41 protein-coding genes and 1 pseudogene are annotated in these 44,959 nt (G+C 72.2%); 29 read left to right on the top strand and 13 right to left on the bottom strand.

What is annotated here, in order from left to right; genetic code table 11:
* Nucleotides 1-96: 96 nt before the first annotated feature.
* Nucleotides 97-549: a TIGR03618 family F420-dependent PPOX class oxidoreductase gene (locus D3105_RS05585; RefSeq protein ID WP_118900528.1), complete on the bottom strand. Its 453-nt coding sequence runs from the start codon at nt 547-549 to the stop codon at nt 97-99.
* 103 nt (nt 550-652) lie between these two features.
* Here D3105_RS05585 and D3105_RS05580 point away from each other — a divergent pair, with 103 nt between their 5' ends.
* Nucleotides 653-1,201 (top strand): hypothetical protein, encoded by a 549-nt coding sequence (locus tag D3105_RS05580; protein WP_118900526.1) that lies wholly within the window; start codon nt 653-655, stop codon nt 1,199-1,201.
* A 110-nt stretch (nt 1,202-1,311) separates the two neighbouring features.
* On the opposite strand, the gene D3105_RS05575 is transcribed toward D3105_RS05580, so the two are convergent.
* Nucleotides 1,312-1,980, bottom strand: coding sequence for a DedA family protein (locus D3105_RS05575; protein ID WP_118900524.1), 669 nt, complete (start codon nt 1,978-1,980; stop codon nt 1,312-1,314).
* A 26-nt stretch (nt 1,981-2,006) separates the two neighbouring features.
* Nucleotides 2,007-2,894 carry an SIS domain-containing protein gene (locus tag D3105_RS05570; protein WP_118900522.1) on the bottom strand — a complete coding sequence of 296 codons (888 nt, stop codon included), beginning with the start codon at nt 2,892-2,894 and terminating at the stop codon, nt 2,007-2,009.
* A 232-nt stretch (nt 2,895-3,126) separates the two neighbouring features.
* Between D3105_RS05570 and D3105_RS05565 the strand changes: the two genes are divergently transcribed.
* From D3105_RS05565 to D3105_RS05515, 11 genes are all read left to right on the top strand, one after another.
* Nucleotides 3,127-3,924, top strand: coding sequence for a DeoR/GlpR family DNA-binding transcription regulator (locus tag D3105_RS05565; RefSeq protein ID WP_118900533.1), 798 nt, complete (start codon nt 3,127-3,129; stop codon nt 3,922-3,924).
* 166 nt (nt 3,925-4,090) lie between these two features.
* Nucleotides 4,091-4,495 (top strand): cell division protein SepF, encoded by a 405-nt coding sequence (locus tag D3105_RS05560; protein ID WP_006128240.1) that lies wholly within the window; start codon nt 4,091-4,093, stop codon nt 4,493-4,495.
* A gap of 134 nt (nt 4,496-4,629) precedes the next feature.
* Nucleotides 4,630-4,989 (top strand): nucleotide pyrophosphohydrolase, encoded by a 360-nt coding sequence (locus D3105_RS05555; protein WP_118900520.1) that lies wholly within the window; start codon nt 4,630-4,632, stop codon nt 4,987-4,989.
* Nucleotides 4,990-5,113: 124 nt separating this feature from the next.
* Entirely contained in the window at nt 5,114-5,629 is a 516-nt protein-coding gene (locus tag D3105_RS05550) for a DUF6099 family protein (protein ID WP_030716376.1), read from the top strand.
* Nucleotides 5,630-5,747: 118 nt separating this feature from the next.
* Complete coding sequence (locus tag D3105_RS05545) at nt 5,748-6,671, top strand: LLM class F420-dependent oxidoreductase (protein ID WP_058954122.1); 924 nt, start codon at nt 5,748-5,750, stop codon at nt 6,669-6,671.
* A gap of 29 nt (nt 6,672-6,700) precedes the next feature.
* Nucleotides 6,701-7,651 (top strand): homocysteine S-methyltransferase, encoded by a 951-nt coding sequence (gene mmuM, locus D3105_RS05540; RefSeq protein ID WP_118900518.1) that lies wholly within the window; start codon nt 6,701-6,703, stop codon nt 7,649-7,651.
* 55 nt (nt 7,652-7,706) lie between these two features.
* Nucleotides 7,707-9,203, top strand: coding sequence for a 3' terminal RNA ribose 2'-O-methyltransferase Hen1 (locus tag D3105_RS05535; protein ID WP_118900516.1), 1,497 nt, complete (start codon nt 7,707-7,709; stop codon nt 9,201-9,203).
* Nucleotides 9,200-11,818: a polynucleotide kinase-phosphatase gene (locus D3105_RS05530; RefSeq protein WP_240646813.1), complete on the top strand. Its 2,619-nt coding sequence runs from the start codon at nt 9,200-9,202 to the stop codon at nt 11,816-11,818. Before D3105_RS05535 ends, D3105_RS05530 begins: the two co-directional genes overlap by 4 nt.
* 67 nt (nt 11,819-11,885) lie before the next feature.
* Nucleotides 11,886-13,121, top strand: a complete 1,236-nt coding sequence (locus D3105_RS05525) for an arginine deiminase (protein ID WP_118900514.1) — start codon at nt 11,886-11,888, stop codon at nt 13,119-13,121.
* A gap of 114 nt (nt 13,122-13,235) precedes the next feature.
* On the top strand, nt 13,236-14,240 hold the full coding sequence (argF, locus tag D3105_RS05520) for an ornithine carbamoyltransferase (RefSeq protein WP_118900512.1): 1,005 nt from the start codon (nt 13,236-13,238) through the stop codon (nt 14,238-14,240).
* Nucleotides 14,241-14,456: 216 nt separating this feature from the next.
* Entirely contained in the window at nt 14,457-15,944 is a 1,488-nt protein-coding gene (locus D3105_RS05515) for an amino acid permease (protein WP_118900509.1), read from the top strand.
* Here D3105_RS05515 and D3105_RS05510 read toward each other — a convergent pair.
* Complete coding sequence (locus D3105_RS05510) at nt 15,895-16,344, bottom strand: ATP-binding protein (RefSeq protein ID WP_007452262.1); 450 nt, start codon at nt 16,342-16,344, stop codon at nt 15,895-15,897. The two genes, D3105_RS05515 and D3105_RS05510, sit on opposite strands and share 50 nt — an antisense overlap.
* 297 nt (nt 16,345-16,641) lie before the next feature.
* On the opposite strand from D3105_RS05510, the gene D3105_RS05505 reads away from it, so the two are divergent.
* Both D3105_RS05505 and D3105_RS05500 read left to right on the top strand, forming a co-directional pair.
* Nucleotides 16,642-17,469, top strand: a complete 828-nt coding sequence (locus tag D3105_RS05505) for an enoyl-CoA hydratase family protein (RefSeq protein WP_118900507.1) — start codon at nt 16,642-16,644, stop codon at nt 17,467-17,469.
* On the top strand, nt 17,454-19,763 hold the full coding sequence (locus D3105_RS05500) for a bifunctional salicylyl-CoA 5-hydroxylase/oxidoreductase (protein WP_118900505.1): 2,310 nt from the start codon (nt 17,454-17,456) through the stop codon (nt 19,761-19,763). The genes D3105_RS05505 and D3105_RS05500 overlap by 16 nt, the downstream gene beginning before the upstream one ends.
* Here the strand turns inward: D3105_RS05500 and D3105_RS05495 are convergent.
* Nucleotides 19,750-20,037, bottom strand: a pseudogene (locus tag D3105_RS05495) (hypothetical protein); the annotation flags it as partial. The gene D3105_RS05500 and the pseudogene D3105_RS05495 overlap by 14 nt on opposite strands.
* A gap of 151 nt (nt 20,038-20,188) precedes the next feature.
* Between D3105_RS05495 and D3105_RS05490 the strand changes: the two are divergent.
* On the top strand, nt 20,189-20,767 hold the full coding sequence (locus tag D3105_RS05490; RefSeq protein ID WP_118900503.1) for a DM13 domain-containing protein: 579 nt from the start codon (nt 20,189-20,191) through the stop codon (nt 20,765-20,767).
* Nucleotides 20,768-20,810: 43 nt separating this feature from the next.
* Here the strand turns inward: D3105_RS05490 and D3105_RS05485 are convergent, their stop codons facing one another.
* Together D3105_RS05485 and D3105_RS05480 are read right to left on the bottom strand one after the other, a co-directional pair.
* Complete coding sequence (locus tag D3105_RS05485; protein ID WP_118900500.1) at nt 20,811-21,629, bottom strand: PaaX family transcriptional regulator; 819 nt, start codon at nt 21,627-21,629, stop codon at nt 20,811-20,813.
* Between the two features lie 9 nt (nt 21,630-21,638).
* Entirely contained in the window at nt 21,639-23,339 is a 1,701-nt protein-coding gene (locus tag D3105_RS05480; RefSeq protein ID WP_118900498.1) for an AMP-binding protein, read from the bottom strand.
* Nucleotides 23,340-23,489: 150 nt separating this feature from the next.
* Here D3105_RS05480 and D3105_RS05475 point away from each other — a divergent pair, with 150 nt between their 5' ends.
* From D3105_RS05475 to mnhG, 9 genes are all read left to right on the top strand, one after another.
* Nucleotides 23,490-24,653 carry an acyl-CoA dehydrogenase family protein gene (locus tag D3105_RS05475; protein WP_118900496.1) on the top strand — a complete coding sequence of 388 codons (1,164 nt, stop codon included), beginning with the start codon at nt 23,490-23,492 and terminating at the stop codon, nt 24,651-24,653.
* Nucleotides 24,650-25,051 carry a RidA family protein gene (locus D3105_RS05470; protein WP_030581469.1) on the top strand — a complete coding sequence of 134 codons (402 nt, stop codon included), beginning with the start codon at nt 24,650-24,652 and terminating at the stop codon, nt 25,049-25,051. Before D3105_RS05475 ends, D3105_RS05470 begins: the two co-directional genes overlap by 4 nt.
* Before the next feature lie 85 nt (nt 25,052-25,136).
* A complete protein-coding gene (locus tag D3105_RS05465; RefSeq protein WP_118900494.1) occupies nt 25,137-25,568 on the top strand; it encodes a (4Fe-4S)-binding protein in 432 nt (143 codons plus the stop codon).
* Between the two features lie 140 nt (nt 25,569-25,708).
* Nucleotides 25,709-28,612, top strand: a complete 2,904-nt coding sequence (locus D3105_RS05460) for a Na+/H+ antiporter subunit A (RefSeq protein ID WP_118900492.1) — start codon at nt 25,709-25,711, stop codon at nt 28,610-28,612.
* Nucleotides 28,609-29,226, top strand: a complete 618-nt coding sequence (locus D3105_RS05455; RefSeq protein WP_118900490.1) for a Na(+)/H(+) antiporter subunit C — start codon at nt 28,609-28,611, stop codon at nt 29,224-29,226. Before D3105_RS05460 ends, D3105_RS05455 begins: the two co-directional genes overlap by 4 nt.
* Complete coding sequence (locus tag D3105_RS05450; RefSeq protein ID WP_118900488.1) at nt 29,223-30,875, top strand: Na+/H+ antiporter subunit D; 1,653 nt, start codon at nt 29,223-29,225, stop codon at nt 30,873-30,875. The genes D3105_RS05455 and D3105_RS05450 overlap by 4 nt, the downstream gene beginning before the upstream one ends.
* The gene (locus D3105_RS05445) at nt 30,872-31,498 is read left to right on the top strand and encodes a Na+/H+ antiporter subunit E (protein ID WP_118900485.1); all 627 of its coding nucleotides are present in this window, start codon (nt 30,872-30,874) and stop codon (nt 31,496-31,498) included. The genes D3105_RS05450 and D3105_RS05445 overlap by 4 nt, the downstream gene beginning before the upstream one ends.
* Nucleotides 31,495-31,833, top strand: a complete 339-nt coding sequence (locus D3105_RS05440) for a monovalent cation/H+ antiporter complex subunit F (protein ID WP_118900483.1) — start codon at nt 31,495-31,497, stop codon at nt 31,831-31,833. Before D3105_RS05445 ends, D3105_RS05440 begins: the two co-directional genes overlap by 4 nt.
* Nucleotides 31,830-32,183, top strand: a complete 354-nt coding sequence (gene mnhG / locus D3105_RS05435) for a monovalent cation/H(+) antiporter subunit G (protein WP_030802046.1) — start codon at nt 31,830-31,832, stop codon at nt 32,181-32,183. Before D3105_RS05440 ends, mnhG begins: the two co-directional genes overlap by 4 nt.
* 18 nt (nt 32,184-32,201) lie before the next feature.
* On the opposite strand, the gene D3105_RS05430 is transcribed toward mnhG, so the two are convergent.
* Nucleotides 32,202-32,570, bottom strand: coding sequence for a nuclear transport factor 2 family protein (locus D3105_RS05430; protein ID WP_118900481.1), 369 nt, complete (start codon nt 32,568-32,570; stop codon nt 32,202-32,204).
* Nucleotides 32,571-32,734: 164 nt separating this feature from the next.
* Here D3105_RS05430 and D3105_RS05425 point away from each other — a divergent pair, with 164 nt between their 5' ends.
* Nucleotides 32,735-33,472 carry a CDP-alcohol phosphatidyltransferase family protein gene (locus D3105_RS05425; protein ID WP_118900479.1) on the top strand — a complete coding sequence of 246 codons (738 nt, stop codon included), beginning with the start codon at nt 32,735-32,737 and terminating at the stop codon, nt 33,470-33,472.
* On the opposite strand, the gene D3105_RS05420 is transcribed toward D3105_RS05425, so the two are convergent.
* A complete protein-coding gene (locus D3105_RS05420; protein ID WP_030802039.1) occupies nt 33,441-33,890 on the bottom strand; it encodes an adenylyltransferase/cytidyltransferase family protein in 450 nt (149 codons plus the stop codon). The two genes, D3105_RS05425 and D3105_RS05420, sit on opposite strands and share 32 nt — an antisense overlap.
* Before the next feature lie 150 nt (nt 33,891-34,040).
* Between D3105_RS05420 and D3105_RS05415 the strand changes: the two genes are divergently transcribed.
* The 3 genes from D3105_RS05415 to D3105_RS05405 are packed head-to-tail and all read left to right on the top strand — an operon-like array spanning nt 34,041 to nt 38,241.
* Nucleotides 34,041-35,303: a glycosyltransferase gene (locus tag D3105_RS05415; RefSeq protein WP_118900477.1), complete on the top strand. Its 1,263-nt coding sequence runs from the start codon at nt 34,041-34,043 to the stop codon at nt 35,301-35,303.
* Complete coding sequence (locus D3105_RS05410) at nt 35,300-36,991, top strand: lipopolysaccharide biosynthesis protein (RefSeq protein WP_118900475.1); 1,692 nt, start codon at nt 35,300-35,302, stop codon at nt 36,989-36,991. The genes D3105_RS05415 and D3105_RS05410 overlap by 4 nt, the downstream gene beginning before the upstream one ends.
* On the top strand, nt 36,988-38,241 hold the full coding sequence (locus D3105_RS05405; RefSeq protein WP_118900472.1) for a hypothetical protein: 1,254 nt from the start codon (nt 36,988-36,990) through the stop codon (nt 38,239-38,241). The genes D3105_RS05410 and D3105_RS05405 overlap by 4 nt, the downstream gene beginning before the upstream one ends.
* On the opposite strand, the gene D3105_RS05400 is transcribed toward D3105_RS05405, so the two are convergent.
* Entirely contained in the window at nt 38,201-39,733 is a 1,533-nt protein-coding gene (locus D3105_RS05400; RefSeq protein ID WP_118900470.1) for a hypothetical protein, read from the bottom strand. The two genes, D3105_RS05405 and D3105_RS05400, sit on opposite strands and share 41 nt — an antisense overlap.
* Before the next feature lie 109 nt (nt 39,734-39,842).
* On the opposite strand from D3105_RS05400, the gene D3105_RS05395 reads away from it, so the two are divergent.
* Nucleotides 39,843-41,006 (top strand): glycosyltransferase, encoded by a 1,164-nt coding sequence (locus tag D3105_RS05395; RefSeq protein WP_118900468.1) that lies wholly within the window; start codon nt 39,843-39,845, stop codon nt 41,004-41,006.
* Between the two features lie 12 nt (nt 41,007-41,018).
* On the opposite strand, the gene D3105_RS05390 is transcribed toward D3105_RS05395, so the two are convergent.
* From D3105_RS05390 to D3105_RS05380, 3 genes are read right to left on the bottom strand one after another with little or no spacing between them, the layout of a single operon-like run.
* Complete coding sequence (locus D3105_RS05390; protein WP_118900466.1) at nt 41,019-41,858, bottom strand: glycosyltransferase family 2 protein; 840 nt, start codon at nt 41,856-41,858, stop codon at nt 41,019-41,021.
* Nucleotides 41,855-42,586, bottom strand: coding sequence for a hypothetical protein (locus tag D3105_RS05385; protein ID WP_118900464.1), 732 nt, complete (start codon nt 42,584-42,586; stop codon nt 41,855-41,857). The genes D3105_RS05390 and D3105_RS05385 overlap by 4 nt, the downstream gene beginning before the upstream one ends.
* A 3-nt stretch (nt 42,587-42,589) precedes the next feature.
* Nucleotides 42,590-44,848 (bottom strand): LamG domain-containing protein, encoded by a 2,259-nt coding sequence (locus tag D3105_RS05380; protein ID WP_118900462.1) that lies wholly within the window; start codon nt 44,846-44,848, stop codon nt 42,590-42,592.
* Nucleotides 44,849-44,959 lie beyond the last annotated feature (111 nt).

The following is a 44,959-nucleotide window of genomic DNA, read 5'->3' as shown; positions in this document are numbered from 1 at the left end:
GGCAAGAGGAGCGGCGAGGGGCGGGCTGGCGGGGCCGGGATCTGCCAGGGCTGTCCCTGCGGCCCCGGCAGCCCCTTCTTGCCGCTCCTCTTGCCGTCAGACGTCGAGCGCCGTGCCGTAGAGCCGGTCCACCTTCAGCCGGATGACCACCCGGCGCTCGGCCACCAACTCCCCGAAGAACGCAGCTTCGTCCTCGGGCCGCCCGGCCTCCGGGATCATCCCGAGCAGTTCCCGCCCGACCGCGTCCCCGGGCTCCGTCGTGCTCCCGGAGACCTCGGCCTCCCCTTCGGCGACGGCGAACGACCACACGTCGCCGCCCGACACGTGCAGCGCCGCACGGGGATCGCGCCGCAGATGCTTGATCTTGACCCGGTCGGCCGTGGTCGAGAACCGCACGATGCGGGCTTCGGGGTCCCAGTTGTAGACCATGGTGGTCAGATGGGGGTGGCCGCTGCGCTTGTTCGTGGCGAGCGTGCCGAACTGCTGTCGGCCGAGGAGGCCGGAGAGGGCTTCGTCGGACAGGGCGCGAGGTCCCGGGCGTTCAGTCATGAAGGGTCAACCTCCGTGGCCGCCCGGTAATTTCCGGGCCCCATCGGCCGACCGGAGCAGTGGCGACTGGTCACGTACAGGTTCGTCGACCATACTGCCCGCCGTGGAGCAGAGCATAGATTCGAACAAGAAGCCCGAGTTCGCCGCAGGCACCGACCCGGCGTTCATCCCCCTGCCCGGACTGGCGGCGCCCGCCGGAACCCGCAAGCCGGAACCGGAAGCGGAGTCGGAGTCCGTTCCGGAGGCGGCGGAGGTCCGCGACGACGAGGCCGGAACGGCGGCCGCGCAGGGCGACGCCGACCGGGAACCGGAAGCGGCGGTCGACGGCGAGGCCGAAGCTCAGGCCGAGGCCGATGCCGATGCCGAGGACGGGGATGGCCCCGTTTTCGAGGTCAGCGACCGGCGCGGTTCGATCCGGGTCGCCCGGGAAGGCGTCCGGTTCCGGCTGGACGACCAGGAGGCCGAGTTCGGCTGGGACGAGATCGGCGCGGTGGAGACCACCCCGGCCCGCTTCGGCCGCAGGTTCACGGTGACCGTCCACCTGTCGAGCCGCCGCTGGTTCAACGCCGAGGTCGAGGCGGCCAGCCGCAGCGAGCTCAAGAGCTGGCCGGCCGAGCTGGACAAGGCCCTGGACGCCTACTTCGAGGAGTGACGCCTGCGTCGCACCCTGAGCGGTCGTACGCGGGACACCCCGACGGGGTGTCCCGTCGACCGGGCGGGCCGGGCTGCGCTCCGGCCGTGCAGCTAGCGCCGCCCCCGGAGTCAGGGCTTCTCGCGTCCGCGCCCCCGGACCCGCATCGTGACGTAGACGGCCAGGGCGACGACGGCCAGGCCCAGGACGACCTTGGACACGACGCCGACGTACGCCCCGACGACGTCCCACTGGTCGCCGAGCAGGTATCCGGCCATCACGAGCACCGTGTTCCACACCAGGCTGCCCGTCGTCGTCAGCGCGACGAACACCGGCAGCGGCATGCGCTCCACACCCGCGGGTACCGAGATCAGGCTCCGGAACACCGGCACCATCCGGCCCAGCAGCACCGCCTTGGTGCCGTGCCGGGCGAACCACGCCTCGGTCCGTACCAGGTCGGAGGCCTTGACCAGCGGCAGCTTCGCCCACCAGGCATGCATCCGCTCCCGGCCGAACACGGCGCCGACGCCGTACAGCACCACCGCACCCACGACCGAGCCCAGCGTCGTCCAGAACAGCGCCGAGGCGATGCTGAGCACGCCCTGCGAGGCGGCGAACCCGGTCAGCGGCAGGATGACCTCGCTCGGCAGCGGCGGGAACACGTTCTCCAGGGCGATGGCCGCACCCGCCCCGGGCCCGCCGAACGTCTCGACCAGACCGGCGGCCCAGCCGGCGATGCCCCCCTGCGGCTCCGAGGCCGCCGACAGCCGGTGGGCCGCCGCGGACAGGGTCAGGTGCATGCCTCCATGGTCGCGCAGCCCCCGCCTCAGGCCCCGTCGAGAACCACCGAGCGGCTCAGATGGCGCGGCAGATCGGGGTCGAGCCCCCGGGCGGCCGCGCGGGCGAGGGCAAGGCGCTGGACGCGTACGAGATCGGCCAGGGGGTCGAGGGAGCCGTCCACCCACCGGGCGCCCGTGGCGCGGACCTGCTCCGGCAGGCCCTCGGGAGCCTCGCCGAACATCCAGGTCGTGGTGTCGGTGGTGGAGATGCTGATGGGGCCGTGGCGGTACTCCATCGCGGGATACGACTCCGTCCAGGACAGCGACGCCTCCTTCATCTTCAGCGCCGCCTCGTGGGCCAGACCGATCGTCCACCCCCGGCCGAGGAAGGAGAACTGGGTGCTCCGCAGCAGTTCGTCGGGGAGCGGCTCGGCGAGGGCTGCCTCCGCGTCCGCGACGACCGCGTCGGAGTGCAGACCGAGGTGGGCCCGCAGCAGGGTGAGGGCGGTCGTGGCGAAGCGGGTCTGGACGACGGACCGTTCGTCGGCGAAGTCCAGGACGACGAGAGCGTCGGCCGCCGCCCTGACCGGGGTCCGCGGATCCGCCGTGACGGCCACCGTGCGCGTCGTGCCGCGCAACCGGTTCAACAGCTCCAGCACCTCGGTCGTGGTCCCCGAGCGGGTCAGCGCGACGACCCGGTCGTAGCCGCGCCCGAAGGGGAACTCGGAGGCGGCGAAGGCGTCCGACTCGCCCTGGCCCGAGGCCTCGCGGAGCCCGGCGTAGGCCTGTGCCATGTAGAAGGAGGTGCCGCAGCCGACGACCGCGACACGCTCGCCCGCGACGGGCAGGGCGGCGGCCTCGGGGCCCCCGGCCAGGGCGGCGGCGCGCCGCCAGCAGGCGGGCTGACTGGCTGTCTCGGTCTCGGCATACGACACGTCTGCACTCCACGGGAACGAGGTGGACCACGGGATGGGGGCTGAGCGGGGCCGAACACCCCGCGTGTAGAATTCTGCACGTTACATGCAGTTATCGAGCAAAAACAAGCAAGGTGCAGGTGGGGGGGGGAGGGCTCCCGGCGGGCCCTGTGCGACGCTTGCGGCGGTCCGGCCCCCGGCGACCGCGTTCCCGCGAAACGCGGTGCCCGCGCCGGACGGTGAGGAGACGCTCTTGTCCAGGGACGCCCGGTGGGACGCGCTGCTGGAACTGGTCGGCAAGCACGGCAGGGTGGACGTCGAGGAGGCGGCGACGGCGCTCGACGTCTCGGCCGCCACCATCCGCCGCGACCTGGACCAGCTGGCAGAACAGCACCTGCTCACCCGCACCAGGGGCGGCGCGGTCGCCCACGGCGTCTCCTACGAACTGGCCCTCCGCTACAAGACGGGCCGCCACGCGCCGGAGAAGCAGGCCATCGGCCGCGCGGTGTCCGGCCTCGTGGCCGTCGGCGAGGTCGTCGGCCTGACCGGCGGGACGACCGTGACCGAGGTGGCCAGGGCGCTGGCGGTACGCCCGGACATCGTGGGCGAGACGGCGGTGGCGGGCGGCCAGCCGACGCTGACCGTGGTGACCAACGCCCTCAACATCGCGAGCGAGCTGGCGATCCGCCCGCAGATCAAGATGGTCGTGACGGGCGGCGTCGCCAGGCCCCAGTCGTACGAGCTGACGGGCCCGCTCGCCGTCGGCGTGATGAACGAGATCACGCTCGACGTCGCCGTCCTCGGGGTGAACGCCATCGACATCGAGCGCGGCGCGTACGTCCACCACGAGGGCGAGGCCAGCGTCAACCGGCTGCTCGCGGAACGGGCCCAGCGGGTGGTGGTGGCGGCCGACTCGTCGAAGATCGGCAAGCGGGCCTTCGCGCGCGTCTGCGACCTGGGCCTCGTCGACGTCCTGGTCACCGACTCCCACATCGGGGCGGAGGCCAGGGACCGGTTCGGCGAGGCGGGGGTCCAGGTCATCACGGTCTGACGGGCCCGGCCGCCATGAACCGATGCCTGACGGGTATCGGATGCGACACGGACGCGGACTTCGCCGTGTCGCTGGTACGCCGAACGGGTGAGGGGCGAGAGGATTGCCCGATGAACAGTGAGTGCAGCCGGTGCCCATCCGACCGGCTCGACGACGGGGTGAACCGGTGAGCAGGTACGACAGGTATGACAGATACGACGCCACCGACGAGCAGTGGGAGGGGCTCGCCCAGGTCGTACCCCTGCGCGGCCGTGACGAGTGGCCGTCCCGGATCGACCACCGCACCGTCCCCGACGAGCGCGCCGCCGAACAGCGCCGCCTCGTCGTCCTGCGGGTGCAGGTCTTCGCGGACGCCCGGGAGGTCGCCGAGTACCTCGTCGCCCAGGTTCCGGTGCTGCTCGACCTGACGGCGGCGGAAACGGACGTGGCGAAGCGGATCCTCGACTTCAGCAGCGGTGTGGTCTTCGGTCTGGGCAGCGGTATGCACCGCGTCGACCGCAACGTCTTCCTGCTCGCACCGGTGGGCATGGAGGTCGAGGGGGTCACGCCCGCGGGCCTCGCCCAGTCGTAGCAAGCGGCACTGGGGGCGGCGGCCGGGGCGGCGGCAGCCGGTTCCGGACCGCCGACCTCGCCTCCGCCAGGAGCCCGCGATGTGCGGGAGCCGCGCGGGAGGCACTGTCGGTGGCCGGTGATAGACCTGGTGCTGTGACGGACATCGATGTGGCAGAACTCCAGCGTCGGCTGGCCGCGTTCGCGGCGGCGCGGGACTGGGGGCAGTACCACACCCCGAAGAACCTGGCGGCCGCGCTCAGCGTCGAGGCCTCCGAACTGCTGGAGGTCTTCCAGTGGCTGACGCCCGAACAGTCGGCCGGGATCATGGAAAACCCCGAATCCGCCCACCGGGTTGCCGACGAGGTGGCGGACGTGCTCGCCTATCTCCTGCAGTTCTGCGAGGTGTTGGGCATCGACCCGACGGCGGCACTGGTGGCCAAGTTGGAGCGGAACGAGAAGCGCTTCCCGCTGCCGAGCGCCGCCGAACCCCCCGATCGTCACTCTTCGGAGTGATCAAGTTATCCACATTCGACTTCGTGTCCACAGATTTCCGATTTCCTCTGGCCTTACGGTGCTGTCTACCTCACTGTGGGTAATGAATGAGGTGAGCGGGTTTTCGTACGGACGGGGGAGACAGATGGAAGCGGAGCGACTCATCGAGGCGGGCCGGCGGGCTCTGGCCGACAGCCGGGGCGCGCTGGACGTCATGGCGGAGGCCTGGCAGGCGCAGGCGCTCGCCCGGGCGGTCGGCAGTCGGCTGGCGCTGTGCGGGCCGATGGAATTACGGAGCGAGGCACGGGCGCTGGGGGAGATCGGCGCCGGATGCTCGGCGCTGGACCATCCGACGGTGATCTCCGGCGGCGCCAGGGCCGCCCAGTTGTCGGGGATCGGCGAGGTCCGGCCCGCCCTGGCCGGGCTCGCGCTGCTGCTCGGCGAGGCCGGGATCGCTCTGGTCGGGGTGGCCTGCGACACGGGGGAGGACGGGCTGTACTGGCAGTGCATCGAGGCCATGGACGCGGCGGACGAATCACTGGACCGCGTGCACGGGATGCTGAGACGCCTGGCGGAAAGGGAGCGGGAGCCGGAGCGGGCGAGGGAGCGCGACGGCCCGTACGGCATACGCGGCCCCGCACCGTCGGCCGCAGGGCCCTGAGCGGAGGCACGGGCTCTGAGGTGCTCCGAGGGGGTGGCGCCGGCCCCGATGAGGGAAGGCACGGGTTCCGGGGGAGGCAAGGGCCGGACGACGGCCTCGGGGGAGGCAGGATGGAGGCATGGATCTTCGCATCTTCACCGAGCCCCAGCAGGGGGCCGACTACGACACCTTGCTCACCGTCGCCAAGGCCACGGAGGACCTGGGCTTCGACGCCTTCTACCGCTCCGACCACTATCTCCGCATGGGCTCCGGCGACGGTCTGCCCGGACCGACGGACGCCTGGATCACCCTGGCCGGACTGGCGCGCGAGACCCGGCGGATCCGCCTCGGCACGCTGATGACCGCCGGCACGTTCCGGCTTCCGGGAGTGCTGGCCATCCAGGTGGCCCAGGTCGACCAGATGTCCGGCGGCCGGATCGAACTGGGCCTGGGCGCGGGCTGGTTCGAGGAGGAGCACAAGGCCTACGGCATCCCGTTCCCGAAGGAGAAGTTCGGCCGCCTGGAGGAGCAGCTCGCGATCGTCACCGGGCTGTGGGCGACGGAGGTCGGCAAGACCTTCAGCTACGACGGGACCTACTACCAGCTCACCGACTCGCCCGCGCTGCCCAAGCCCGCCCAGGCCAAGGTGCCCGTTTTGATCGGCGGCCACGGGGCGACGCGCACCCCCCGCCTCGCCGCGCAGTACGCGGACGAGTTCAACATCCCGTTCGCCTCGCTGGAGGACAGCGAGAAGCAGTTCGGCCGGGTCCGGGCCGCCGCGCAGGCGCACGGGCGCTCGCCGGACGACCTCGTGTACTCCAACGCGCTGATCGTCTGCACGGGCAAGGACGACGCCGAGGTCGCCCGGCGCGCGGCGGCCATCGGCCGGGATGTGGAGGAGCTCAAGGCGAACGGCCTGGCCGGATCGCCCGCCGAGGTGGTCGACAAGATCGGCCGCTACGGGGCGATCGGCTCGTCGAGGATCTACCTCCAGATCCTCGACCTGGACGACCTGGACCATCTGGAACTGATCTCCTCGCAGATCCAGTCCCAGCTGACCTGACCTGACCTGACCTGACTGAGGAGGCTGAGGTGGCCGCGAGCACGGGCAGTACGCTCGCCGACGCGCTGGACGCCGGACCCGTCCTGCTGGACGGCGGGCTTTCCAACCAGCTGGAGGCGCAGGGCTGCGATCTGTCCGACGCGCTGTGGTCGGCCCGGCTGCTGGCCGACGCGCCGGAACAGATCGAGGCCGCCCACCTCGCCTACCTCCGGGCCGGGGCGCGGGTGCTCATCACGGCCAGCTATCAGGCCACGTTCGAAGGGTTCGGGAGATACGGGCTCGACCGGTCCGGGACCGAGGCCCTGCTCGCCCGCAGCGTGCAGCTGGCCCGGGGCGCCGCCGACGCGGCGCGCCGGGCGGGCCCCGGGCGGGAGACCTGGGTCGCCGCGTCCGTCGGACCGTACGGGGCGATGCTCGCGGACGGCAGCGAGTACCGGGGGCGTTACGGGCTGAGCGTCGGTGAGCTGGAGCGTTTCCACCGCCCCCGCGTGGCGGCGCTCGCGGCGGCCGGGCCCGATGTCCTGGCGCTGGAGACCGTGCCGGACCTGGACGAGGCCGAGGCTCTGGTCCGGGTGGCCGAGGAGACCGGACTGCCGTACTGGCTCTCCTACAGCGTGGCCGGTGGCCGGACCCGGGCCGGCCAGCCGTTGGATGAGGCGTTCGCGGTGGCGGCCGGGCGGAAGTCCGTCATCGCGGTCGGGGTCAACTGCTGCGACCCGGACGAGGCGCATGAGGCGGTGGAGCTGGCGGCGGCGGTCACGGGCCGGCCCGCCGTGGTCTATCCGAACAGCGGCGAGGGCTGGGACGCCGGGGCGCGGGGGTGGACCGGGCGCTCCACCTTCGACCCGGGCAGGGTGCGGGCCTGGACGCGGGCCGGGGCCCGCCTCGTCGGGGGTTGCTGCCGGGTGGGTCCTGACCTCATGGCCGAGCTGGCCGGTCTTTTGGAGGAGCCGGGGGAGCCGGAGAAGCCGGTGCAGTAGACAAGCGGGCGAAAATGCCTGGTGGGGGCAAGGGGCGAGGATCATACTCGGACAGGTGTTCCTGACAATCGGTACGACCGGCACCCCTGAACGCCCCGCCACGGATCTGGGCTTCCTGCTGCACAAGCATCCCGACAAGGCGCAGACGTTCTCCACCTCGCACGGCACCGCGCACGTCTTCTATCCCGAAGCGTCCGCCGAGCGCTGCACGGCCGCACTCCTGCTGGAGGTGGATCCGGTGGCGCTGGTGCGGCGCGGCAAGGGCAAGGGCCGGGGAGGCGCGCCCGACGCGGCGCTCGCGCAGTATGTCAACGACCGTCCCTACGCGGCGTCCTCGCTGGTGTCGGTCGCCATCTCCGCCGTGTTCAAGTCCGCGCTCGGCGGTGTCTGCCGGGCCATGCCCGAGCGGGCCGAGAGCCCGCTGCCGCTGCGGATCGAGGTGCCCGCCCTGCCCGCCCGGGGCGGCGTCGAGCTGGTGCACAAGCTGTTCGCGCCGCTCGGCTGGGAGCGGGTCGAGGCCACGGCCGTGCCGCTGGACGAGGAGTTCCCCGCGTGGGGCGACTCGCGCTACGTACGGCTGTTGCTGGAGGGCGAGTTGCGGCTCGCCGACGCGCTGCGGCAGCTCTATGTCCTGCTGCCGGTGCTCGACGACGCCAAGCACTACTGGGTCGCGCCCGACGAGGTGGACAAGCTGCTGCGGGCCGGGGAGGGCTGGCTGGCCGACCACCCCGAGCGGCCGCTGATCACCCGGCGCTATCTGTCCCACCGCTGGGGGCTCACCCGCCAGGCCGACCAGGCCCTGGAGCTGGTCCGGCTCGCCGAGTCGGACGACCTCGACGTGGACAGCGTCGACAACGCGGTGGACGAGAGCACCGACACCGAGGAGAAGCCGGTCCCGCTCGCCGCGCAGCGGCGCACCGCGATCCTCGACGCGCTGCGCGCCGCCGGGGCGAGCCGGGTGCTCGACCTCGGCTGCGGGCAGGGCCAGTTGGTGCAGGCGCTCCTCAAGGACGTGCGGTTCACCGAGATCGTGGGCGTCGACGTCTCGATGCGTGCCCTCACCATCGCCTCGCGGCGGCTCAAGCTGGACCGGATGGGGGAGCGCCGGGCCGACCGGGTCACCCTGCGGCAGGGCTCGCTGACCTACACCGACAAGCGGCTCGCCGGATATGACGCCGCCGTGCTCAGCGAGGTCGTCGAGCACCTGGATCTGCCCCGGCTGCCCGCCCTGGAGTACGCGGTGTTCGGCGCGGCACGACCGGGGACCGTGCTCGTGACCACGCCGAACGTCGAGTACAACGTGCGCTGGGAGACCCTCCCGGCCGGACACGTCCGGCACGGCGACCACCGCTTCGAATGGACCCGCGCCGAATTCCGGGACTGGGCCGGGCAGGTGGCCGAACGGCACGGCTACACCGTCCGGTACGAGCCGGTCGGGCCGGACGACCCCGAGGTGGGGCCGCCGACCCAGATGGCCGTGTTCACCCGCACCACCGAGCAGACCGACAAGACCGAGCAGACCGAGAAGAAGAAGGAGGCGGAAGCCGCATGAACAGCGACCACAGCACCACCGGCGCGGAGGCCGCCGAGGCCGCCGAGGCCGTCGGCCGGGCCACCGCCGCCGCACCGAGCCCCGTGCGCACCCTGCCGGTGACCGACCTCTCCCTCGTCGTTCTCATCGGCGCCAGCGGATCGGGCAAGTCCACCTTCGCCCGCAAGCACTTCAAGCCGACCGAGGTCATCTCCTCGGACTTCTGCCGGGGCCTGGTCGCCGACGACGAGAACGACCAGAGCGCCAGTCGCGACGCCTTCGACGTCCTGCACTACATCGCGGGCAAGCGACTGGAGGCCGGGCGGCTCACCGTCATCGACGCCACCAGTGTCCAGTCCGAGAGCCGCAAGCAGCTCGTCCAGCTGGCCAGGAAGTACGACGTCCTGCCCATCGCCATCGTCCTGGACCTCCCCGAGGAGGTCTGCGCCGCCCGCAACGCGGCCCGCCCGGACCGCGCCTCCATGCCCCGCCACGTCATCCAGCGGCACCGCCGCGAGCTGCGGCGCTCGCTGCGCGGCCTGGAGCGCGAGGGCTTCCGCAAGGTGCACGTCCTGCGCACGGAGGAGGAGGCCGAGCGCGCCGAAGTGGTCCTGGAGCGCCGCTACAACGACCTGCGCCACCTCACCGGGCCGTTCGACATCATCGGGGACATCCACGGCTGCAGCTCCGAGCTGGAGACCCTGCTCGGCAAGCTCGGTTACACGGACGGTGCCCACCCCGAGGGGCGCACCGCCGTGTTCGTCGGCGACCTCGTCGACCGGGGCCCCGACAGCCCCGGAGTGCTGCGCCGCGTGATGTCCATGGTGGCGTCGGGCGACGCCCTGTGCGTCCCCGGCAACCACGAGAACAAGCTCGGCCGCTATCTCGCGGGCCGCAAGGTCCAGCTCACCCACGGGCTCGCCGAGACCGTCGAGCAGCTGGAGCGCGAGGACGCCGAGCACCCCGAGTTCCGGGGGCAGGTACGGGAGTTCATCGACTCCCTGGTCAGCCACTACGTCCTGGACGAGGGCAAGCTGGTGGTCTGTCACGCCGGGCTGCCCGAGAAGTACCACGGCCGCACCTCCGGCCGGGTCCGCTCGCACGCGCTGTACGGGGACACCACCGGCGAGACCGACGAGTTCGGCCTGCCCGTGCGCTACCCGTGGGCCGAGGAGTACCGGGGCCGCGCCACCGTGGTCTACGGCCACACCCCCGTCCCCACCACCTCCTGGATCAACAACACCATCTGCCTGGACACCGGCGCCGTCTTCGGCGGGAAGATGACCGCGCTGCGCTGGCCCGAGCGTGAACTCGTCGACGTACCCGCCGAGAAGGTCTGGTACGAGCCGGTCAAGCCGCTGGTGACCGAGGCGCCCGGAGGCAGGGAGGGCCGGCCGCTGGACATCGCCGACGTCCAGGGCCGCCGGGTCGTGGAGACCCGGCACATGGGGCGCGTCGCCGTGCGCGAGGAGAACGCAGCCGCCGCGCTCGAAGTCATGAGCCGGTTCGCCGTCGACCCGCAGCTCCTCGCCTACCTGCCGCCCACGATGGCCCCCACTGCCACCTCCCGCGAGGACGGCTTCCTGGAGCACCCGGCCGAGGCGTTCGCGCAGTACGCGGCGGACGGAGTCGAGCGGGTCGTGTGCGAGGAGAAGCACATGGGCTCCCGGGCCGTCGCCCTGGTCTGCAAGGACGCGGAGGCGGCCACCGCGCGGTTCGGCACGGCGGGCCCCACCGGCGCGCTGTACACCCGCACCGGCCGCCCCTTCCTGGACGACCCGGCCATGACCGAAGAGGTCCTGGCCCGGCTCCGCAGCGCCGTCACCGCCGCCGGACTCTGGGCGGAGTGGGACACCGACTGGGTGCTCCTGGACGCCGAGCTGATGCCGTGGTCGCTGAAGGCGGGTGGGCTGCTGCGCTCGCAGTACGCCGCCGTCGGCGCCGCGTCCGGCGCCGTCTTCCCGCCGGCCGTCGCCGCCCTGGAGCAGGCGGCCTCCCGGGGCGTGGAGGTGGCGGGCCTCGCCGGACACCAGCGGGCTCGCGCGCAGGACGCCGCCGCGTTCACCGAGGCGTACCGGCGCTACTGCTGGCCCACCGAGGGGCTGGAGGGGGTGCGCCTGGCCCCCTTCCAGATCCTCGCCGTCCAGGGCCGCTCCCTGGCCGCCGTCCCGCACGACGAGCAGCTCGCCTGGCTCGACCTGCTCGTGGAGCACGACCCGACCGGGCTGCTCCAGGTCACCCGCAGGCTCGTCGTCGACACCGGCGACGAAGCCTCGGTCCGCGCGGGTGTGGACTGGTGGCTGGAGATGACCGGGCGCGGCGGCGAGGGCATGGTCGTCAAGCCCCTCGGTGCCCTCGTCCGGGACGCCAAGGGCCGCCTCGTCCAGCCCGGCATCAAGGTGCGGGGCCGGGAGTATCTCCGCATCATCTACGGCCCCGAGTACACCCGCCCGGAGAATCTGGAGCGCCTGCGCTCCCGGTTCCTCGGCCACAAGCGCTCGCTCGCGCTGCGGGAGTACGCGCTCGGTCTGGAGGCGCTGGACCGGCTGGCGGAGGGCGAACCGCTGTGGCGGGTCCACGAGGCGGTGTTCGCCGTCCTGGCCCTGGAGTCGGAGCCGGTGGACCCCCGGCTCTGACGGCGGGCGATCCAACCGGTAGGCGATTCGCCGGGTGAACGGTGCTCCGCGCGGTGAGGATGAAGGCATGGGATTCCATGTCGACTCCGAAGCCGGGCGGCTGCGCCGCGTCATACTCCACCGCCCCGATCTGGAGCTGAAGCGGCTCACCCCCAGGAACAAGGACGCGCTCCTGTTCGACGACGTCCTGTGGGTGCGCCGCGCCCGGGAGGAGCACGACGGGTTCGCCGACGTCCTGCGCGACCGGGGGGTCGCCGTGCACCTCTTCGGGGATCTGCTGCGCGAGTCCCTCGATATCCCGGTCGCGCGGCGGCTCGTGCTCGACCGGGTCTTCGACGAGAAGGAGTACGGCCCGCTCGCCACCGAGCATCTGCGGGCCGCCTTCGAGCAGTTGTCCGCTGCCGAGCTGGCGGAGGCGCTGGTCGGCGGCATGACCAAGCGGGAGTTCCTGGAGCGGTACAGCGAACCGACCTCCGTCCGCTTCCACGTGATGGACCTGGACGACTTCCTCCTCGGTCCGCTCCCCAACCACCTCTTCACCCGGGACACCTCGGCCTGGATCTACGACGGGGTCTCCATCAACGCCATGCGCTGGCCCGCCCGGCAGCGCGAGACCGTCCACTTCGAGGCGATCTACCGCCACCACCCGCTCTTCACCGGACCGGAGGCGGGCGTCTTCCACCACTGGTCGGAGGGGCAGGACGACTACCCCTCCACCATCGAAGGCGGCGACGTCCTGGTCATCGGACAGGGCGCGGTCCTGATCGGGATGAGCGAGCGCACCACGCCGCAGGCGGTGGAGATGCTGGCCCGCGGGCTCTTCGACGCCGGTTCGGCGCGCACGATCGTGGCGCTCGACATGCCCAAGGCTCGCGCGTTCATGCACCTGGACACGGTGATGACGATGGTGGACGGCGACACGTTCACGCAGTACGCCGGTCTCGGCATGCTCCGCTCGTACACCATCGAGCCCGGCAGCGGCCCCCGCGAGCTGAAGGTCACCGACCATCCGCCCGAGCACATGCACCGCGCCATCGCCGCCGCCCTCGGCCTCGACGCGATCCGGGTGCTCACCGCCACCCAGGACGTGCACGCGGCCGAGCGCGAGCAGTGGGACGACGGCTGCAACGTGCTCGCGGTCGAGCCCGGCGTGGTCGTCGCGTACGAGCGGAACGCCACCACCAACACCTATCTGCGCAAGCAGGGCATCGAGGTGATCGAGATCCGGGGCAGCGAGCTGGGCCGGGGGCGGGGCGGGCCGCGCTGTATGAGCTGCCCGGTGGAGCGGGACCCCGTGGCATGAGCGGCCGGCGTAAGGCGACCCCATGGACCTGTATAGAGATGCGAGGCATCGTATAGACTTCCAGCCCTGCCGCGCGCAGTGCGCCGATCCCCGTCCGACCCAGGAGCAGTCATCATGGCCATAGACCTCACCGGCCGCCACTTCCTCAAGGAGCTGGACTTCACCTCCGAGGAGTTTCTCGGCCTGGTCGCGCTGGCCGCCGAGCTCAAGGCGGCCAAGAAGGCCGGGGCCGAGGTCCAGCGGCTGCGCGGGAAGAACATCGCGCTGATCTTCGAGAAGACCTCGACCCGGACGCGCTGCGCGTTCGAGGTCGCCGCCGCCGACCAGGGCGCCTTCACCACCTACCTCGACCCCGCGGGCTCCCAGATGGGCCACAAGGAGTCCGTGAAGGACACCGCCCGGGTGCTCGGTCGGATGTTCGACGGGATCGAGTACCGGGGCGACAGTCAGCAGGCCGTCGAGGAGCTGGCCGCGCACGGCGGCGTGCCGGTCTTCAACGGGCTCACCGACGACTGGCACCCCACCCAGATGCTCGCCGACGTCCTCACCATGACCGAGTGCCGCGAGGGGCCCCTCGCGGGGACGGCCTTCGCCTACCTCGGCGACGCCCGCTTCAACATGGGCAACTCCTACCTGATCACCGGCGCCCTGCTCGGCCTGGACGTCCGGATCGTCGCCCCCGAGGCGTACTGGCCGGACGAGACGGTCGTGGCGCAGGCCCGGAAGCTCGCCGAGGTCAGCGGCGCGAAGATCACCCTCACCGGCGATGTGGCCCAGGGCGTCGCGGGCGCCGACTTCGTCGCCACCGACGTCTGGGTCTCCATGGGGGAGCCCAAGGAGGTCTGGGCCGAGCGCATCGCCGCCCTCGGGCCCTACGCCGTGACGATGGACGTCCTGCGGGCCACCGGCAACCCGGACGTGAAGTTCCTGCACTGCCTGCCGGCCTTCCACGACCTCGGCACCCAGGTCGGCCGGGACATCCACGCCCGGTACGGGCTGACGGAGCTGGAGGTCAGCGACGAGGTCTTCGAGTCGCCGCACTCCGTCGTCTTCGACCAGGCGGAGAACCGGATGCACACGATCAAGGCCGTCCTGGTGGCGACGCTCGCCGGAAAGTAGCGCCCGCAAGGGCGCGCTCGGTACGGATACGGGGCAGGGGTTCGCATGCTCATGCGCCCGATTGGGTGAACATGCGTGCCGGTGGCTACGATGTCGGCTCTTGGTGGGGTTCGGACCCGGGGAGACCCCCGCAGGGTCGAACCCCATACCTGTGCCGCCGCACCCCGGCGCACGGGCCGTCCCCCCACTGCACCACCAGAGATGAGAACGTCCCGCATGAGCACCGGTCTGCCGCGATCCGGCACCCCGAAGCCCGCCGGCCCCCACCTGTCGGGCCTGCGCCGCAAGAGCCCCGAGCGGCTCATCGCCGAATCCGGCGGCGACCTGGAGGGCCACGGCCTCAAACGCACGATGGGCCTCTTCCAGCTCGTCTGCTTCGGGGTCGGCGCTATCGTCGGCACCGGCATCTTCGTCGGGCTCTCCGACAGCGTCGCCGAGGCCGGCCCCGCCGTCGTGATCTCCTTCGTCCTCGCGGCGATCACCTGCATCTTCACCGCCCTCTCCTTCGCGGAGCTGGGCAGCGCCATCCCGGTCTCCGGAAGCTCGTACTCCTTCGCGTACGCGGCGCTCGGCGAGCGCACCGCCTTCCTCGTCGGCTGGTGCCTGCTGCTGGAGTACGGCGTCTCGGTCTCCGCCGTCGCGGTGGGCTGGAGCCAGTACGTCAACGAGCTGCTGAACAGCATCTTCGGCTGGGAACTGCCCGCCGCCCTGTCCTCCGGGCCCGGTGACGGCGGTGTGGTCAACCTGCCCGCGGTCGTCGTGATCGCCATGGCCGCCACCCTGCTGGTGCGCGGCGTCCGCGAGAGCGCCACGGCCACCGCCGCCATGGCGGTCCTCAAGATCGGCATCCTGGTCGCGTTCTGCGCGGTGGCGTTCAGCGCGTTCCAGGACGACAACCTCATGCCGTTCGCCACCCACGGGCTGGGCGGGATCACCGCGGGCGCCTCGCTCGCGTTCTTCTCCTACATCGGCTTCGACGCCATCACCACCGCCGGCGAAGAGGTCAAGAACCCCCGCCGCAACATCCCGATCGCCATCCTGATCTGCATCGGCGTCGTCACCCTGCTCTACTGTGCCGTGGCTCTCTCCGCCATCGGCGCGATCGGCTCGGACGACGTGGCGAACAAGAGCGCCGCTCTCTCGATCGCCGTCAACGAGGTCACCGACTCCTCGGTGGGCGGTGGCATCATCGCCTTCGGCGCGGTCGTCGCCATCGCCTCGGTGGTGCTCGCCGTGATGTACGGGCAGACCCGCATCCTGATGTCGATGTCCCGCGACGGACTCATTCCGCGCGTCTTCGAACGGGTCTCTCCCACGACCCACACCCCGGTCGCCAACACCTGGATCGTCGCCTGCGTCTTCGCGGTCCCGGCCGCCTTCGTCTCGCTCGACGTCGTCGTGAACCTGACGACCATCGGCACGCTCGCCACGATGGTCGCCGTCAACGTCGCGGTGGTGGTGCTCCGCCGCCGCAACCCCGAGCTGAAGCGGTCCTTCCGGGTCCCGCTCTACCCGGTCAGCCCGCTGCTGGGCGTCGCCTTCTGCCTGTATCTGATGTACGGGACCGGCTGGACGACCTGGGTCCAGTTCGCGGTCTTCCTGGCCGTCGGCTCGCTCCTCTACGCCGGCTACGGCCGCAAGCGCTCCCGGCTGGTCAGCTCCCCGGCGACGGACCCGGCTGCGCCGGTATCGCCGGAAGCGTGAACCAGACGGCCTTGCCGTGCTCCGTGGTGCGGTGACCGCACGCGGAGCTGAGGGTCCGGATCAGCAGCAGGCCGCGGCCGTGCTCCTGCCAGGGATCGACCTCGAAGCCCGGCTGCGGCCGGGACAGGTCGCCCGGCGGGGCGGGGTCGCGGTCGTGCACCTCGACCTGGCAGCCGGTGGGCAGCAGCTCCACGACCAGCTCGATGGGCTCGCCGCCCAGGGTGTGCTCGACCGCGTTGGCCACCAGTTCGGCGGTCAGCAGTTCAGCGGTGTCGCTGTCGGCCGGGGCGTCGATGTCCGACAGGGCCGTACGGATGAGAGCCCGGGCGATCGGCACGGCCGCGGTGGAGTGCGGCAGGGCGATGCGCCAGGAAGCAGGGACGGGGACATCGGGCGGCACGGCAGGGTTTCCGTTCGGGAGCGGGTCTACCTGAAGCGGGAGGTCTCGGCCCTCGGGCAGGCATCTTCTCTGGTTCACGTCGTACTCGTGGCGAGACTTCCTGGTTTCAACCTTACGAACCGCTCCGGCCCAGCCATAGGGGCGGTCGACCGGAGCAAAGGGGACTTTCGCCACAACGGTCTCATGGATGCTGTATTGCGACCTCGTGACGGCAGTCACGCTTGAGTGATAACTTCGGAGGCGGAACGCGACCCGCGCACGGCCGGCACCAGCCCGATCGCTGAAGGGGACCCCTCCATGAGCCCGTTTCCCAGCTCGGCCCCGAGCACCGAGGAATGGCGTCATCTCCGGCTGACCCGGGACGACGGTGTGGCAACCGTCACATTCTCCCGCCCCGAAAAACTCAACGCGCTCACCTTCGGCGCCTACGCCGATCTGCGGGACCTTCTCGCCGAGCTCTCCCGGGAGCGCTCCGTCCGCGCCCTCGTCCTCGCCGGGGAGGGGCGCGGCTTCTGCTCCGGCGGCGACGTCGACGAGATCATCGGCGCCACCCTGGCCATGGACACCGCACAGCTCCTCGACTTCAACCGGATGACCGGACAGGTCGTCCGGGCCCTGCGGGAGTGCCCCTTCCCCGTCGTCGCCGCCGTTCACGGTGTCGCGGCGGGTGCCGGGGCCGTCCTGGCCCTCGCCGCCGACTTCCGGGTCGCCGATCCCTCGGCCCGCTTCGCCTTCCTCTTCACCCGGGTCGGCCTCTCCGGCGGCGACATGGGTGCGGCCTACCTGCTGCCCCGGGTCGTCGGCCTCGGCCACGCCACCCGCCTCCTGATGCTCGGCGACGCGGTCCGCGCCCCCGAGGCGGAGCGGATCGGCCTGATCAGCGAGCTGGCCGAGGAGGGGAAGGCCGACGAACGCGCCGCCGAGCTGGCCCGCCGCCTCGCCGACGGCCCTGCCCTCGCGCTCGCCCAGACCAAGGCCCTGCTCACCGCCGAGCTGGACATGCCGCTCGCCGCCTCCCTGGAGCTGGACGCCAACACCCAGGCCCTCCTGATGCACGGCGAGGACTACGCCGAGTTCCACGCCGCCTTCACCGAGAAGCGGCCCCCGAAGTGGCAGGGGCGGTAGCCGTGGCGGGCGGCGGACCGTCCGTGCGGCGCATCGCGGTCATCGGCGGCGGCCCCGGCGGGCTCTACGCCGCGTCCCTGCTCAAACGGCTCGACCCGGACCGCGAGGTCACCGTCTTCGAGCGCAACGCCCCCGACGACACCTTCGGCTTCGGCGTCGTCCTCTCCGACGAGACCCTCGGCGGCATCGAGCACGCCGACCCCGAGGTGTACCGCGCCATCAGCCGCGAGTTCGTCCGCTGGGACACCATCGACATCGCCCACCGCGGCCGCACCCACACCTCCGGCGGGCACGGCTTCGCCGCCCTCGGCCGCCGCCGGCTCCTGGAGATCCTGCACGAGCGCTGCGCCGGCCTCGGCGTCGACCTCCGCTTCCGCACCCCGGCCCCGCCCGCCGCCGAGCTGGCCGCCCACCACGACCTGGTCATCGCCGCCGACGGGGTGCACAGCGCCACCCGTGCGGCGCACGCCGACGCCTTCGGCCCGGGCATCACCGAACACCGCAACCGCTACATCTGGCTCGCCGCCGACTTCACGCTCGGCGCCTTCCGCTTCGAGATCGCCGAAACGCCCTACGGCGTCATGCAGTTGCACGGCTACCCCTACGCCGCCGATGCCTCCACCGTCATCGTCGAGATGAGCGAGGAGGTGTGGCGCGCCGCCGGACTCGACACCTGCGACGCGGCCGAATCCACCACCCGCTGCGCCAAGTTCTTCACCGAGGCCCTCGACGGCCGCCCCCTGCGCTCCAACCGGTCCTCCTGGCTCGCCTTCCGTACGGTCACCAACTCCCGCTGGTCCCAAGGCAACATCGTGCTCATCGGCGACGCGGCCCACACCGCCCACTTCTCCATCGGCTCCGGCACCAAGCTCGCCGTCGAGGACGCCCTTGCGCTAGCCGCCTGCATCGAGGAACAGCCCGACCTTCCGTCCGCGTTGACGGCGTACGAGGCCGAGCGCCGCCCGGTCGTCGCCTCGACGCAGCGCGCCGCCGCGGCCAGCCTGCGCTGGTTCGAGGAGCTGGCCCACTACGTCGACCAGCCGCCCCGGCGCTTCGCGTTCAACCTGCTCACCCGCAGCCGCCGGGTCACCCACGACAACCTCCGGCTGCGCGACGCCTCGTTCACCGCCGCCGTCGAGGAGGAGTTCGGCTGCCCGCCCGGCACCCCGCCGATGTTCACCCCGTTCCGGCTGCGCGGTCTGGAGCTGCGCAACCGCGTCGTCGTCTCACCCATGGACATGTACTCCGCCACCGACGGACTCCCCGGCGATTTCCACCTCGTCCACCTCGGGGCCCGCGCGCTCGGCGGCGCGGGGCTCACCATGACCGAGATGGTCTGCGTCAGCCCCGAGGGCCGCATCACCCCCGGCTGCACGGGCCTGTGGAGCGACGAACAGGCCCTGGCCTGGCGGCGGATCACCGACTTCGTCCACACTTCGGCCCCCGGCGCCGCCATCGGCGTCCAGCTCGGTCACTCCGGCCGCAAGGGCTCCACGAGACTGATGTGGGAGGGCATCGACCAGCCCCTGGACAGCGGTAACTGGCCCCTGACGGCCGCCTCCCCACTCCCGTACGCCCCGGGCGTCAGCCAGGTACCGGCCGAGTTGGACCGGGCCGGACTGGAGGCCGTACGCGAGCAGTTCGTGGCGGCCGCCCGGCGCGCCGCCGACTCCGGCTTCGACCTCCTCGAACTGCACTGCGCCCACGGCTATCTGCTCTCCGGCTTCCTCTCCCCGCTCACCAACCACCGCACCGACGCCTACGGTGGATCCCTGGCGGGCCGGCTCCGGTTCCCCCTCGACGTCTTCGACGCCGTGCGCGAAGTCTGGCCGCAGGAACGGCCGATGACCGTCCGGATCTCCGCCACCGACTGGGCCGAGGGCGGCACCGACGCCGAGGACGCCGTCACGATCGCCCGCGCCTTCGCCGGGCACGGGGCCGACGCCATCGACGTCTCCACCGGCCAGGTCGTGCCCGAGGAGCGCCCCGAGTACGGCCGCTCCTACCAGACCCCGTACGCCGACCGGATCCGCAACACCGTGGACGTCCCCGTCATCGCGGTCGGCGCGATCTCCTCCTGGGACGACGTCAACTCCCTGCTCCTGGCGGGCCGCGCCGACCTCTGCGCCCTGGCCCGCCCCCACCTGTACGACCCGCACTGGGCCCTCCACGCGGCGGCCGAACAGGGCTACACGGGGCCGGGTGCGCCCTGGCCCCTCCCGTACGGCGCGGGCAGCCGCACCCCGCCCACCGGCCGTACCGATGGACCGAAGCCCCGGCTCACGCTGGGGTGACCAGACACGTGTGACAGAGGCACGGCGTGGGGTGCGGCGCGCCGTGGCGGGTCTCGCGGTACGTGGCGGCGAGCCGCTCCAGCAGCGCGGCCGGCTCCTCGGTCTCCTCCCGGGTCTGCGGGCGCACCGCGATCGCGTCGGCCCGTCGCAGCACGGCCGGCGCGTACGCCAACTTCGCCCGGAAGGTGTGCAGGTGACGCGAACCCGTGTCGACGGTGATCCAACGGCCGGTGCGGGCCCGCCCGATGGTGGTCACCTGCTCGTGCCCCATCCCGCACACGGAGAGCGAGCTTCCCGGCGTCCGGCGGCGGTGATGCCGTAAGACTTTCGTCATCCGGGAGAGATCGCCGCGGGTGGGGTCGGTCGGATTGGATGGTGGTCCGGAGCCGGTGTATCAGGTCGGCCGACGTAGCGGAGGAACCGAAATGGGACGGGTGCGCGGAACTCTGACGCGGCCGGTGGTGGCGGGAGCCCTGGCGGTGGCCGTGGTGCTGGTGGGCGTGGGGCTCTACTGGTTCAAGCCGTGGACGCTCTGGCAGGACGACACCGTTCAGGAAGCCCTGCCCGAGGTGACGGCCGCGGAGTCCGCTGACACCTCCGCAGGCCGGTCGGCGACGCCGGAGAAGGCTCCCGGCCCCGAGCGGACCGCGCCGGTGACCGTGGCCTCCGGTGATCTGATCAGCCACGAGCACGCCACGTCCGGCACGGTGAAGCTGCTGCGGCTCGCCGACGGTTCGCACATCGTGAGGCTGGAGGATCTCGACACCAGCAACGGCCCGGATCTCAGGGTCTGGCTGACCGATGCACCCGTGAAGGAGGGCCGGGCCGGGTGGTTCGTCTTCGACGACGGGCTCCATGAAAGCCTCGGCAAGCTGAAGGGAAACAAGGGATCCCACAACTACCGGCTGCCCGCCGGCCTCGACCCGGCGGACTTCACCAGCGTCAGCATTTGGTGCGACCGGTTCGACGTCTCCTTCGGCGCTGCCGAGCTGGGCCGCGTCTGACAGCCGACGCGCTCGTCCGTTCCTTGCGCAGGCTGCCTCGCCCTCACTCCCGTACGAACCGCTCCCCGGCGTCCCGCAGCCGCTCGTGCAACCGGCCGAACACCTCCGCGGACCGGCCGCCCGGCCAGTCCGCGGGCAGCAGCTCCGCCGGCAGGCCCGGGTCCGCGTACGGGAGTTGCCGCCAGGAGTCCAGCGCCAGCAGGTAGTCCCGGTAGGCGGTCTGCGGGCGGGGTACGCCGTCGGCCCCGGACGCCTCCCAGTCCCGCAGCACCGGCTCGTGCAGCTCCAGGAAGTCGTGGTGCAGGCGCGCCACCGTGTCCAGGTCCCACCAGCGGGCGACCGCCTCGCGGGTGGCGGCGAAGCCGAGGTGCTCACCCCGGAACAGGTCGACGTACGGGTCGAGTTCGAGCCGTTCCAGGGTGTGCCGGGTCTCTTCGTACAGCCCGCCCGGCGCGATCCACACCCCGGGCGCGGCCGTGCCGAAGCCCAGCCGGGCCAGCCGGGAGCGCAGCACATGGCGCTTGCTGCGCTCCGCCTCCGGCACGGAGAACACCGCGAGCACCCAGCCGTCGGCGAGGCTCGGCGCGGGGTGCCGGTAGATCCGCCGGTCCCCGTCGTCCAGCAGCTGCCGGGCGTCCGGCGACAGCGCGTACCCCGCGGAGCCGTCCCCGGCCCGGGCGGCCACCAGCAGACCGCGCCGTTTCAGCCGCGAGACGCACGAGCGTACCGAGGGGGCGTCGACGCCCACGGCGTGCAGCAGGCGGATCAGCTCGGACACGGCGAACGGCGCACCGTCCGCCGGACGGCCGTAAGCGCCGTAGAGCGTGATGATCAGGGAGCGGGGGGTGCGCAACTCGGCCACGTGATCACTCTAGGCTCTGTCCTTCCGGAGGTCTTCCCGGAGCAGGAACCGCTGGAGCTTGCCGGTCGCGGTGCGCGGCAGGGACTCCTCGAACACGAAGACGCGCGGGCACTTGTGCGGGGCGAGGTTGGCCTTCATATGGGCGCGCAGCGAGTCCGCCGTCTGCTCCGACCCCTCGGTCAGCACCACGTGCGCCACCACGATCTCGCCGCGCAGCTCGTCCGCCCGGCCCACCACGGCCGCCTCCGCGACCTCCGGGTGGCGCAGCAGTGCGTCCTCCACCTCGGGGCCCGCGATGTTGTACCCGGAGGAGATGATCATGTCGTCGGCGCGGGCCACGTAACGGAAGTAGCCGTCGGGTTCGCGGACGAAGGTGTCGCCGGTGAGATTCCAGCCGTGCCGGACGTACTCCGTCTGGCGGGGGTCGGCGAGATAGCGGCAGCCGACCGGGCCGCGTACGGCGAGCAGCCCCGGCTCGCCGTCCGGCAGCTCCTCGCCGTGCTCGTCCACCACCCGGGCCCGCCAGCCCGGCACGGGCACCCCCGTCATCCCCGGCCGGATCGCGTCGTCGGCGGCCGAGATGAAGATGTGCAGCAGTTCGGTGGCCCCGATGCCGTTGATGATGCGCAGCCCCGTGGCCTCGTACCAGGCCCGCCAGGTCGCCTCCGGCAGGTTCTCCCCGGCCGACACGCAGCGCCGCAGCGCCGACAGGTCATGACCGTTCAGCTGGCCGAGCATCGTGCGGTAGGCCGTCGGCGCCGTGAACAGCACCGATACCCGGTGGCGGACCAGCGCGGGCAGCAGATGCTGCGGACCGGCCTGTTCCAGCAGCAGCGTCGAGGCCCCGGCCCGCAGCGGGAAGACCAGCAGCCCGCCCAGGCCGAACGTGAAGCCCAGCGGCGGACTGCCCGCGAACACGTCGTCGGCCGAGGGGCGCAGCACATGGCGGGAGAAGGTGTCGGCGATGGCCAGGAGGTCCCGGTGCAGATGCATACAGCCCTTGGGGCGCCCGGTGGTCCCCGAGGTGAACGCGATGAGCGCGACCTCGTCGGCGGCCGTGTCCACCGCCCGGTACGGACCGCTCCTGCCCTCCGCCAGCCGGGTGAGGTCGTCGGGTCCGTCCCCGCCGAACAGGGTGATCCGCAGCCCGTCCACGTCCGCCTTCGCCAGATCCTCCGCGGACCGGGCGTCGCACAGCGCGTGGCCGATGCGCGCCAGCGAGCAGATGGTGGCCAGCTCCGTGGCGCGCGCCTGCGCCAGTACGGTGACGGCGATCGCGCCCGCCTTCATGACGGCGAGCCAGCAGGCGGCCAGCCAGGGCGTGGTGGGCCCGCGCAGCAGCACCCGGTTGCCCGGCACCACGCCCAGGACCTCCGTCAGCACGTGCGCGATGCGGTCCACGGTCTCCCGCAGCTCGCCGTAGCTCCAGACGCTCCCGTCGCCGGAGCGCAGCGCGGGACGGTCGGCGCCGAGCTCCTCGACCGTGCGGTCCAGCAGCTCGTGCCCGCAGTTCAGCCGGTCGGGGTAGCGCGGCGCCGGATCGTCCAGGAGGAGTTCCGGCCACTGCTCCGGCGGTGGGAGATGGTCGCGCGCGAAGGTGTCGGTATGGGCGCCGGTGGCGCGCCCGGTCGGCTCGTGAGGCGCGCCGGGGACGCGTACGGACGCGTCGGCGGCGGCTGTGGGCGTGTTCGGCGAGGAATTCGGCTCCATGAAGGATCGCCCCCTTGTCGCCTCTGGAGCGTATCGTTTGGGTGACGGTAGTCAACGGTCCGCGATAAGCCATGGCGTGCGATGCGATGCGACGAGATGCCACCCGACGCGACGGGGCACGCGACACGACGCGACAAGAGAGGCGCCGCCATGACGGCATTCTCCCTCGAACCGGAACAAACCGCCTGGTGCGAGGAGCTCCGTACGCTCGCCGTACAGGAACTGCGCCCGCTGGCGGAGAAGGGGGAGCCCGGGCGGGTCAACCGCCCCCTCCTGGCCGCACTCGGCGAGCTGGGCCTCCTCGGCCGGATGCTGGGGTCCGGCGCGCTGGACCTGTGCCTGCTGCGGGAGTCGCTGGCCCGGGGCTGCACCGAGGCCGAGACCGCGCTCGCCCTCCAGGGCCTCGGCACCACCCCGATCGTCCAGGCGGGCACCCCCGCCCACCGCGAACGATGGCTCCCCGAGGTCCGGGCCGGGCAGGCCGTCGCCGCGTTCGCGCTGAGCGAGCCGGGGGCGGGCTCCGACGCGGCGGCCCTGAGCCTGACCGCCGAGCACACCCCTGCGGGCTGGGCGCTGAACGGCGAGAAGTGCTGGATCTCCAACGCCCCCGAAGCCGACTTCGCCGTGGTCTTCGCCCGCACCACCCCCGGCGCGGGATCCCGGGGCATCACCGCGTTCCTGGTCCCCGCCGACCGGCCCGGGCTCACCGGCTCCGCCCTCGACATGCTCTCCCCGCACCCCATCGGCACCCTGGAGTTCGACGGCGTACCGGTCACCGCCGACGACGTCCTCGGCGAACCCGACCGGGGCTTCCGGGTCGCCATGAACACCCTCAACCTCTTCCGCCCCAGCGTCGGGGCCTTCGCCGTCGGGATGGCTCGCGCCGCCCTCGACGCGACGCTCGACCACACCGCCCACCGGACCGCGTTCGGCGGCCCACTGAGCGACCTCCAGGCCGTCTCGCACCAGGTCGCCGAGATGGCCACCCGCACCGAGGCCGCCCGCCTGCTGGTGTACGCGGCGGCAGCGGCGTACGACGCGGGGGAGAGCGGGGTACCGCGCCGCGCGGCGATGGCCAAGCTGTACGCCACCGAGACCGCGCAGTACGTCGTCGACGCCGCCGTCCAGCTGCACGGCGCCCGCGCCCTGCGCCGGGGCCATCTGCTCGAACACCTCTACCGCGAGGTCCGCGCGCCGCGCATCTACGAGGGCGCGAGCGAGGTGCAGCGCACCATCATCGCCAAGGAGCTGTACGCGAACGCCGCCCAGCTCCCCGACCCGCACGAGCCCCCGACCGAGGAGCCGCCCGCATGAGTCCGTCGCACCGGATCAACCCGGCCGAACTCTCCCCGCCCACCGGCTTCAGCCACGCGGTCGTCGCCACCGGCGGGCACCTGGTCTTCCTCGCCGGGCAGACCGCGCTCGACCCGGAGGGGAAGGTCGTCGGGGCCACCCTGCCCGAGCAGTTCGCGCTCGCGCTCGGCAATCTGCTCACCGCCCTCCACGCGGCCGGCGGCGCCCCCGCCGACCTCGCCCGGGTCACCGTCTACGCCACCGACGTCGACGACTACCGCTCCCACTCCGCCGAGCTGGGCCGGATCTGGCGCAGGCTCGCGGGACGCGACTACCCGGCGATGGCCGTCATCGGGGTCGCCCGGCTCTGGGACGAACAGGCGATGGTCGAGATCGACGGGGTCGCGGTCCTCCCGTGAGACCCCGGCCCCCGAGTAGCGGCGCCGGGGCGCCGGGGCGAGGCTGAAGGGGTCAGGATGCCGAACCGACCCGGGAGAGTCAGCGGTGACCAGCCGGCCGCCCCCGCGCCCCGCCGCCAAGTCCTACGACGGCGAGGGCATCGTCGTCGGCTTCGACGCGCACCGCTGCCTGCACGCCGCCGAGTGCGTGCGCGGGCTCCCCACCGTCTTCGACGTCGGCCGCCGGCCGTGGGTCCAGCCCGACAACGCCTCCGCCGACGAGGTCGCCGAGGTCATCCACCGCTGCCCGAGCGGCGCCCTCCAGTACCACCGCACCGACGGCATGCCCGACGAGGTCCCCGACGTCCCCACCCATGTGTCGCTCCACGCCGACGGCGTGCTGCACCTGCGCGGGGACCTGGAGGTCGCCACCCCGTACGGGCCCCGCCACGAGACCAGGGCGATGCTCTGCGGCTGCGGCGCCACCGCCGACACGCCCTACTGCGACCACAGCGGACCCTGCGCCGGACACGGCTGAGACAGCCGGGCCCCGAGGGGCGGAACGCAGCGGGCCGGGCCGCGCGCGGCGCGCCGGACGGGTGAATCGCCCCGAGAGATATATCTGTATTTAGTGCCCTTTATTCCGGACGCCCCGCCACCCGACCCGGACACCCCGCTGTGATCGCGCTCATCGTCGCCCACTTCGCGCTGGCGGCCTGCGCGGGCCCGCTGGTGCACCGGCTCGGCCGGCGGGCCTTCGTCGTGCTGGCGCTGCCTCCGGTGGCCGCCACCGTCTGGGCCTTCACCCGCTGGAACACCGCCGCGTCCGGCGGCGCGGACACCTGGACCTGGGAGTGGATCCCGGACTACGGGGTCACCCTCGATCTGCGGCTGGACGCGCTGGCGGAGCTGATGGTGCTGCTCGCCGCCGGGGTCGGGGCGCTCGTCCTGCTCTACTGCGCCTCCTACTTCACCGACGACACCCCGCAACTGGGCCGGTTCGCGGGGAACCTCCTCGCCTTCGCGGGGGCGATGCTCGCCCTCGTCCTCGCCGACGACCTGATCACGCTCTATGTGTTCTGGGAGCTGACCACGGTCTTCTCCTACCTGCTCATCGGCCACGGCAGCGAACACCGGCACAGCCGCCGCTCCGCCCTCCAGGCGCTCGTCGTCACCACGTTCGGCGGCCTCGCCATGCTCGTCGGCTTCCTGATCCTCGGTCAGGCCGCGGGCACCTACCGGATCTCCGCGATCGTCGCCGATCCGCCCGAGACGACCCTCGCCGTGTCCGTCGCCGTCGTCCTCGTGCTGTGCGGGGCCCTGTCGAAGTCCGCGATCTGGCCGTTCTCCATGTGGCTGCCGAACGCCATGGCCGCGCCGACCCCCGTCAGCGCCTATCTGCACGCCGCAGCGATGGTCAAGGCCGGCGTCTACCTGGTCGCCCGGCTCGCCCCCGCCTTCGCGGACGTCCCCGTCTGGAAACCTGTCGTCCTCGTCCTCGGCGGCGCGACCATGCTGCTCGGCGGCTGGCGGGCGCTGCGCCTGAACGACCTCAAGCTCGTCCTCGCCTACGGGACCGTCAGCCAGCTCGGCTTCCTCACCCTGCTCGCCGGGACCGGCAACCACGACGCCGCGCTGGCCGCCTTCGCCATGATCCTCGCCCACGCCCTCTTCAAAGCCCCGCTGTTCCTCGTCACCGGCATCGTCGACCATGCGGCCGGCACCCGTGACCTGCGGAAACTCTCCGGGGTCGGGCGTTCGCTGCCGTATGTCGCCGGGGTCGCGGCGCTGTCCGCCGCCTCCATGGCCGCCCTGCCGCCCCTGCTCGGCTTCGCCGCGAAGGAAGCCGCCTTCGCGGCGCTGCTCCACGGACCCACCGCAGACCGATGGGCGCTGGTCGCCGTCGTCGCGGGCTCCGCGCTGACGACCGCGTACACCCTGCGGTTCTTCTGGGGCGCGTTCCTCCGCAAGCCCGGCGTCCCCGACACCCCCGTCCACCGGGTGGGCCCGGCCTTCCTCGCCCCGCCCGCGCTGCTCGCCGCGCTCGGCCTGGTCCTCGGCCCGGCCGTCAGCTGGACCGACCGGCTGCCGAACGCGTACGCCGACCTGTTCCCGGCCGAGCCGGACCCGTACCACCTCGCCCTCTGGCACGGATTCGGCCTCGCGCTGCTCCTGTCGGCCGTCGCCTGGGCGGCGGGCGCCGTGCTCTTCCTCGGCCGCACCCAGGTCACCCGGCTCTCCCGGCGGATCGCCTGGCCCACCGCCGACAGCGTCTTCGGCCATCTCCTGCTCGGGCAGGAACGTCTCGCCCTCCAGGTCACCGGCTTCATCCAGCGCGGTTCCCTCTCCGTCTACCTCGCCACCACGCTGCTGGTCATGCTCGGCGGACAGCTCGCCGTCCTCGTGGTCGACACCCCCTGGGACGGAGCCGTACGCCCCCGGCTCTGGGACAACCCGCTCCAGGGCGCCGTCGCCGCCCTGACCTGCGCCGCCGCCCTGCTCTGCCTGACGGTCCGGCGGCGTATGAAGGGCGTCGTCCTGGCAGGCCTCACCGGCTACGGCACCGCGCTGCTCTTCGTCGTCCAGGGGGCGCCCGACCTGGCGCTCACCCAGTTCTGCATGGAGACCGTCGCGATGATCGTCTTCGTGCTGGTGCTGCGCCGGATGCCCGTCCACTTCCAGGAGACCGTGAGCACCTGGCGGCGGGCCACCCGCATCCCCGTGGCACTCGCGGCGGCCGCGACGGTCGGCGTCGGGATGTGGGTCGCCGCCGCCGCGCGCACCGCCGAACCGGCCGGCACCGCCATGGTCCAGGAAGTCGCCGACCACGGGCTCAAGGACGTCGTGGCGACCATCCTCGTCGACCTGCGCGCCTGGGACACGATGGGGGAGTCCGCCGTGCTCGCCGCCGCCGCGATCGGCGTCACCAGCCTCATCTACCTGCATCGCCGCAGCGAGGGCTCCATGGCCCAGGAGGAGTTGCAGGGCCGCACCGCCTGGTCCCTCTCCGCCCACCACTCCTCCCGGCTGCCGCAGGGCGACGACGCCGCCCCCGAACGCAGCTGGCTGGCCGCCGGGGCCACCCTCGCCCCCGAGCACCGCTCGATCGTCTTCGAAGTGGTGGCCCGGCTGCTGTTCCACCCGATTCTGGTGCTCTCGGTCTACCTGCTGTTCTGCGCCGAGTCCCTGCCCGGCGGCGGATTCGTCGCCGGGCTCGTCGCCGGGGTCGCCCTGATCACCCGCTACCTGGCGGGCGGCCGCTTCGAACTCGCCGAGGCCGCCCCCCTGCAGCCCGGTCTCTTCACCGGACTCGGACTGTTCATCTCCACCGGGGTGGGCCTCCTCGGACTCGGCGAGGGAACCGTCCTGCACGCCTTCACGTACTACGGACACCTGCCGGTCTTCGGCAAGTACCACCTGAGCACCTCGGTCCTCTTCGACTTCGGCGTCTACCTGCTGGTCCTCGGCGTCGTCCTGGACATCGTGCGGGCCCTCGGCGCCAAGGTCGACCGGCAGATCGAACGGGCCGCGGGCGTCCTCACCCCCGACGGGGGACCCGAGGCGGGAGGGCCCCTGCGATGATCGTCAGCGCCTCGCTCATCGCCACCGCCGTCGTCCTCTGCGCCGTCGGCGGCATCCTCATGCTCACCCGCCCGCTGACCCGCATCCTGCTCGGCGCCGTCATCCTCAGCAACGGCATCAACCTGCTGGTGCTCTCCTCGACCGGCCGGGCGGGCGCCGCACCCCTGCTGTACGGGGTGTCCCTGAGCCGGGTCACCGACCCGCTGCCCCAGGCCATCGCGCTCACCGCCATCGTCATCACCCTGGCCACCACCGCGTTCCTGCTGGCCATGGCCTACCGCAGCCACCAGATCACCGGCACCGACGAGGTCCACGACGACCTGGAGGACCGGCGCATCGTGCTGCGCGCCGAAGTCCTCGGGGAACGCGCCCAGTTGCGCGAGCAGTTCCGCTCGGGAGCCGAACCCACCGCCGAGGAGCGCGAACGCTACCGCGAGGAGCGCCGCCGGCTCCGCGACCGCCTCCGCGCCGACCGGGCCCGCCAGGCCCGGGGCCGCGACGCCTCCGGCAACCTCTGGAACGACGTGCTGGGCGCGGACCCGGAGGACTACACCCGCGACGGTGACGCCAAGGCGGACGACCGCTACCCCCGTGACCGAGGAGCCGACGGATGAACGCGCTCGTCCCGCTGCCGGTGCTGCTGCCCCTGTGCGCCACCGGGCTCAGCCTCGCCTTCGGCACCCGGCTGGGGCGCTTCCAGCGCTTCATCAGCGTCGCCGTGCTCACCGCCGTCACCGCGCTCTCGGTGATCCTCATGGTCGCCGCCGACCGGCAGGGACCGCTCTCCGTCCACCTCGGCGACTTCGCCCCGCCGCTCGGCATCACCCTGGTCGCCGACCGGCTCTCCGGGCTGATGCTCACCGTCTCCTCGGCCGTCACGCTCTGCGTGCTCGTCTACTCCCTCGGCCAGGGCATGACCGACCGGGACAAGGAGACCCCGCTGGCCGTCTTCCACCCCGCCTATCTGATCCTCGTCGCCGGGGTCTCCTGCACCTTCCTCGCGGGCGACCTCGTCAACCTCTACGTCGGCTTCGAGATCATGCTGGTCGCCAGCTTCGTCCTGCTCACCCTCGGCGGCACCGGACCCCGCATGCGGGCGGGCTCCACCTACGTGATCATCTCGCTGTTCTCCTCGATGCTCTTCCTCACCGCCATCGCCATGACCTACGCGGCCACCGGCACCGCGAACTTCGCCCAGCTCGCCGTCCGGCTGGCCGAACTCCCCATCGGCGTACAGACCCTGATCCAGGTGCTGCTGCTCACCGTCTTCGCCATCAAGGCCGCCGTCTTCCCGCTCGCCGCCTGGCTTCCCGACTCCTACCCCACCGCCCCGGCCCCCGTGACCGCGGTCTTCGCCGGACTGCTCACCAAGGTCGGCGTCTACTGCATGCTGCGCACCGAGACCCTGCTCTTCCCCGGCAACCGCATCGGCGACCTCCTGATGGCCATCGCCCTGGCGTCCATGGTCATCGGCATCCTCGGCGCGGTCGCCCAGACCGACCTCAAGCGACTGCTCTCCTTCACCCTGATCAGCCACATCGGCTACATGGTCTTCGGGATCGGCCTCGCCACCCGCGAGGCGTACGGCGGGGCCATCGTGTACGTCGCCCACCACATCACCGTCCAGACGACGCTGTTCCTCGTCGCCGGGCTCATCGAACGCCGCGGCGGCACCACGGAGCTGACCCGGCTCGGCGGCATGGCCAGGGCCGCGCCGATGCTCGCCGTCCTGTTCTTCGTCCCCGCGATGAACCTCGCCGGGATCCCCCCGCTCTCCGGCTTCATCGGCAAGCTCGGGCTGATGCGCGCGGGCGTCGCCGACGGCGGCGGCTGGGCCTGGGTCCTGGTCGCCGGCTCGGCGGCCACCAGCCTCCTCACGCTGTACGTGGTCGCCAAGGTCTGGAACCTCGCCTTCTGGCGGGCCGCCCCGCCCGACCAGGCCGCCACCGGCACCGTCCTGGAGTCCGGCGACGACAGCGACGACGACAGCGACCCCGGCCCGGACGGGGTGTTCGGCACCGGCGACGAGGGCATCGGGACCACGGCCCCGCCCGCCGGCCAGGCCGTCGCCGCGACCCTGCACGGACGGGCGGTCACCACCACCAGCCGACTGCCCCACCCCATGGTCGCGGCCACCGCCGCCACCATCGCGATCGGCCTCGCCTTCACCGTGTTCGCCGACCCGCTCACCACCTACACCGACCGCACGGCCGCCGAACTCCTTCAGCGGGCCCCCTACATCCAGGAGGTGCTGGGCCGGTGAAACGCGTTCTGGGCTTCTCCTTCCGCAACGCCGATCTGCCACCCCTGAGCTTCGAGTTCGGCACCCGGCGGCGGGTGCTCGACCTGCCGCTGATCGCCTGGCTCACCGTCATCTGGGTGCTGCTCTGGTCCACCCTCACCTGGGCCAACGTCCTGACCGGCCTGGTCGTCTCGGTCGGCGTCTGCCTCGCCTTCCCGCTGCCCCGGGTCGACCTCGGACTGCGGCTCCACGCCTGGGGCATCCTGCGCCTGGCCGGCTACCTCTTCTACGACATGTACACCTCGGCCGTGAAGGTCACCCGCCAGACCCTGTTCGGCCTGCCGCACCGGGCCGCCGTCATCGGCGTCCCGCTGCGCTGCCGCAGCGACCTGATGCTCGCCGCCACCGCCGTCGCCGTCTCCAACGTCCCCGGCGGCTCCATCATCGAGGTGCGCCGGGCCACCGCCACCGTCTTCGTCCACGTCCTGGACGCCGACCGGCCCGAGGAGCTGGAAGCCGCCCGCCGTCAGGTGTGGCGCGTGGAAGAACTGACCGTCCGGGCCTTCGGCACCCCCGACGAGATCGCCCGGGTCGCCGAACCCCCGCCACCGCCCCAGCTCGCCACCGGGAGGCCCGCACCGTGACCGCACCCGAACGAGTCGACCAGGCTCTGCTGACCTGCGCCGTCGTTCTCGTCCTCATCGCCGGGGGACTGCTGCTGGCCCGGATCTGGAAAGGTCCCTCCATGCTGGACCGGGCGATCTCGCTGGACGTCTGCGCCGCCCTGATCATCGCCGGGCTCGCCGCCAAGTCCGCCTTCGCCCGGGACCCGTTCTACTTCCCGATCATGCTGGTGCTGGCGTTCCTCGGCTTCACCGGCTCGGTGGGCATCGCCCGCTTCATCGCCGTACGCGACCGGCCCCGCACGCCGGACGACTCCCCTCCGCACTCCGACGACGCCCAGGAGGGCCCGCGATGAGCCTCTGGCTCCAGATCGTCGACACGGCCGGCGCCGTCCTGCTCCTGATCGGCGCCGCGACCTGTCTGCTCGGAGTGATCGGCATGCTCCGGCTGCCCGACGTCCTCTCCCGCAGCCATGCCGCCACCAAACCGCAGACCCTCGGCATGATCCTGGTGCTGGCCGGGGTGGCGCTGCGGCTGCGCGGCGGCATGGAACTCGCCACCCTCGCCCTCATCGCCTTCTTCCAGATGCTCACCGGACCGGTCGCCTCGCATCTGGTGGCCCGCTCCGCCTACCGCACCGGACAGGTCGACCACAGCGAGCTGCTCTTCGACGAGCTCGACGAACAGCTCACCGACGGGAAGTGACCGTGGCGCGAAGCGCGTTCACGCCGCCGGTACGCGGTCCAGGAATCCGCTCACCGAGCTGATCCGGCCGTCCTCGGCCAGCCGGGCCACGTCGAACCCGGCCACCGGGGCGGAACCGTCCGCCGAGGAGACCAGCTCCCAGGAAAACCGGACCAGGTCGTGGTGCCCGTCCGGCGTGCCGGTCAGCGTGAAGCGAAAGCCCGGGAACTGCTCGTGCACGCCGCCGATCAGGGCCGCGAGCCCCTCGTGCCCGCGCACGTCGGCCAGCGGGTCGGTATAGCCGGCGTCGGCGGTGAACGCGGCGGCCACCGCCTTCACCCGCTCCTCGGCCCCGGTGGTGTTCCAGGCGGCGAAGTAGCGCTGAACAGTCTCGTCGTACGCGGTCATGACGGGTCCTCTCCGTGGTGCCCCGGTGGTCCGGGGCGGTGCACCCACCGTGGCCCCGGTGTCCCGGTGGCGTCGATTACCCCGGAGGTAAGGGGATCCAAAGACCCCACAGGTCCGGTGTCCGCGTGCCATGATGCGGGCACTGCCGGACGCTGGGGGGCGTAGTGGGAAGCACGGGCACCGTGCTGCGCGAATTGCGCGGCGCACAGAAGAGCGCCAAAGGCGTCTCGCTCTACTCGCGGTACGTGAACCGGCCCGCCGGCCGCGTTCTCGCGGCGGGAGCCTACCGGGCAGGGTTGACGCCCAATCAAGTAACGCTGATCAGTGGGCTGTTCACCTATGGCGCACTGGCGTCGGTCGCGCTCGTCGAGCCGTCCTGGGCGCTCGCCGTCCTCGTCTACGCGGCCCTCGCGGTCGGTTTCGCCTTCGACTCGGCCGACGGGCAGCTCGCCCGCCTCACCGGCCGGGGCGGGCCCGACGGGGAATGGCTGGACCATGTCGTGGACTGCGGGAAGCTGCTGCTCGTCCACACCGCGGTGCTGATCTCCTTCTACCGCTTCGGTGGACTGCCATCGGACACCTGGCTGCTGCTGCCGCTGGGCTTCCAGCTGGCCGCCGTGGTCACCTTCTGCGCCGGCCTGCTGCGCGAACACCTCGGCAAGGCCGCGGCGAGTGCTCAGGGACCGTCCTGGGCGGCGGCCCCGGCGGCGCCCGTCTCCCGGGTGCGGGCCGTGGTCCTGCTGCCCGCCGACTACGGGGTGTTCTGCCTGGTGTTCCTGCTGCTCGGCGCACCCGGGGCCTTCCGCGCCGGGTACGCCGTGCTCGCGGTGGTGCACACGCTGTTCCTGGCGGCCTTCCTCGCCAAGTGGTTCAGGGAGCTGAAAGCGCTCCGGGCCGGCTGACGAGGACGTCCAGCGCCCGGCGCAACTGGGTGCTGGACGTATGCACGGTGTACGGGAAGTAGACGACCTCCACGCCCACTTCGGCGAAGTCGCGCTCCAGCTTCAGCCCCTTCTCCGTGCCCCGCCAGTCGTCGCCCTTGAAGATCACGTCGAACCGGACCTGCTGCCAGGTCTCGACCTTGTCCGGCACGGTCTCCACGAACGCGGCGTCCACGAAGCGCACGCTGCGGACGATCTCCAGTCGTTCGCGGAGCGGGATCATCGGCGTATGGCCCTTGGCGAGCGCGGCCATCTCGTCCGACACGACCCCCGCGACCAGGTAGTCGCACTGACTGCGGGCATGACGCAGGATGTTGAGGTGCCCGACGTGGAACAGGTCGTACACCCCGGGTGCGTAACCCACCCTGTGCTGCACCATCCGTATCTCTCCCCCCACGGTGAACGTGATCCGGTGATGTTCCAACGACCTTACTGTGAAGAACACTTGTGCAAGCCGTGAACGGATAAGCTCGACAGGGGCTGTTCCTCGCCGGGAACAGCGGCTGTCGTGGGGGAAGGCGATCGTCCGATGTCCGATGCTGCAAGGCCCGGCCCGATCCGGGGCCGCCGACTTCTGCTGGTCTCGACCAACTATGCGCCGGAGCTCACCGGCATAGGCCCGTACGCCACCCAACTCGCGGAGCACTGGGCCGCGTCCGGCGCCCGCGTCCGCGCGCTCACCGGCATGCCGCACTACCCCTCCTGGCGACTGGAGGAGAGCTATCGGGGCGTGTGGCGGACGGTGGAGATACGCGGCGGCGTCGGCGTGCACCGGCGTCGCCATTATGTGCCACCACGTCAGACTGCCCTGAAACGCGCCGCTTTCGAGGCCAGCATCCTCGCCACGGGGCTGATCGCACCGCCGTCCGGCCGCCCCGATGTCGTGATCTCCCAGATGCCCAGCCTCGCCGGCGGGGTCATCGGAGCCCGCCTCGCCCGGCACCACCGCGTGCCCTACCTCCCCGTCGTCCAGGACCTGATGGGCGCCGCCGCCGCGCAGAGCGGTATCCGGGGCGGGGGCAGGGCCGCCGCCATCGCCGCGGCCGCCGAGCGGTACGCGCTGCGCGGGGCCGCCCTCGTCGGCGTCATTCACGAGAGCTTCGTCCCCGGCGTCCGGGCCCTCGGCGTCGACCCCGGCCGCATCCGCCTCGTCCCCAACTGGACGCATGTGCAGGGCCCCACCGCCGACCGGGCCGCGACCCGGGCCCGGCTCGGCTGGCCCGACGGCGTCCCGGTGATCCTGCACTCCGGCAACATGGGCCTCAAGCAGGGCCTGGAGGTCCTGGTGGAGGCCGCCCGCCTCGCCCCCGGCGTCCGCGTCGTCCTGATGGGCGACGGCAACCAGCGCGACGCCCTGCGCGCCCGCGCCGAAGGGCTCGCCAACGTGGAGTTCCCGGAGCCCGCGGGGGCCGACGAGTTCACCGACGTGCTGGCCGCCGCCGACGTCCTCGCGGTCACCCAGCGCGCCTCGGTGCTCGACATGAGCGTCCCCTCCAAGCTCACCTCCTACTTCACCTCCGGCCGCCCCGTGATCGCCTCCGTCGCCGACGAGGGCGGCACCGCCGACGAGGTCCGCCGCTCCGGCGCCGGAGTCCTCGTCGCCCCCGAGGACCCGGCCGCCCTGCTGGCAGCCGTACAGAAGCTCGCCGCCGACCCGGCCGCCGCCGACGCCCTCGGGGCCGAAGGACCGCGGTACGTCGCACGCCATCTGAGCCGGGAGGCGGGACTCGCCCGCTTCGACGACCTGCTCGCCGAGGTCCTGCGGGACGGACAGGACAGTGGCCGCCGATGACACCTGTGAACCGGGTCCTGGACGACCACGACGAGCCGGCGCTCCTGCGCGACCAGTTCCGCCAACTCCTGCGCTACCGAACCCTGCTGGCCGTCGGCGTGGCCGTCGGACTCCTCGGCGGCGGCTATCTCGCCCTCGGCGGCGAGAAGACGTACACCGCCACCGGGGAGGTCCAGGTCCGGTCCGCCATCGCCGACCCCTTCGCCGCCGGAGCCACCGCCGACAAGGGCATCAACATCGGCTCCGAACGCCAGACCGCCGTCAGCGACACCGTCGGCACCCTGGCCGCGGGCACCCTCCTCAAGGCGGGCGACGACGTCACCGCCCGCAAACTGCTCGCCGGACTCCAGGTCACCAACCCGCCCAACACCCTCACCCTCCGCTTCTCCTACACGGGCGCCACCCCGGAACAGTCCCGTGCCCGCGCCGAAGCCCTGGCCAACGCCTATCTCGCCCACCGCAAGGCACGCACCGAGGAGAGCATCGAGAACATGGCGGGCGGCTACCGCGCCCAGCTGAAGCCGCTGGAGGAGAAGCGCGACCTGCTGGAGGAGCAGGCCGGTGGGGGAGCGGCCGACGACGTCACCAGCGCCCGCGCCAACATCATCGTCTCCATCTCCGAGCTGAGCCGGAAGATCTCCGAGCTGAAGGCCCTGGACACCACCCCCGGCTACCTCAACAAGAAGCCCGTCGCCCCGACTACGCCCACCGGCGCGGGCCTGCCCCTGCTCCTCGGCCTCGGCGGGGTCGTCGGCCTGGCGCTCGGGCTGCTGCTCTCCTGGGTGCGGCTCGTCTTCGACCCCGCCGTACGCTCCGACCGCGAGCTGGTCCGCTCGCTCGGCGCGCCTCTGCTGGGCACCCTGCCCCGGGAGCGCGCCGCCGGGGCGGGGCTGCTCGCCATCGGCCGCGGCGGCTCCCGGCTCGCCGAGGAGTACCGCGCGGTCGCCTTCCGGCTCGCCTACGACCCGTCGTTCGCCGAGAGCCGCCGCCTGCTGGTCACCGCCCCGCGCGGCGACAACGCGGCGGCCGCCGCCGCTGCCGCCAACCTCGCCGCCGCCTTCGCCGAGATGGGCCGGGACGTCCTGCTCGTCGAGGCCGACCTGCGCACCCCGACCCTCGCCCGGGACCTGGGCTCCGCCGCCCACGAGACGCGTTCGCCGCGCTGGGCCGCCGAGGAGAGCGACGGCAGCTGGCCCACCGGCACCCGCTCGGGCGTGGACGTCCCCGGCTCCGGGGCCTTCACCCTGATCCCCGGCGCCACCGTCGACAACGTCCCGCGCGCTCTCACCTCCCCGCCCGTCGGCCGTATCGTCGGCGAGGCCGACAGCCCGGGCACCGTCGTCATCGTGCTCGCCCCGCCCGTCCTCGCCTACGCCGACGCGGTCGCCCTGGTCGACCGCGTCACCGGCGTCATGATCGTGTGCGATCCGCGCGAGGTGCACCGCAGCGACCTGGAGCGCATCCGCGAGATCATCAGCGCCTCCGGCGGCTCCGTCCTCGGCGCCCTGCTCCACCCGTCCCGGCGCCGGCTGCGCCGCGCCGAGCGGCGGCCGAAGTCCGCCCGCCGCCGCTCCGGAGGCTCCGGGCCCACCGCTCCCACCGCCGAGCAGGACACCCCCGAGACCAGCGGAGACCCCACCGAGACCCTCGGCCTGCGCTCCCTGACCCTCCCGGCCTCCCGCCGGTGAGAGCCCGCACCGCCGTCCTCTGCTCGGTCGCGGACCAGGGCGTGGCGGCGCTCACCAACATCCTGGTGCTGGTGGCCGCCGCCCGGCTCTCCACCCTCGCCGACTTCGCCCGCTTCTCCGCGGTCTACCTGGTCTTCACGGTGCTGCTCGGCGTCTCGGGGGCGTACACCGGGCAGCCGCTGGTCCTCAAGCGCGGCGCGGGGGAGGAGACCCGGGGCGCCTGCCGGTCCGCCGTGACGTTCACCGTGCTCGCCGCCGGTGTGCTCGGCGCGCTGCTCGCGGCCGTCTGCGCCCTCGTACCCGGCGACACCGCCCGCGCCCTGCTGATGCTCGGCCTCGTCCTGCCCGTGGTGCTGGGCCAGGACGCCGTGCGGTACGCCTTCTCCACCCTCCAGCAGCCCCATCTCGCTCTGCTCTGCGACCTGTCGCGGCTGGGCTGTGTGCTCGGGGCTCTCTCCGTCCAGGACTACGGGGCCTCCCCGGCCCGGCTGATCGCCGTCTGGGGCCTGTCCGCCCTGCCCGCGCTTCTGCTCTCCGCCGCTCTCCTGCACCGCGCCACCGTCGGATCCCCGCTGCGGCTGCGCCCGATGCTCCGGCGCGGCCACCTCGGGCAGCGCTTCACCGTCGAGTTCGGCGTGGGCAACGCGACCGGCCAGCTGTCCGTCCTCGGCCTCGGCGCGGTCGGCAACCCCCTCCTGGTCGGCGCCCTGCGCGGGGCGACCACCCTGTTCGGGCCGCTCAACGTGCTGTTCACCTCGGCCACCTCCTTCGGCCCGCCGATCCTCGGCCGCATCGGCGACGAGCGCCGCCGGATCCGGGCCACCGCCGCGCTCGCCGCCGCCCTCGCGGGGATCGCCGCCCTCTGGGCCACCGTGCTCGCCCTGCTGCCCGACACGGCCGGACGCCAACTCCTCGGCGACACCTGGCCGGTGGCCGCAGACCTGCTCCCGGCGACCGGCAGCCAGTACGCGGCGATGGCCGTCGGCACCTGCGGGCTGCTCGCCCTGCGCATGCTCGACCCGCGCACCACGCTCGCCATCCAGGTCGTCTTCTCGCTCACCGCCGTGGCGTTCCTCGCGGGCGGTTACGTCGTCGGGGGCGTCCCGGGCGCCGCCTGGGGGCTCTTCCTGGGCTCGCTCTGCAAGGCCACCGCCACCTGGATCAGGGTGGCCCGGCTGCGTCGGCGTGCCGAGACCCGCGACGAGGGCGTCACCGCCGACGTCCTGCCCGCCGCTCCCGGTACGTACTGATCGCGACCAGACACAGCGCGGCGATGGCCAGCTTCCCCGCCGCCTGGAGGAGCGGCCCGCGCAGCAGGATGAAGGTGTATCCGGCGATCAGCGGCGCGGCGATGGCCAGCACGCTCCCGGGGCCGGGCCCCGCCCGGGTGACGGCCAGGGCGTAGCGGCGGTCGGTGCGGGCCGACGCGTAGCCGATCAGCGACATCCCGCCGATCATGCCGGCCGCACCGAGATCGACCCAGAACTCGGTCCACAGCGGGGCCGACAGGTTGGTCATCCGCAGCCCCATCCACTGGCCGACCCGGACCCCGGTGTCCTCCGGTTTCCCGCTCCACACCGCGCGCGGCACGAAGAACAGTCCCGAGCCCGCCAGTTGGCGGCCGTAGGTGTGGCCCCGGGTGTCGACCCACGAGATGGTGTTGGCGAACATCACCATTTGGTCGTAGTCCTTGGTCACCAGCGGATCGAAGACCGAGGCCGACTGCACGGACCGCTGGCTCCCCTCCTCGTACCGGAACCTGTCCGCGTACGGGAACAGCACCAGCGCCCCCACCACGCCCGTCGTCAGCACCGTCCGGTAGACCGCCGCACTGCTCGGGAACGCGGCGAACACGAAAGCCACCACCACCGTCAGGAACCAGTAGCGGGCGTTGGAGATCGGGTTGTTCACCAGCAGGTTCAGTGCCGCCAGCGCCACCCACACCAGCACCGTCGACGGTCTGCGCCGGGCCCGGTAGGAGGTCGCCAGACGGCGGGTGTAGAAGAGCAGCGCCAGCAGCGCCGGGACCTGCCCGAAGCCCTTGAGGAACGCCGAACCGACATTGGACCCCTCCGTGACCACCCCGCTCGCCGCCACGGTCTCGTTGATCTCCTGCCGACTGGCGAAGAAGACCGAGGGGCCGCCCAGCTTCAGCACGTAGAACGCGCTCGCCGTGAACGCCAGCAGCACCAGCAGCCGCAGCCGCAGCGGATGCGCGACCGCGGGCCCGCCGGCCGCCCCCCGCGCGGAGGGCGTCCGGCGGCGCAGCGGCCGCCGGGAGGCCAGCAGCGCCCCCAGGTCGTAGGCGGCGCACCCCACCAGAACCATCGCGATGGCCGTGACCAGGTCCTGGCGCGGCCCCACCATCGGCGTCGGGGTCTGCCCGATCACCACCTGGGCGAACGGCGCCACACCCATCGCGATGTACACGAACATCCAGAAGACGCCCTGGAGCAGCCGCCGCCGGGTGGAGAGGATCATCGTCGCCAGACGGGCGCCCGCGTAGCAGGTCAGCACCAGCTGGAGCCAGTACGCCGTGTCCCGGACCCCGCTGCCGGGCTGGGCGGCGATCACCGCGGGCAGGAAGCAGACCAGGCCCAGGATGAGCGGCACGGACAGCGCCCGCGACAGCATCGACCAGGCGATCGGCCGCTCCGGAGGGCCACCGGGACCCCCGGGCCCCCGCGGACCCGCGACCGTGGGAGCGGCCTGCTCGTGCGCCGACGTGTGCACCGACGTCATGCGCCCCCCCCGGGATCAGTCAACCGCTGAACACTCTAACGAATCAGCCCACTTGAGGGGGGCCGATGACTACGCTGTGAATACTTGGCCATAGTCGAGGGGAACTCTGGTGAAAATCCTGCACGTTGTCACGCTCCACACCCCGGACCACGCCTTCGGCGGTCCGACGCGAGTGGCGTTCAACCTCTCCAAGGTCCAGCGCGCGCACGGCGACGACGCACGCGTCATGGCCCTCGGTGACGGCTTCCCCGACGGCGAACTGCCCAGTGAAGTCGAGGGGGTTCCGGTCCATCTCTTCCAGGCCCGGCATGTCCTCCCGATGTTCGAGGTCAGCGGCATCACCTCCGCCGGGCTGCTGAACACCGCCCGCCGCATGATGCGCGGCGCCGACCTCGTCCACGTCCATCTGATGCGGGACCTGGTGACCCTCCCCGCGGCGCTCCTCGCACTCGCGACCCGGACGCCCCTGGTCGTCCAGACCCACGGCATGATCGACCCCACCGAGAAGAAGGTCGCCCGGCTCACCGACCTCCTCGGGGTCCGCAAGGTGCTGCGCGAGGCGGACGCCGTGCTGCACCTCACCGAGATGGAGCGCGTCGACGTGAACGCCGTCGCCGCGCCCGTCCCGCTCACCCGCACCGTACGGCTGGTCAACGGCGTCCGCCCGCAGGAGCGCAAGCCCGCCCGCGAGCCCGGCCGCCCGCCCACCGTGCTGTATCTGGCCCGGATCCAGGAGCGCAAGCGGCCCGAGGACTTCGTCGCCGCGATGCCGCACGTCCTCGCCCGCCACCCGGACGCCCGCTTCGTGCTGGCAGGACCCGACACCGGTGCGCTGGCCGGCACCCTCGGTCTCGCCCGGCAGCTGGGCGTGGCCGAATCCCTGCACCACGTCGGCCCGTTGGAGCACGACGAGGTGCTTGCCGCCGACCGCGAGGCCGATGTGTATGTGCTGCCCGCGATCGAGGAGCCGTTCCCTGTCTCGGTGCTGGAGGCGATGTCGGTCGGCACCCCGGTCGTCATCACCCGCACCTGCGGACAGGCCCCCGATGTGGCGGGGGCGGGCTCGGGCCGGGTCATCGACAGCCGGGTCGGCGAGGACGCGGCCAACGCCCGCAAGGTCGCCGACGCGATCCTGGAACTGCTGGAGCCGGAGGCCGCCGAGCAGGCGGGCAAGGCGGCCTGGGAGCTGGTGAACGAGCAGTTCACCATCGAGGCCGTCACCGCCACCCTCCGGCGGACGTACGAGGACGTGGTCCGCCGGAGGCGAGGGTGAGCGGCTGAAGTATCAACGTACGGGCTTCTCACGGGATTTGAGCGCTATCTGCCAGCGGTAGAAGCTCATCGCCAGCGCGAAGTCGAAGCCCGCCCGGCCGTCCAGGAATCCCCGCTTGTAGAGATACATGTAGGCGAAGGACACCACCGGCTTGAACGGCGCCTTGTGGAACAACTGGCCCTGACGCGACTTGACCTGGCGCACCTGCTCCTTCACCCGGGGGTGGTGTTCCAGCCAGGCCTCCCAGTCCGAGTAGCGGTTGTGCCGCTCGAACCAGGCGGTCACCGGGTCGAGGTCCTGGTGCTCGATGGGGTGGGTGAGGGTGCCCACGCTCGCCGCGACCGGCTGGTAGTGGCCCTCCACCTCCCCGATCCCCGGCGCGTCCAGGTCCCCGACCTCCGGGTAGTGGCAGCGGGTCCGGTCGGTCAACGACCGCTTGCGGATGGTGTATCCGTGCCGCAGTCGCTTCCCGGAGAACCAGTAGCCGAGCGGTATGTCGTACGCGGCGGGCTTCGGCGTGTCCGGGTTCCGGAAGGTCTCCCGCAGCTCGGCCAGCAGCCCGGGGCTGAGCCGCTCGTCGCCGTCGAGCAGCAGGATCCAGTCCAGGTCCGTGCGGACGTTCTCCAGGCACCACTGCTTCTTTCGCGGGTGGCCGCCGTCCCAGGTGTACGTGACCACCTCGGCCCCGCACTCCTCGGCGATCTTCACGGTGTCGTCGGTGCTGTGGGAGTCCACCACGACGACCGCCTCGAAGTGGCCGAGCACCGATTTCACCGCCTCCGCGATGTTCAGCCCCTCGTTCTTCGTGGGAATTGCCACGGCTATCGGGAGTTTCGGCGTACCTGCGGTCATCCCGCGGCTCCTTCGGGCAGCCAGGCGTAGCAGCCTGTGGACGTGAACGTAACTGCGGAATCGGGGATGGTGATCTTCCGGGTCTTCCCGGTGTCGGAGGCGCCGGAGGCCAGCTCCTTGCCGCCCGCCCCCTCGATCTGCCAGGAGCAGTCCGTGGTGGGCGAGGCCGAGCGGTACACGCCCGGGCGGAGCTTCTTCCCGGAGTGCTTGCCGTCCGGGTAGCCGTACGCCGCCTCGTCGACCAGGTCCTGGTGCTGGGTGCAGAGCCCGGCGACGGCGTCCTTCGCGTCGGGGATCTCGCCCGTCACGATCGCGCCGACCGCGGTGTCCCGGTCGGCCTTGACGAGGTAGCGCAGCTTGTCACAGGTCTCCTGGCCGGTCTGGAGCACGGCCGCCGGGTCCATCCCCTTCGGCACCCGGTCCTTGAGGTACTCCTTCTGTTTCTTGGTGAACGTCCCCGTGGCCGGGGTGATCTCGTCGACGGGCGTCTTCGGGCCCTCGGCGGTGGCGGCCGGAGCGGACGCCCCCGAGGCCGCCGGTTCCTCGGTGGGCGGCGTGGCGGGCTCGGTGGCCGTGGTGGCGGACGGGCCGGGGGCGGCGGGCCCGGAGGCCGCGGGGCGCTGGGCGCCCGCGGCCTCCGGGCCGTTCCCGTCCGCGGAGGAGCCGCAGGCGGCCAGCGCCGCCGCCGTCAGGACGACGGCGGCGCAGGCCAGGAACGGGTTTCTCATCGCTCAGCCGTTCCTCAGGGCGTAGTGCGCGCTGATCTGGGAAGCGCTCAGCGCGGTCGGGTAGACGGCGGTCTCGTCGATCTGCCCTTCGAAGAAGTTGCTGGTGGGACGGCTGGGCCAGCCGGACAGATTGTCCCCGCCGACCCGCCAGTACCCGGCGTAGTTCTCGTTGCCGGAGACCAGAATGTTCGAGGCGCGCAGCTGCCCGTCGACGTACAGGGACATGCCCTGACCCAGCGGCCCCTGGGTGGCGACGACGTGGTGCCACTGGCCGTCGTTGTACGCCCCCGAGGTGGCCACGGTACGGGTCCCGCCGCTCTGGATGCCGAACACGAGGCGCCCGTCGTTGCGCATGTAGATGTGCTTGTCATGACGGGTGCTGTTCTGCTGGGTCAGATTGCCGAAGCCGACGATCTTCCCGCCCCGGGTCGTGGTGGTCTTGATCCACGTCTCGATGGTGAACCGGCCCGGCTGCGGGTGCTGACGGTTGCTGTAGACGTAGTCGTTGCTGCCGTTGAACCCGATCGCCGTCGAGGGCCCGGCGACCGCCGCCGGGGTCTGCCGGTAGGCGGGGCCGTTGCGCATGAAGCCGTTGTTCAGATTGCCGCTGCTGTCGTGCGCGAACGTGGACGTGCCCTCGTCCCAGCGCCAGTAGAGGCTCGCCCCGTCGGACCTGACCCGCGCCGGGTACGCCTCCGTCGCGCTCGCCACGGTGGCGGACTGGGCCGGGGACTTGGCGCTGGTGTTGGTGCCGTCGCTCGCGGTGATCCGGTACGAGTGGGTCTCGCCCGCCGCGACGTCGGTGTCCGTCCAGGTCAGCTGCGGACGGTCCCAGAAGACCGAGTAGCCGGTCGTCGTGTGGATCGGAGTGTTCGAGCCGTCCTTGTAGATCCGGTAGGTCAGCTCACCGTCGTCGGTGTCGAAGCTGGTCTGCCAGTTCACCTCGATCTGCCCGGGGGTCAGCGTGGAGAGGCTGACGTTGGGCACCCAGGGCGCGCCCGTGTCCGGGCCGTCCGCGAACCGGGTCAGCCCCTGCTGCGGCTTGGTGTTGACGGTGGTGAACTCGCCGCCCACCCACATGTAGTGGCGACCGCCGCTGCTCGTCTGGGCCATCACACGCGGCCCGACCGGCTCCCCGATCCCGTCGTTGGTGTCCGGGAACCACGGCAGCAGCTTCGGGTCGTCGACCGACTGGGCCAGCAGGTGCTTGCGCGGCTGGTCCGGGAACGCGCCCATGCTGGCGCAGTCGTGGGCGTGGCTGCCGCTGTACAGCACCCCGGAGTGCACCAGCACGGACTGGGTCGCGCCCAGGCAGGTGTCCCGCCAGCGTTGCTCGAAGTTGTTCAGGTTCAGCGCGATGCGCCCGTCGAACACACCGCCGCCGGTGCCCTCGTTGCCGGTGTAGAAGCCGCCCGCGTCCGTGGTGATGTCCTGGACCGTGGAGTTGTTGTGGATGAACCCCGGGTAGGACTTGGTGAGCTGGCCGGTGGTGGCGTCGACGACGGCCAGGGCGTGGGTGTTCGTCCCGTTGATCCGGAAGAAATCCCCGCCGAGCAGTACGTTCTGACCGTCCGGAGTCACCTCGACGGCCCGCGCGACCTCGTCGGCGTTGGCCGTGAAGGGCAGCAGCGAGGCTCCGGTCGTGACGGCGGCGAAGTGGCTCCTGGTCTGCCCGCCGACCGTGGTGAAGTCGCCCGCCAGATAGACCGTGTCGTCGGTGACGGCGAGCCCCCGCACGGTCGCCGACACCCCGATCTTGAAGGTGTTGCTGACGGTGCAGGTCTCGGTGTCGATCGCCGCGATGTTGCTCACGCCGACACCGTTCACCGCACCGAACTGGCCGCCCGCGTAAAGGGTTTCGCCGTCCGGGGAGAGCGCGAGGGCCCGCACGGTCGCGGTCCCCGAGGAGATGGTGAAGGACAGCGAGCAGTCGGTGGGCGTCCCGGTCGCCGCGTCGAACGCGGCGAAGTTCACCGCGGGCTGTTCGTTCGTGCCGGGGGTCGCGGTGGGGGGCCGCAGGGTGGAGAAGGTGCCGCCCGCGTAGACGACGCCGTCGCTGGCGGCCATCGACCAGACAATGCCGTTGGTCTGCCAGGTGGTGAGGTCGTCCGCGGTGAGGGCGACCGGTGGTGTCAGCGCCGCCGCCGGAGAGGCCCCGACCGTGGTCGCGGTCAGGACTCCGGCCAGCAGGCCGAGAGCGGCGGAAGCGGCCCGCACACGGCCGCGCCCCCCGCTTCTCTGCCCCGTACTTCCGTTCATCATTCAGCTCCGAAGGTGAGATTCGAGCTGCGGCCGAAAGGCCGCGGATCCTGCCTCGCCCGACCGTCCGCCGGGACGGTGCGTCCCGCCGGGGGCGGGGGCGAGTGGGGAGGC

The sequence above is a fragment of the Streptomyces globisporus genome, from assembly GCF_003501885.1.
GTDB classification, from domain to species: Bacteria; Actinomycetota; Actinomycetes; order Streptomycetales; family Streptomycetaceae; genus Streptomyces; species Streptomyces globisporus_D.
This window is presented reverse-complemented; position numbering and strand designations above follow the sequence as displayed.

Excerpts from the sequence above, each read along its gene's own strand:
- D3105_RS05585 (WP_118900528.1), bottom strand. The coding sequence starts at position 549 with ATGACTGAACGCCCGGGACCTCGCGCCCTGTCCGACGAAGCCCTCTCC.
- D3105_RS05575 (WP_118900524.1), bottom strand. The coding sequence starts at position 1,980 with ATGCACCTGACCCTGTCCGCGGCGGCCCACCGGCTGTCGGCGGCCTCG.
- D3105_RS05550 (WP_030716376.1), top strand. The coding sequence starts at position 5,114 with ATGGAAGCGGAGCGACTCATCGAGGCGGGCCGGCGGGCTCTGGCCGAC.
- D3105_RS05545 (WP_058954122.1), top strand. The coding sequence starts at position 5,748 with ATGGATCTTCGCATCTTCACCGAGCCCCAGCAGGGGGCCGACTACGAC.
- D3105_RS05530 (WP_240646813.1), top strand. The coding sequence starts at position 9,200 with ATGAACAGCGACCACAGCACCACCGGCGCGGAGGCCGCCGAGGCCGCC.
- D3105_RS05525 (WP_118900514.1), top strand. The coding sequence starts at position 11,886 with ATGGGATTCCATGTCGACTCCGAAGCCGGGCGGCTGCGCCGCGTCATA.
- argF (WP_118900512.1), top strand. The coding sequence starts at position 13,236 with ATGGCCATAGACCTCACCGGCCGCCACTTCCTCAAGGAGCTGGACTTC.
- D3105_RS05515 (WP_118900509.1), top strand. The coding sequence starts at position 14,457 with ATGAGCACCGGTCTGCCGCGATCCGGCACCCCGAAGCCCGCCGGCCCC.
- D3105_RS05505 (WP_118900507.1), top strand. The coding sequence starts at position 16,642 with ATGAGCCCGTTTCCCAGCTCGGCCCCGAGCACCGAGGAATGGCGTCAT.
- D3105_RS05490 (WP_118900503.1), top strand. The coding sequence starts at position 20,189 with ATGGGACGGGTGCGCGGAACTCTGACGCGGCCGGTGGTGGCGGGAGCC.
- D3105_RS05480 (WP_118900498.1), bottom strand. The coding sequence starts at position 23,339 with ATGGAGCCGAATTCCTCGCCGAACACGCCCACAGCCGCCGCCGACGCG.
- D3105_RS05475 (WP_118900496.1), top strand. The coding sequence starts at position 23,490 with ATGACGGCATTCTCCCTCGAACCGGAACAAACCGCCTGGTGCGAGGAG.
- D3105_RS05470 (WP_030581469.1), top strand. The coding sequence starts at position 24,650 with ATGAGTCCGTCGCACCGGATCAACCCGGCCGAACTCTCCCCGCCCACC.
- D3105_RS05455 (WP_118900490.1), top strand. The coding sequence starts at position 28,609 with ATGATCGTCAGCGCCTCGCTCATCGCCACCGCCGTCGTCCTCTGCGCC.
- D3105_RS05450 (WP_118900488.1), top strand. The coding sequence starts at position 29,223 with ATGAACGCGCTCGTCCCGCTGCCGGTGCTGCTGCCCCTGTGCGCCACC.
- mnhG (WP_030802046.1), top strand. The coding sequence starts at position 31,830 with ATGAGCCTCTGGCTCCAGATCGTCGACACGGCCGGCGCCGTCCTGCTC.
- D3105_RS05430 (WP_118900481.1), bottom strand. The coding sequence starts at position 32,570 with ATGACCGCGTACGACGAGACTGTTCAGCGCTACTTCGCCGCCTGGAAC.
- D3105_RS05420 (WP_030802039.1), bottom strand. The coding sequence starts at position 33,890 with ATGGTGCAGCACAGGGTGGGTTACGCACCCGGGGTGTACGACCTGTTC.
- D3105_RS05415 (WP_118900477.1), top strand. The coding sequence starts at position 34,041 with ATGTCCGATGCTGCAAGGCCCGGCCCGATCCGGGGCCGCCGACTTCTG.
- D3105_RS05410 (WP_118900475.1), top strand. The coding sequence starts at position 35,300 with ATGACACCTGTGAACCGGGTCCTGGACGACCACGACGAGCCGGCGCTC.
- D3105_RS05400 (WP_118900470.1), bottom strand. The coding sequence starts at position 39,733 with ATGACGTCGGTGCACACGTCGGCGCACGAGCAGGCCGCTCCCACGGTC.
- D3105_RS05390 (WP_118900466.1), bottom strand. The coding sequence starts at position 41,858 with ATGACCGCAGGTACGCCGAAACTCCCGATAGCCGTGGCAATTCCCACG.
- D3105_RS05385 (WP_118900464.1), bottom strand. The coding sequence starts at position 42,586 with ATGAGAAACCCGTTCCTGGCCTGCGCCGCCGTCGTCCTGACGGCGGCG.
- D3105_RS05380 (WP_118900462.1), bottom strand. The coding sequence starts at position 44,848 with ATGATGAACGGAAGTACGGGGCAGAGAAGCGGGGGGCGCGGCCGTGTG.